The sequence below is a fragment of the Motiliproteus sp. SC1-56 genome, from assembly GCF_017309075.1.
GTDB lineage: Bacteria > Pseudomonadota > Gammaproteobacteria > Pseudomonadales > Balneatricaceae > Motiliproteus.
The window spans coordinates 169,032-226,149 of sequence record NZ_JAEMGS010000007.1 but is presented as its reverse complement, the minus strand read 5'-3'; the positions used below and the strand labels follow the sequence as shown (position 1 = coordinate 226,149).

The following is a 57,118-nucleotide window of genomic DNA, read 5'->3' as shown; positions in this document are numbered from 1 at the left end:
AAGATATAGAGGTGCTGCTTTCCAAGCTCCGTGCTTTCAAGGAAAAAGAGTTTGCCGACCTGCTGCACAAGTGCCACAACATTATCCGTAACAGAGAGAAGAAAGACCCAGCGGCTGCCTTCGACGAAATCGCCAAGGTGCTGTTCATCAAGGTCTACGTAGAACGGTCTTTGCTTACACGGCGCAGCAAGACCAACCTCTTTACCGTTGATGTGCTGAAAAACCAGATCGCAGAGAATCCGTTAGATAACTTGTTTCAGGAAACCAAGCGGGCCTACGCTACCGACAAAATTTTCGAAGACGACGAGCGGATCAACCTCAAACCCGCCACCGGTGCGGCGATCGTCAAAGAACTAGAGAAATACAATCTCTCCGACACCAGCGAGGATGTTAAGGGGGTTGCCTTCGAACGTTTCCTCGGCCGCACCTTCCGGGGAGAGATTGGACAGTTCTTTACCCCCCGCACCATCGTCGAATTCATGGTACATATGCTTGACCCTCAGGAGAACGAGATTGTCTGCGACCCGGCCAGCGGTTCGGGCGGTTTTCTGATCCGGGTGTTCGAAATCGTGCGCGAGCAGATCCTTGCCGACACCGACCGCGAGTACAATACCTTCAAGGCCGAGCTCGAAAAAGACAAGTCGCTCACCGAAGAACAGCTGGCCAAAAAGCTCAAGGAGAAGTTCGCCGAGCTACAAGATACTCTCGATCAAAAATCAAAGGGATCCCGCCTGTGGGAACTCTCCAACCGCTGCATATACGGCACCGATGCCAACGACCGCATGGCCCGCACCAGCAAGATGAACATGATCATGCATGGCGATGGCCACGGCGGAGTCCACCACCACGACGGCTTTCTGAACGTCAATGGCATCTTTGAGGGGCGTTTCGACATCATCCTCACCAATCCACCCTTTGGGGCAAATGTTGAGCCTACCGACAAGGTCTTGGAAGTGGACATTAAAGTCAATCCGGCTGCTGAAGAACGCTATTTGAGAGAATACGGCGACCTCTATCGTGAGGCTCAGAACCGGGTGAAGGCAGCCCTCAACAAGCCCATCACAAGTCTGTTTGACCTTCCCAAGAGCGACAAGGCCAAGATCAAGACAGAAGTACTGTTCATCGAACGCTGTCTCGACTTACTCAAACCTGGTGGCCGCTTGGGAATCGTTCTCCCAGAAGGCATTTTTAGTAATCCATCCGCATCCTATATTCGCGTGCGAGAGTTTGTCGAAGATAGGGCATTTCTTCGAGCAGTTGTCAGCGTGCCAGACGGGACATTCAAAAGCTCTGGAGCGGATGTGAAGTGCTCATTACTTTTCTTACAGAAATTTACCGAGGAAGAAAAGCATAAGTTTGACACAGACTACGCCAGCATCAAGGCAGAAGTCGAATCCTTGTACGCACCAGAGATCAAGGCAGAACAGGAGCGGTTGGAAAGCGCAATCGAGGCGACCAAACAGGCCAAGGATGCCGAACAGCGCAAAGCACTACAAAAGGAGCTCAAGGATTATCTGAACGCAATGGATGCCAAGCAGGTTATCGAAAGCCGACAACGACTTAAAGAACATTTCGATTATCCCATATTCATGTATGAGGCTGAAAAAGTCGGTATCACCGCCACGGGTGAGGAAGATCAAAACGAACTTTACCCGAACACCAACCAGCCCCCAGAATGTGACAAGACCTGTTTGGAGTGGTACCAGGAATTTCAGGCTAACCCGAGTGCCTTTTCCGTCACAGGGGGGGAAGAGAAATGACGGGAACCCCCCAAGCGAGACCGCGAGTCTTTGGCGTTAGCTACCGAGACTTAAAGACGTGGAGTGTCGCAGCCCAATTCGCTGTTAATTGGAATTGGTCCGATGAGGTAATTAAACCTTTGGCAAGCATTCTCAAGCGCCGAACGGAAGGCGCACTTGAAGAGCTAACCCCCGAAACCCTCGCAACGCTGCTGACGATTCGTTTTGATGGTTCAATTGAGCCGAGAGAACCGGTTCAAATCAAGAATGTTAAAGGGAAGTTGTTCCGCGTCTATTCAGGGGACGTCATCTTCTCCAAAATTGATGTGCGAAATGGGGCAATCGGCCTAGCCCCCGATGACCTCGATGCCATGTGTGCAACTTCCGAATTTCCAATCTATTCGGTAGATACCAAAAAAACACACCCTGAGTATGTAAAACTACTGTTCCGCACAACTGCATTTAGAAAACTGCTCAACTCAATGATCAGTGGCGCATCGGGACGCAAACGTATCCAGCCATCCCAACTAGAAGGCGTAAAGGTTCCCATCCCACCACTTCCTACTCAGCAGAAAATTGCAGCACATTGGGAAGCAGCACAACTTGAGCGACGGTCAGCGGAAAGCGCCTTATCGACTCTGGTCTTGGAGCTTAACTCCTGGCTTCTCAAACAAACAGAGGGCTTCGACCAGGTGACCCGTTCTAAGGTGTTCCTCGCCAACTATGAAAACACCCAGCAGTGGGGCGTAAAAGCCGGTCGTGCCGCCGCGTTCATCACCGCCAACCCTGATTTCATGCGGCTCGGCGATTACACCGAAGAATGTACCGAAACCGTGAGGCCTTGGGATGATCCGGCAAAGGAATGGCCTGTTTATGGAGTGAGCAATAAAGAGGGGGTTTTTCTGAGCTCCATGCAGGAAGGCAAGAAGTTCAACGCGCCTTACAAAAAAATCGAAAAAGGCTACTTCTTCCATAACCCCACACGCGCCAATGTCGGGTCACTTGGTATCGTACCCGATGTGCCGGAAGATGCGATCACCAGCCCTGAGTATCAAGTATGGCGACTGAAAAGCGGTCTTCTACCCGACTTTATGGCGCTTTTGCTGAGAACGGATTACTTCCTTTCTCTGGTCGCGTTCAACCGTGTCGGCGGCGTGAAACAGAGAATGTACTACGCCAACCTGGCTGAAATCAGGCTCCCAACATTTCCTATGGATGTACAAGAGTACTTTGCCGAACGGCAGCAAGAAATACTGAAAAGCATCAGCACAGCAAATGAGAAAATAGGAAAACGAAAAACCGAGATTGAGAAAATGATAATCGGAACCCTCTCAACTGAAGAAAACTGATTATCTCTTACTTGAACGGTTGGCCCGAAGATAACGCACCGCTACCACTCAGTAGGGTGTGGTCGGTCGTGGCGTCTGACGACAAAGCCGATGTCGCCACTAAGGGAGCGGCGACGGGGACCGGCTCCGGTCTCTGTCCGGTCCTTTGGTTTTGCCCTTACGGCACATGGACCCGTAACTTCATCGATAAGGTGTTGGTCGGTATTTTCCGGTTCTCAAAATTGCCTTGAAGCATGTACAATGCGTTGATTCGTATGGCCCAATAGCAGCCTCTCACCTTCGCTCATAATCCATTGGTCGCAGGTTCAAGTCCTGCTGGGCCACCACCTCCCCTTCCGTTACGATCCATAATCGTAACCAATCCATTGATACCTAAGAATTCTTTACTTATTCGATCCACGGGCATTCAGGCACTTTCAGCAAAATTCTCCCAAACCCGGGGGTACGTTTGGGGGTACCTGCAGCGCTAGCCTTTGCACCTCGCTCTGGCTGGTTCGATGTAGACCTGTCTGAACTCTCTCTGGTTGCCGGCCCAGTAGCCCCCTTCACGACGACGTGGCGTCCGTTTCCTTTACAAGAGATGTGCAAGGTTTTATCTAAACCACGCAACAAACTGTTTTTTATAAGACTTTCAGCAACGGCTTAAATTTTGCCTAAAATCATTAAACCGATAACTGATTTCGCGTAGCTGGCTTCCGAAGGGCGACCACGTGTAATGAAAACCTTGCTTGGCACGATTGCGCTTATTGCCTGCCTGCTAGCGCTACCCAGTCAGGCCGGGTTAATCCCACCAGATAGTACCAATCTGGACGGTGAGACAGGCATCCTCGGGGGGAACCCTTCATCGTCGCCGCACCCCGATGAAACCGACGAGATTTCTATCGACGCCGCCCTGTCAGCCTATGCTCCCTTTGGCTGGCGCCCCTCATCAAAAAGCGAAACAGCCGATTTATTTAACGCCTTCAACTTTGGCGTCAGTTCGGAAATCGATGACCCCGAAACCAAAGAGATTTTGAGTACCAGGCGCAGAGCCCAAGGCAGGAAAAATATTGATTTCAACGTGCTGCTCGGGGACGTCAACGGGGTGGCCGCCCCCAACGGGCCTCTGGACCCTCTGCTTGCGCCCCCCCCTCTTTTCGAAGGCGCTGAAGACGTTGAGGCGCTATATGACCAAGCCCGTGCAGAAGGATGGGCCTGGCGTCCCCCCGCCCAAGAGAGACGCTCCGGACCGCCACGCGAGCGCAGCGAAGCCGAAAGGGGGCAGGTAAATCTGAGTTACATGGTGCTTCTGGGGGCAGCCTGGACACTTCTGATGGCCGTTATCAAGGACCCGGTGGCCATCGCGCTGATGGTATGCGTCCTGCTGTTTCTGGGCGTCAAGCGTCGGCGGAAACGCAGCAGCCCTGAATAGGCGGGGCGATTCAGGCAACCTCGCTTTCGGCCCCGCAAACGCGATTAAAGGCAAGCATTCGACGAGCTGTTTACAACAGATGATAAAACCCGGCCCCTTCACATGGCCCAGGTTGGCGAAGCAATGGGACGATGCTCTCGATCATGAATTCAATACGGTAAACGTCAACCGTCCCCAACGCGGGCGCCATTGGCCAATGTCGCCGGCCAGCGCTGGCGTTGACGCATGACTTTTGAAAAAAGTTGATCTAAGACAACAGCCAGCTCGATTAATGAGCCTATCACGTTGTTTTTCAGGGGATTAGAATTAGCATAAAGGGGAAGACACCAATTTAGTTCGAGGCAAAGGGACTGCCGATATGAGCCACTCTAGGATCACCGCTCGACTCGAATACGACATCAAGCACCTCATCTGGCGAGCCGGGGTGCATGAACTCACCTCTGAGGAGATCTGCGCGCGTTTCGAGCAGATTAAACGCGAATACCTCTCCATCAGCACGACCGAAGAGCGCGGCCTTTTGATGAAGCAGTTCGACGAATGGGAAGTGGTCCTGGCCGATCGAGCCCCGCAAGCCATGGTCGCCCGCTAGGGGCCGCCCGCCAGGGGTTCGTCCTCGCGCAGATAGTCGCGCAGCCAGTGACGGTATTCGAAGTCGCCCATGTGCCGATAAATATCCTCATAAACAGCCCCCGCCTCCGGGCGCTCTAAAAGCCGCTGCAGGCGCCACTGGGCGCGTAGCGCCGCTGCATGAAAGCGGTCACATATATCGCTGATGCCAACCGCCATCACCACCCACCAGGTTCCCAGCAAGCCAACGGCCAGACAAACCAGCGGCCAGACGCCAAAACCCAGCAGGATACAGGTAAAAACAAGGGTGCCGCTGCCCTGCATCAACCGCTTGTTAAATAACCTCCGCGCCGCCACGAGATTGGCCCGCTGACGGCCGAATTGGCGCATCGCTGCGTCCAGCGCCCGTCGCAGTTCCGCGTTGTTGGGCTGCTCCTGATCGTTCACCGCGCCTCCTCCCTGGGGCCACTCTTGCAGTTTAGGATGAAGCGGGAAGAGGCATCACCTCCAACCCTTTATCTCCAGCCTCCACCTCTTCCAGAATCCACTCTTTGAACGCTTTCATGCCATGGCTCAGGGGGCGGTCCTTGGGCCAGACCAGGTAAAAAGCGCTCTGGGTATCCATGGAGATATCAAAGGGGACAACCAGCTCACCGCTGCGCAGCTCCTTGTAAACCAGCTTACGGTCCGCCAGGGCGATCCCCAACCCCTCCACCGCCGCGCCTGTCGCCAGGGAGGTGCTGGAAAAGCGCAGGTCCTTGCCGAAGCCGACCTCGTCTATACCGGCCGAGCGCAGCCAGGCGCGCCACTCGTCCATTCGGGTGCTGACATGGATAAGGGTGTGGTGACGCAGGTCGTCAGGGGTTCGCAGGGGGCGCCGGCCATCAAGCAGCCGGGGGCTGCAAACCGGCACCACGGACATCCCCAGCAGAAAGTGCGACTCGCCCCCGTCCCAGTCGCCGCGCCCGTAACGCACCGCCATGTCGATGTCGGACTGGTTGAAGTCCACCTCCGCCAGCGAGGCGCTCATCCTTAATTCCACATCGGCATAGCGTTCCTGAAAGTGCCCCAGGCGCGGCATCAGCCAACGGGTCAGGAACGCCGGGGAGACGCTCAGGGTTACGGCGCCGGCGTTAGGGTTAGCCACCAGGCGCCGGGTGGCGCTGTCGATTTCATCAAGGGCATGCTCAATCGCCGGCAGGTACTTTTCCCCCGCCGCCGTCAGCTCCACACGGCGCTTGCTGCGCCGAAAGAGTTTCAGGTCGAGAAACTGTTCCAGGGTTTTCACCTGGTGGCTAATCGCCGAAGGCGTTACGAAAAGCTCATCGGCAGCCTGGTTGAAACTGCCGTGACGTGCCGCCGCCTCAAAAGAGCGCAATGCGTTTAAAGGAGGGAGGCGTCGGATGGCGAGCTCCTTTGATTAGATTTATTCATCTGTTAACTGAAAAAGGATCGTTTGTTAATCAATCCATACAACTTTAGCATAACACCCGTAATCACCGGCACAAAGAGCGCTATAGCGTTATCAAGAGCCACGAGCAGGTTGCTCCGCTTGCAACCCCTTATATTTATCCTCCGCCTATAGATGAGTTTTTTGGAGTACTTAGCCATGGCAAACGAAATCAAACCTCTGAGCAACGACCCCATCGATATTCTTGCCTACCGCCGGATGGCTTCTCAGGCCCGGGCAGAGGCCATCGCCGAAGGCTTCAAGGCGCTGCGCGGCTGGATCAAAGCACGCCTGTCATCCACTCGGCCGGTTTCTGGCGCTTACCGCTACGGCCACTGAGGCTAGCTCAACGGGCAGAAATCAGACGCGCACGCCCTGCTTAAGCTAAGCTCAGGGCGAAGCCCCCAAAGGCAGCGCGATATGAAACGGCTTTATTATCTGGCCGATGAGCTCTCCGCTCTCGGCCCCCTCGGGGATGACCTGCAGACCGCCGGCGTCACCCACTGGCACTACCATGTGCTCAGCCGCGACGAGCAGGGTCTCTACCGCCACCACATCCATTCAGTCAACCCCATACAAAGGCGCGATATCGTCCATTGCGGCGAGCAGGGCGCGCTGATCGGCGCCGGCGCCGGGATTGCCCTGGGCAGCCTCCTGTTACTCCTGAACCCGCCGGGCTTTCCCATGGACCTTAAAATGTTTGCGGTGATCAGCCTCACCTGCTGCCTGCTGGGCATCTGGATCGGCAGCTTTGGCGGGGTGCGGCACGAGAACTACAAACTGGCCCGCTTCCACAAGGCGGTAGAAGCCGGCAGGCACCTGGTGATGATCGATATTCGAAGGCACCAGGAGGTCCAAGTGAAAGCGCTGCTGGAACGCCACTACCCCGGGCTGCAGCCAGCCGGCGAAGGCTCCTCGTTCAGTAACCCCTTGCAGGACCAGGAGTCCTGAATTCGGACTCGTCCACCGTTTTTAAGGAAAGGAATAAAAAAACCTTTTTATATTCCTAAAGAGCCCCTTTACTAAATTAATTCATCCCGGTTTATTGCTCTGCATCAAAAACCTCTCTCACCATACGTGTATAGAATGGAGGCCCTATTACAACGCACGCTATGGAGCTACTCACATGGAAAAAGTCCTCTCCCCCCTGTTCATGGTTGCAATGCTGTTCGCCTCCCTGGTGGCCAACGCTGGCGAAATCCAGCCCATGACCATCCCCGGCGCCATGACCGTCAACGCCGAAGAGCTGATCGAGCTGGCCGGTGAGCTGGACGACCTGGTGATCGTCGATGCCCGCGGCCAGGGCGACTACGACAAAGGACACCTGCCCGAGGTGGTCCGAATCAAGAATACCGAAGTGACCGCCGAAACCCTGGCGGCCAACATTCCCGCCAAGGACACCCCCGTCGCCTTCTACTGCAACGGCGAAACCTGCGACCGCAGCGCCGACGCCGTCGCCAAGGCCCACGCCGAAGGCTACAGCAAGCTCTTCTGGTTCCGCGGCGGCATTGCCGAGTGGAAGGAAAAAGGCTACCCCGTCGAAATGTAACGATTCCTCGTGGGCAGGGACGCCCCTCCTTCAACACCTCACCAACATTCCGGGGTGAAGCCATGCGCCTTGAGCGATTCTCGATCAAATCCGTCACCATCGGGCTGTTGCTGTTAATCGGTCTGCTTTCTCTCGCCACTTCCCTCTTCGTCAGCGACCGCTTCTTCAAGTCGGCGGTGACCACCCAGAAGGCTACCCTTGAGCGGGTCGTTGACGTCGCCGCCAGTGACATTTTTCTTCAAATTCAGGAGCTCGGCTCAGAAATGGGCGCCGTCATCGCCAAGAACAAGGCGGTGCGGACCGGCATCAGCAAACAGCAGCGCAGCCAGCTGCCCGCCACACTGGATGACTTCTTCGCCCAGGCCTACGTGACCGGCGGCATTGTGGATCTGGCCAAGATCCGGGTCTACGATGCCGAAGGGCGTTTTATCGCCCAGAGCAGCCGTGGCGAGGGGAACCTGGCCCGCGAACTGCCCGCCCCCATCAGCCAGCAGCTGGCCCAGCGCAGCGGCGCCGAGCGGATGAAGCTGGCCTACGCCACCTGGACCCAGAACGGCGACAGTTACCACAGCACCCTGGCCCCCAGCGGCGGCCTGCGCCTGGCAGGCTACGTAGAGGTGGTCCTCAAGCCCAGCCACAACCTGCGCCATGTGGAAGAGCTGATCCACGCTCCGATTAAAATCACCTCCCAACGGGGCGAACAGTTCTACCAGAGCCCCAACTGGAGTGCGACGCTCGAACAAGGTCACGCCTTTGAGGTCGACTACACCGTCGTCGACGACAGCGGCACCCCCGGGCTGGTACTGACCGCGCTGGAAGACAACAGCGCCTTCATCCAGCAGACCCGCACCACCGAGTACACCGGCATCGCCCTGATGCTGGGCATTGTCCTCGTATCCACCCTGCTGGCGATCATTCTGCTGCAGCGCCAGGTCTTCCGCCCCATGAAAGCGATCACCGAGGAGATGCAGCAGTGCGCCAAGGGCGACCTGACCCGCGTCATCACCCCCTGCGGCCTGCGCGAAACCCGGGACATCGCCTCGGCCCTCAAGGGCATGGTGGAGCAGCTGCGCGAGCAGGTCCGGGCCATCGACCAGAGCGCCGAGCAAGTCGCCCAGTCCAGCGCCCATATCTCCCAGATCGCCGGTCAGACCCGCCAGCACTCCGATCATCAAAAGCAGGAGGTGCAGCAGTCCGCCACCTCCATCAACGAGATGACCGCGACCGCCGGCGAAGTGGCCCGCGGCGCCCAGGAGGCAGAAACCGCGGCCCACGAAACCCAGGCCGCGGCGGATCGCGGCACCGAGGTTGTCTCCCGGTCCATTGAAATGGTCAGCGCGCTGGCCGATGACGTGAACACGGCCTCCCAGTCCATGACCAGCCTAGCCGGGGATGTGGACAACATCGGCTCCATCCTCGACGTTATCCGCGGCATCGCCGAACAGACCAACCTGCTGGCACTGAATGCCGCCATCGAGGCGGCCCGGGCCGGCGACCAGGGGCGCGGTTTTGCCGTGGTCGCCGACGAGGTGCGCAGCCTTGCGGCCCGCACCCAGGAGTCCACGGAAGAGATCCAGTCCATGATCGAGCGCCTGCAAAACGGTACCGAAAGCTCGGTGAAGGTGATGGAGGCCAGCGCCCGCCAGGCCGAGGCCAGCGTCGAGCAGATCAACGCCGCCGGCACCGCCCTGCAGGAGATCAAGGCGGCGGCGGACCAGATCAGTGCCGCCAACACCCAGATCGCCAGCGCCGCCGAGGAGCAGAGCGCGGTGGCCGAAGAGATCAACCGCAGCGTCTCCTCGGTCAACGACGCCGCATCCGAGCTTGCCAGCGGCTGCGGCCAGATGAGCAGCGCCTCCGAGCAGCTCAAGGCAGCCTCCGTCACAATGCGCGAACTGGTGTCACAGTTCCGCACCTGAGGCACACCGTCTGGGGGGCGCACCCGCTTCGCCCCCAGACGGTGACTTATCCCAATTTAGCTGGAAAAACGGCGCAAAATCCTGCAAAATCACCGGCTTCTTCGGATCGTTGCCGCCGGTGGTTCAATCTCCCCGCCAAGGCGCTTAAGCGGAGTGCAAGCTTGGGGTAACGACCAGAGTTTCAGTATCCCTGAGTCACCCCCGAGAGCAACACGTGCAGCAAAGCCGCCCCCCCTCCAACGAGCATCCGACCTGGGATCGTCGCCAAGACCCTGCGGCGCCTCGCACCACCAAGCAGCAGTTCCTGCAACGAATCAAGCAGGAATACTTTCTGGACATCCTGCGCGCCCGGGCCCACAGCGAGCACTTCCGCCACACCCGTGCCCAGTACATCAGCAACCGGGCCCGCTCCATCGCCTTTATCCTCGCGTTGCTGATTCCCGCCTGGATTGCCATTGACGCCGCCTACCTGCCGCGCCAGCAACTGCAAGTGATCGCGCTAATGCGCCTGGTTACCGGCGGCGCCTGCCTGCTCCTTGGGTTGTGGTCTGCGCAGAGTCACCGACTCTGGATCTCCCGGTTTAAGCTGGCGCTGCTGGTGCTGATTCCGTCTGTGTTTCAAACGGCGGCCTACCTCTACCTGGTGGCGTCACCGCTGACCTCGATCCCTGCCGGCTACCACTTCTTTCCCTTCCTGATCATTACGCTGGGCGCCATCTTTCCGCTTACGATTCTGGAAGGTGGCCACCTCGCGGCTTTCGTGGTTGCGCTCTACGTAGGGACCGCCCATTACCTAGGCGAGATGTTTACCCTGCACACGCTCAACGACATCTGGCTGCTGGTCCTGCTGGCATTGGTGGCGGGCTGGGCGTCGCTGACCCAGCTGACCATGCTCATGCGCCTGTACCGACAGGCCAACCGTGACCCGCTCACCGGCCTGGCCAACCGCCGCTCGCTGATGACCTTCCTCAAGCGGGAGGCCGAACACTGCCAGAGCCAAGAGGTCGCACTGAGCGTCATGCTGTTCGACCTGGACAAGTTTAAGCGCGTCAACGACCAGTACGGACACGCCGTCGGCGACAAGGTGCTCAAGGCCTTCTCGAAGCTGGCGGTAGAGCAGTCACGCCAGGAAGACCTTGTGGGTCGCTTCGGCGGCGAGGAGTTTCTGATGATACTGCACAACACCCCCCTCGCCGGCGCCCAGCGTATCGGGGAACGCCTGCGCCAGGCCTGCATGAACGAATCGATCGAGGTTGAAGGCGGCGAACCGTTCTCCTTCACCACCAGCATCGGCATCGCCCAACTGCAGCCCGAGGAGTCCCTGGAGCAGTTGCTCAAGCGGGTGGACGAGGCGCTCTACGCCGCCAAGCGCGGCGGCCGCAACCGGATCGCACTGGCCTGATGAACAACGACCGCCAGCACCGCCTGGAACCGGCGACCATCAACTGGGACCCGGAGGGACAGCCCCTGGCCAACGCCTACCAGGACGTCTACTTCTCCCGCAGCAACGGCCTGGCGGAAACGCGCTACGTGTTTCTCGAGCACAACCATCTGCCCACCCGTTGGCATACGTTACCCGAAGGGGCGCGGTTCTGTATCGCAGAGACCGGTTTCGGCACCGGGCTCAACTTCCTTGCCACCTGGCAGGCCTGGACCGAAAACGCGCCGGCAAAAGCCAGGCTGCACTTTATCTCGGTGGAAAAACATCCATTGAGCGCAAAAGACCTGGGGCGCGCCCTGGCGCTCTGGCCGGAGCTTGAGCCCCAGGCCCGCGCCCTGCTGGCCCAGTACCCGCCGCCCTGCCAAGGCTTTCACCAGCTGGCATTCGACGCCGGGCGGATTCAACTCACCCTGCTCTACGGCGAAGCCGCCGAATGCTTCGCCCAATTGGATGGCCGTGTCGACGCCTGGTTTCTGGACGGCTTTGCCCCTGCAAAAAACCCTGCCATGTGGAGCGCCCCCCTGTTCGAGCAGATCGCCCGCCTGAGTAGCGACAACGCCACTTTCAGCACCTTTACCGCCGCCGGCGCCGTCCGCAGGGGGCTGCAGGCCGCCGGTTTCACCGTTGAAAAGGTGCCCGGCTTTGGACATAAGCGGGAAATGCTGCGCGGCCGGCGAACCGACGCTGCAGCTGCCGTCGCCCACTGGGCACAACGTCCCGCCGTGACCCCAAGCCGGCACGCCCTGGTGATCGGCGCCGGTATCGCCGGCGCCAGCGCCGCCTACGCCTTGGCCCGACGGGGGCTTTCGGTCACCGTTCTGGACGCAGGCAACGGGCCGGCCAGCGGGGCCTCCGGCAATCCGCAGGGCATTCTCTATACCAAGCTGCCCGCCACCCCCACTCAGGAGAGCCGCATTCACCTCAGCGGCTACCTGTTCAGCCTGCGCCTGCTCAAAACCGCGCTGGGTGCCTCCAGCCCGGACTGGAGCAGCTGCGGCCTGCTGCAGCTGGCGGGCGATACTGCGGCCGCGCAGCGCCACGAGCAGCTGATTGCCCGCGGCCACTACCCCGACGAGCTGGTCCGCCAGGTAAGCCGTGCCCAGGCAGAAACCCTGGCCGGAGTGGCACTGGCCCAGCCCGGGCTCTACTTCCCCGACGGCGGCTGGGTGCATCCGCCCGCCCTGTGCCGTGCGTTGCTGGCCCACGAGAACATCCAGTGTCGATACGGAATCAGCGTTGACCGGCTGATCAAGCAGGAACACGGCGGCTGGGCTCTGTACGACGCCGCCGGCGAAGTCATCGAACAGGCCCCTCTGGTCGTGGTCGCCACGGCGGCGGAGGCCCGGCGCCTCGCGCCGCTGGACACCCTGCCGCTCAAGCCGATCCGCGGCCAGGTCAGCCATTTCAACGCGCCCCCGGGGCCGGCGCTGAAAACCGTGCTCTGCGGCAAGGGCTATATCGCCCCCCCGCGGGGGCAGCGCTACTGTTTCGGCGCCACCTTCGATCTGCATAGCCAGGAAACGGCCGTGCGGGCCGAAGACCACCGGCACAACCTCGACCGGGTGCAGGAGCTCTGCCCGGACCTGGGTGCGCATTTAGCTGCCACGGCGGATGACCAGCGCCGGGGGCGGGTGGGCTTTCGCTGCAGCAGCCCCGACTACCTGCCCCTGGCCGGTGCCGTGGTCGATCACGACGCCTTTATCGACCAGTATGCCGCCCTACGCCGGGATGCCAAGGCCACGGTGGAAGGCTCCCCCCCCCACCTGCCGGGGCTTTTTGTCAGCCTCGGCCACGGCTCCAAGGGGCTGACCACAGCCCCCTTGTGCGGGGAACTGGTGGCGGCGCTGGCCTGCGGCGACCCCCTGCCCCTGGAACAACGCCTGGCGCAGGCACTGAACCCCGCCCGCTTTTTGTTTAAGAATCTGAGCCGCCGGACGATATAGAGGTCATAGGGTAGTGGAGAAGGCCCCAGGGCCTGCTTCAGGGTTGGACACACCAGGGCAACGGACCAGCATATGGCACTCGTCGTATACGATCAGGGAACACGAATCCAGACCCCCGTCAGCTCGCTGTTTTCACAGCGTGGCGTGGAGCAACTGACCCAGCTGCAGCGCGCCCGAGGTATTCCCTCCAGCGAGGACCGGGTGGAGGCGCCCGGCCCCCGTAACGAGGAGCAGCGACGCTTCAGTCAGGCGCAACGCGCCTACCAGCAGACGGAGCAGCTGAGCCGCCCCGCCCCAACCCTGCGCCCCCTGCCGGTGGCCAAGATCATGACCGCGCCGGTATTCACCATCGCCGCGGGCGCCGCCATCACCGAGGCCTGGCGACTGCTCGAAGAGCACCAGGTGCGTCATCTTGCGGTGCTCAATGCCGAGGGGCGGCTCTTTGGGGTCCTCTCCGAATATGACCTGCTGCGACGCAGCGCACTGGTGAACATGGATGGACCGACGCGGGCCCAGCTCAGCATCGACGGCGCCTACTCAACACAGCTGATCGTTGCCACCCCCGACACCGAAGTACGACAGATCGCCCTGACCTTTATGGAGCGGCGCATCGGCTGCATGCCCATCATGGACGAGGACGAACTGGCCGGAATCGTCACCCGCAGCGACCTGCTCCACCTGATTACCAACGAGGCGGACCTGAGCCAGTGGGCCTGAGTCCGGCTGCTTTTCCTGATCCGGCTATTTTCGTGGCAGGGCGGGAGGCTCCTCGGGAGGCAGAGGCGGTTGCGGCTGGCGGCTGAAAAGGCGCTTGAGGTAAGCCGCCACTCCCTTGATGCCGCGCCAGATCTTGGGCAGCAGCCAGATCAGCAGAATGATGAACAAAACCAGCCCCAGCAGGAACCAGCCGGGGTAGTTCAGGGCCGTCCAGAGTCCGCCGATGACCAGCAGGTCCTCACCGATAGAGGCCGTCCAGTTGCTGACCGGCTCCGGGGAGGTATTGATCATGACCCGGCTGCCGGCCTTAAGGGCATGACTGCCCGCCGCCATGCTCCCGCCCACGATCGCCGCCGCCACCTCCACCGCCGGACCCAGCTCCCCCACCGCGCCGGCGGCAAGGGCAGCCCCGGCCGGAATCCGGACAAAGGTATGCAGCCCGTCCCAGCCGGTATCGACCCCGGGCACCTTGTCGGCAAAAAATTCAACGGCATACATAAACCCGGCGGCTATGATCACCAGCGGGTCGGCGAGCACCGTCAAATCCGGCGGCAGGGTCAGGTGCCCCATGTTGGAGAGCAGCCCCAGCATCAGCAGGGTGGCGTAAAGATTGATGCCGCTGGCCCAGGCCACACCCATGGTGAGCGCCAGGGTAGCGGTGATCTGATCAAGCTGTTCCATGGATTCTCCCAGGCCGCCCTGAGCGGCGTATTACTCTAAGGGTATACAGCGCCGGCGGCCCGCCGCCAGCTTTTTGCCCCGCCCCGGTCTAACGTTGTGCCCACCCGCCGACTTCGCGGCTGGCCTGACGGATCAGGGCAGTCGGGCCTTGGAAGGCCTCGTTTCGGGAGTTCATCGGGATAGGACGGCCGCGTTTGAAATCGCCCTGGGCCGGTTTCGCCGCCACTGGGCCCAATCCACCTCAACCCAACCCAGCTCAACCCAGCTCAACCCAAGCCCCATGCCTTCACGGGACTCCGTTAACGGGCCTCGCGCAGCCGCTCCCGGTAGTCATCCATGCTAAGAATGGTGCAACACTCAAGGTAGGTATCGAAGTAGAGCACCGCCTCGCCCCGCTCCAGCTGACGCCGGACTTGCTCGGTTTTCTCTTCCAGGGAGCACTCCACGGCGCCGTAGTCGGTTCCGTCGCGGGTGACAAACTCTTCGATCACCCCGATGAGCGCCTCAGCGCTCAACTGGTCCGGTGGAATTCGCATCAGGCTTGCTCCAGCAGCTCGAGTAAAGCCACCTCGTCGATCACCGCGATCCCCAGGGACTCCGCCTTGGCCAGCTTGGAACCGGCACCGGGGCCGGCCACCACGCAATCGGTCTTCTTGGAGACGCTCCCCGCCACCTTGGCCCCCAGCGCCTGCAGACGCTGCTTGGCCTCATCACGGGTCAGTTGCTCGAGGGTGCCGGTCAACACATAGGTCTTGCCCGCCAGCGGTTGCTCCACCTTCGGCATGATCTCGACCGCCGGCCAATGAACGCCCGCGCCCTGCAGCTGCTCGAGGGTCTCTAGGTTGTGGGGCTGTTGAAAGAACACCGCCACGTGCTGAGCCACCACCGGTCCCACGTCGGGAACCGCCTGCAGGGCCTGCTCATCGGCGCGGCTGATGGCCTCGAGGGTGCCGAAGTGATTGACCAGGGCCACGGCAGTCGCCTCCCCCACCTCGCGAATACCCAACGCATAGAGGAACCGCGGCAGGGTGGTGGTTTTGCTTGCCTCGATCGCCTGCAGCAGGTTCTCTGCCGACTTGTCCCCCATCCGTTCCATGCCCGCGACCCGGGGATGCTCGAGGCGGTAAAGGTCGGCCAGCTGCTCGATCTGGCCGCTGTCCACCAGAGCGTCCACCAGTTTGTCTCCCAAGCCGTCGATATCCATGGCCCGACGGGAAGCAAAATGCTTGATCGCCCGCTTGCGCTGCGCCCCGCAACTGACCCCGCCGCTGCAGCGGGCCGCTGCTTCGCCCTCGGTCCGCTCGACCTCTGCGCCACACACCGGGCAGTGTGCGGGAAGCTCAATTTTGACGGCGTCGGCAGGACGGCGCTCCAGCACCACCCGCACCACCTGGGGGATCACATCGCCGGCGCGGCGCACGATCACGGTGTCGCCGATACGGGCATCGAGGCGGGCGACCTCGTCCATGTTGTGCAGGGTGGCGTTACTGACCGTCACCCCGCCCACGAACACCGGCTTGAGCCGGGCCACGGGGGTCACCGCGCCGGTCCGGCCCACCTGAAACTCGACCCCCTGCAACAGGGTCAACTCCTCCTGGGCCGGAAACTTGTGGGCAATGGCCCAGCGCGGTGCGCGGGAGACAAACCCCAGGCGACGCTGCAGGCCAAGATCGTCGACCTTGAACACGATGCCGTCGATCTCGTAGGGAAGCCCGTTACGCTTCTCGGCGAGACGCTGGTAGTACTCAAGGCAGGCCTCGATACCGCAGACCCTGGCCATCTCCGGGTTGGTGCGCAGGCCCCACTCGCGCAGTCGGGTGAGGGTTTCCACCTGCCCCCCCGCAAGAGCCTCGCCTTCCACCAGCCCCACCCCGTAAACGCAAAGCTCCAGCGGGCGCTCGGCGGTAATGCGCGGATCCAGCTGCCGCAGACTACCGGCGGCGGCATTGCGCGGATTCACGAAGGGCTTCTCGCCCCGCGACCGCGCCCGCTCGTTGATCGCCTCGAAACCGGCCTTGGGCAGGTAGATCTCGCCGCGGATCTCCAGCCGGGCCGGCCAGCCGTCGCCGCGCAGCCGCAACGGCACGCTGTGCACCGTGCGCACGTTCTGGGTGATGTCTTCGCCGGTGGTGCCGTCACCCCGGGTCGCGCCCCTGACCAGGACCCCGTTCTCGTAGAGCAGGCTGACGGCGATCCCGTCGAGCTTGGGCTCGCAGGCGTAGTCGATGGGCGTCTCCAGCCCCATCTCCAGGCGCTGGTGGATACGACGGTCGAAATCGCGCAAGGAGGCCTCGTCAAAGGCGTTGTCGAGGGAGAGCATCGGCTGCTCGTGGCGCACTTCAGGGAATGCGCTCAGGGGCGAGGCCCCCACCCGCTGGGTAGGCGAGTCGGGGGTAACCCGATCGGGGTGCTCGGCTTCCAGCGCCTTTAAACGCTGAAACAGACGGTCGTACTCGGCGTCCGGGATTGAGGGGTCATCGAGCACGTAATAACGGTAATTATGCTCCTGCAACGACTCGCGCAGTTGCGCCAGTTCGGCATCAAGGGAGAGGGTGTCGGTCATTTTGGCTTCGGGGTTGGAAGGGGCGCCGCCAAGGCGGCCCCCTGGAATCAGGCGCGCCGTGTCAGGCGACGGCGCTCGAAGTCTCGAATGCGCTGCCGGCAATGCTCAATGGTCTGCGGGCGCATGCTGCTGCGGTTCTCGTCTTTGAGCTCGCCATTCAGGTTGTCAGCCACGCACTGGGCCGTGGCCAGCATGCAGTCAAAGGCATTGGCCAGATCCCGGGGCTCACCCATATGGAGAAAGAACGTCACCGCCGGCGTGGAAAACGCCTCGGCCTTTTCCGGGTCGAAGGTGCCGGGCTTCACGGCATTGGCCATGCTGAACTGAATCGGCCCCTTGCCTCCCGGCTCCTCGTGGCGGTGAAAGATCGCCATATCGCCGAACGTCAGATCGCAGGCCGCAAGCAGCTTGAACAGCTTACTCCCCTGGAACGGCGCCTGCTTGGCCGCTACCGACACCACCAGTACGTCATCCGGTGCCTCGACGTCGGTCTCGCCATTGGCGGCCTTGCTGGGGGACTCACCGGCCTTGACGTTAGCTTTGGCTTTAGGCTTACCCTTCGACTTTGATGCGGCCCGCGACTGGGGAGGCAGCTCGGGCTCGGGCGCCAATCCCGGATGTTCATCAAAGATATTGATCTGAATCTCTGGCAGCCCCCGGCGAAGCTTTTTCTTCTTCGGCGGGCGACCGCGCTTGCCAGGTTTTTGATCCCGCACCGGCTCTTCGAAGGTGGGCTCGATCTTTTTCTCCGACTCCTGGGTCACGGGCCCGGAAAACACCACCGCCGGGGTTTCTACCGGGGGCGCAGACGCCACTTCCCCGGTTCGGTTTTCAGCAACCTCTTCGGCAGGCTCATCACCGTCAGCAGATGCGGACGGCGCTTTTACGGGAGACGACTCGGCCCCCTGCTGGGAGGCCTCGTTGACGACATCCACTTTCTCCTCAGTCGAGGCGGCGCCGACACGGGAGGCCATCTGCGCCATCAGCTCAGGCACCGGTTTACTCAAGTCCAGGTCATCCCCTGGGGTCGGCACTCCGGCCAGGGTCACCTTGGGGGGGGTGGGGGTGGGGGTGGGACTGGCTTCAGCTTCAGCTGCAGCGGGCTGCTCGGCAGATTGCAACTCAGCCGTGGCCGGCGCGTTATTGACCGACTCATCAACCGCTTCCTCGGCCAGGGCGATATCCTCAGGCAGCGCCTGCTCCACCGATTCAAAGGCCGAGTCGCTCTGGGCAGTCTCCCGGCGGGCCACCTCGGCAGGTTTAGCCGGTCGCGGCCTGCCAACGGCTTCGCCGTCGCCCAGCGAAAGCATCTCGGCGTCGTCAAGTTCCGCGTAGGAGCCGTGGTCGCGCCCGTTAAGAGCGGGCTTCTCCTCCTCGGTGAGCCAACTATCCGCACCCTCACCCACCCCCTTGAGGTCGGCCATCAGCAGATCGATCTCATCGTCAACGGCCGGCTCGGCCACACGCTTTCCCGGCCCGCCCGGTTGCCGCTCGGCGGGCTCTTCAAGCACAGGTTCTTCGGAGAAGGACGGTCCCCGGGACGCGACCAGAGGGTCCAGGGCACGCCGGGCGCCGCCGTTGGGCAGCTCGGCGCTGAGGTCAGGTTCAGGCAGATCGCCCAGGCTTTTATCAATATCCAAGCGCAGGCGACCACGCTTTTTAAGCCGCCGAACGCCGTCGAGAACGACCAGCAGCAGCACCAACGCTCCGCCGACCATTAACCAGTCACGTAAACTCATAACCAGACCAATCGCTGTTACCCGAAAACGACGCCCATTGTATCCAAATCCCCGCCCGGGGGGCAGGGGTAGCTAAGGCTGCCGATGTAAAAAGCGGGTCGGGTGGCGGCCGTTGATAACGGCTAGCGCTCCTCGTCTATCAGTTTGCGCAGACGTTCACGCTCCTCGGCCGAGACCTCCACCTGCGGTTTGCCCTGGCCCGCCCGTCGTCGGCGGCTGATCACCACCACCACGGCCAGCCCGACCAGCAGCAGCACCACCGGTCCGAACCAGAGCAGCGCGGTGGAGCTGTCCCGCCGGGGCACGTAATTCACGAAGTCGCCGTAGCGTGCCACCATGAAGTCCACCACGTCCTGCTTGGTCTGCCCCTCTTCCAGCATGCGGTGAATCTCGCGCCGCATATCGGCCGCAATGGGGGCGTTGGAGTCTGCCAGGTTGTTGTTCTGACACTTGGGACAGCGCAGCACGGCGGTTAGCTCTTTGAAACGCTCGCGGTTGGCCTCGTTTTTAAACTCGTAGGTCTCGATCACCGCCTGCGCGGACAGCGCGGTCAGCAGCAGGGCCATGGCCACAAGCAATTGCAGGGGACGTTGCAACATCCTTAACTCTCCTTCCCGGCAGCGCGGCGTTCGCGACGCAGACGCCGGGCCTGCTCGGACAAAAACTGTTTTTTCGCCATCAAAGGGCTGATCACGTTGAAGCCGATGATGACCGACGCCAGAGCATAACAGGCCCAGACGTAGGGGCCGTGCCCGCCCATGGCGAGGAATTCACTAAAACTGTCAAAGTACATCAGCTCGCCTCCACCAGTTGCTGGACCCAGCCCGAACGCCGCTCCCGGCGCAACACCTCCGCCCGGGTCCGCAGCATCAGCGCCACCGCGAAGAAACAGTAGAAACCCAGCACCATCAGAATCAGCGGCAGGTACATCTCCGGCGGCATCGCCGGCTTCTCAGTCACCTTGAACGTCGAGGGCTGGTGCAGGGTGTTCCACCACTCCACGGAGTATTTGATGATCGGAATATTGACCAGCCCCACCAGCGCCAGCACGGCCCCGGCCTGACCGGCCTTCACTTCGTTTTCGATCGCCGAGTAGAGCACGTAGACGCCGATATAGAGGAACAGCAGGATCAGCATCGAGGTCAGTCGGGCATCCCAGACCCACCAGGCCCCCCAGGTGGGTTTACCCCAGATGGCGCCGGTGGCCAGGGCGAGCACGGCCAGGGTGGCGCCGATGGGGGCACAGCTCTTGGCCACCATGTCCGCCACTTTCATTTTCCAGATCAGATTGATCGCTCCGGCCACCGCCATCAGCATATACGCCGACTGGGCCAGCACCGCCGAAGGCACGTGCACATAGATAATCCGGAAACTGTTGCCCTGCTGGTAATCCGCGGGGGCAAACGCCAGCCCCCAGACCGCGCCGATGACCAGCAGCAAGACCGCCGGAATCGCGAACCAGGGCAGCAGACGATCGCTGATATCGTAGAACCAGCGGGGGGATCCCAGCTGGTAGAACCATTTAGGCATTTTCCATTTTTTTGCCATAAGTCTGCTCTTAATTAATTGCTCACACTGATTCGTAGGGCAGCGGCGATAGCCAGAGGCGCCAGGACCAGCCCCAGGGCCAGAATCGCCCCCAGAATCGCCAGGTAACCACCGATCGCCAGGCCGTTGGCAGCCGCCATCACCGCCCCTGTGCCGAAAATCAACACAGGGATATAAAGCGGCAGCACCAACAGGGTAATCAACACACCACCTTTACGCAGCCCCACCGTCAGCGCCGCGCCTATGGCGCCGATCAAGCTAAGGGTGGGAGTTCCCAGCAGCAGCGTCAAGACAAGGGGCCCGAAGCCGGCGTCCGGTAGAAACAGCATCACCCCCAGCAAGGGTGCCAGCACAATGAGCGGAAACCCGCTCACCAGCCAGTGGGCCAGCACCTTCGCCACCACCAGCAGCGCCAGGGGCTGGGGCGTCAGCAGCATCTGCTCCAGGGAGCCGTCGTCAAAATCGGAGCGGAACAGGCTGTCCATGGACAACAGGGTCGAGAGCAACGCGGCCACCCAGACCACACCGGCGGCCACCTCGGACAAAAATGCCGGATCCGGGCTGACGCCCAGAGGGAAAAGTGACGCCACCATGACGAAAAAAGCGAGCGGGCTGACCAGATCGTTGCGGCGCCGGTAAGCCAGGAGGATATCGCGCCTGAGGGTGTACCAGAATACGCGACTCAGGGACATTTGCGGTTCAGTCTTAGTCACTGGCAGCCTCCTCCGCCAATGCCCCCAGTGTAATCTTGCGCACCCGTTCGTCGATCCCCAGCTCGTGGTGGGTGGTCAGGATGACGGTGCCACCGCGCTCGGCGTGGCTGGCAATCAGCGCCTCTTGTTTGGCCACACCGCGCTTGTCGATGGCAGTAAAAGGCTCATCGAGAATCCACAAAGGCGCCTGACTCAGGTAAAGGCGAGCCAGGCTGACCCGGCGATTCTGTCCCGCCGACAGCGAGTGGCAGGGCACATCCTCGTAACCGTAAAGGCCGACCTCGTAGAGTGCGTCGCTAATGCCGTCGGGGTCTGTCAGCGGGTGCAGGGCGCTATACCAGCGCAGGTTCTCCTCAGGGGTGAGCACCGCCTTGATGCCCGCCTGATGGCCGAAATAGAGCAAGGAGTTGAAGAAATCGTCGCGGACGCTGGCAATGGGTTCTCCGCGCCAGAACAGATCCCCTTCCCAGGCACAGGAGAGACCGCTGAGCAGACGCAGGAGCGTGGTTTTACCGCTGCCGTTGGGGCCCTCCACCTGAACGATTTCTCCGGGAGCGATGGCAAAACTGAGCCCTTCAAAGAGTACGCGCTCGTCCCGTTCGCAGAACAGATCCTTGGCTTCAAGCAGGGGTGTGGACAAAAGCCTGGCTACCTTCTGAAAGCCCGCCCCCTCGGGAGCGGTTCCTTAACTCGTGAAATCAGAGCATTATATACGACAGACCCGGCCATGACAGCCTGGGCCGGCAATCCCCCCTAAAATAGAAGGGTGAGACGCCGACAGCCCCAGCCACCCCGGCCGCAATCGGGAGGTCTTTTATCGACCCTTTAAATAACAGCGGTCTGCAACAAGTCACAGCGGAAGTGCGCACCGGCTTCAACCGCCTGCAATCCCTGTTGCAAATCGGGCAAAGCAGCAACGCCCGGGTGGTGGATGTGCGCCCCCAGGCGCCGGCGACGTCTGCGCCCAAGGCTCCCGCCACCCGCTCCGCTGCCCCAGCGCCGGCCGAGCCACCGCGAACCGGGACAAGCTCGCCGCCGGTTCAGACCGAACAGATCGGCTACCGCGTGAAGTTGAACCTGCAGGGCCGCCTCTACGAAGTCTTCACGCCGCGCCCCCTCACGGTCGGCACCGAAGTACGGGTGACCCGGGAGAGCGGCGACCGGATTCTGGTCACGCTACCCAGGGAAACAGCGGCGACTCCGCCCCGGCAGCCGGCCCCGGTAACCCCCGAAGCACCGATCGTGCGCGTGCGCGCCACGCCTCCCCAAGGCCAGGCGGTTCCGGGCCTGGCGATTGGCGAAACCGCCACCGCCCGGGTGGTCCGGGTACTGCTGGAAACCGCGCTGAGCAACCAGGCAGGCCGCCCGGCGGGTGCGCCCAACACCGCAGCCCCCTCAAGCCTCTCAGTGCCAGGATACCGGGTGCAGCTGTCCCTGGCCGGCCGCACCCTTGAACTCAGCCTGCCGGAGCCCCCCCGCGTCGGCAGCCAGGTAAAGTTGGGGCTGAACAGCGCGGGCAGCCTGATCGCAGAGTTTCCCTCCGTAAAGGCCCAGGCGGTAGAGCAGGCCTTACGCCAACACCTGCCCCAACAACAGCCGCCCCACCAGCTGCTTAACCTGCTGAGCGACGCGCAACAGAGCGGCCAGTTGCAGCGGGCGCAGCCGCTGCTGCTGAACCTAGTCCAACTGCTGCTGGGACGCGCCCTGAGCACCCCCCAGCGGGCAGATGCCGAGGGCGTGAGGCAGCAGCTGCTTAACAGCGGCACGGTGCTGGAGAACCGCCTGGCGCGAGGCGACACCCAGGCGATACAGCAAGATCAGAAAGCCCTGCTGCTCCGCCTGAGCCAGGCACTGCAGGGCGGCAACCAGCGCGAGCTGCCGCCGGCGCTTGGCGAGCGCATGACCCAGATGACCCGCGAAGCGATCAGCCGGGTGCTGGTCAACCAGGTCACCAGCCTGGGTCGACAGGCGGCAGAACCCGGCGCCGAGCCCGGACGCACCCTGGCCCTGGACATTCCCGTACTCTGGCAAGGCCAGAACGAGAACATTCAACTGCGCATTCAACGAGAAACAGACGATGACGGGACCGGCGCAGAAATCGAGCGCGCCCGCTGGCAGGTGCGCCTCGAGTTCGCCATGGCCGATATGCCACCGCTGGGGGTCGTATTGACCCTGGAGGCGGGCCGGATCAGTGTCCTCTGGCGGGGAGAGCAGGGCGCGCGCCAACTGCTGGAGCCGCACCTGGAGAGTCTGCACGAGCGGCTGCAAAGCCTGGGGCTGGAGGTGGGCGCCCTGGGTGTGCGCGACGCCCCCTTTGAAAAGACCGCTGCGGAACCGGCGGCGCCCTACCGGCCACTGATCAATATAAAGACATGAAAAAGAACGAGCCTGATCCCCGTCGCCGCGCCGTCGCCCTCACCTATGACAAGGAGCGCGCGCCCTATGTCTCAGCCAAGGGCCAGGGGCTGATCGCTGATGAGATTATTCGGGTTGCCAGAGAGCACGGCGTGCTGCTGCACGAGGACCCGGCGCTGGTTGAGTCGCTGGCCGTGCTTGAGCTGGGGCAGGAGATTCCGGCGGCGCTCTACCAGGCAATCGCCGAGGTCATCGCCTTTGCCTACAGTCTGCGCCCGGACAAGGAGCTCGACCTGGAACAATAGGCGATTTAGCCCAACTCAGCGCTTGGATTCCAGCGACGGGGCGGCCTTGATCTCACGATGCAGCAGCGCCATCAACTCCGCCTCGGGACGGGCGATGCCGCAGTTGGCGACCAGGTCATCCACGTCCGCCCCCATCTCCATGAGTTTGGCGGCCTGATTGTAGGCCAGCGCGCCGGGATCGCGGTTTTCCAGCTCCTGCTGCTTCTCGGCGGTGATATTCAGACGGCCTTCCACCTGCTTGAGGCGTCGGCCGACGCCGATAGCGCCACTGTTCATCACCCGAATTTCGTTACGTAACACGTTTACCAGCGCCTGATACTTGCGCTGGTTCTCGGCCAGTTTGCGGTGTGCACTCCAGGCAAGGGCGAAGGCGCTCGCGGCAAGCAGCGCAACACCGGCGAGCAGCATCCAAAGCAGGGGGGAAAACACGGAAAAAGCCGGTCCTCACGCCTAGAGCATGGCGATTTCGGACCACTCCTCCTCACTCATCAGCTTTTGCAGATCCACCAGGATCAGCAGGCGGTTGTCCTTGTGGCACACGCCCTGGATAAACTTGGCACTCTCCTCGGTACCAACGTTGGGGGCCTGCTCGATCTCGGACTGGTTGAGGTAAACCACTTCCGACACGGCATCGACCAGAATGCCGACTACCTGACCGCCGACTTCAATCACCACGATCCGGGAATGGTCGGTGACCTCGGTCGCGGGGAGCCCAAAGCGCTGGCGGGTGTCGATCACGGTCACCACGTTGCCCCGCAGGTTGATGATCCCCAGCACATAGGCAGGCGCGCCGGGCACCGGTGCCACTTCGGTATAGCGCAGCACCTCCTGCACCTGCATCACGTTGATGCCGTAGGTCTCTTCCGCAAGACGGAAGGTTACCCACTGGAGTACCGGATCTTCCGCTCCACCGTGAGTGTTGATATCCATTAAAACTCCTCGCTTGGACTGGGCGTTCGCAGCGCCCCTCGTCATTTCAGATTACCGCCGTTGCGACTGTCCTGGTCAACCAGCCGCACCAGGGCGGCGACATCCATGATGGCGCACATGTGTTCAATCACCGTCCCCGCCAGCCAAGGCCTGCGGCCGCGGTCGGTGCGCCAGCTGACCTGGTCGGGCTCAAGGCTGATGGCGTCCGCCACCTCGTGGCAGGTCATGCCCCATTCACTGCCCTGCATCAGGATCACGTATTTCAACTGTTCCCGGGACGCCGGGTCATAACGCTCGGGCATCACCCAGCGGGCCGTATCAATGGCCTTGACTGTACCCTCGGACTTGGAGCGCAGCAAGCCCAGGAACCAGTCCGGCTGACCGAACAGGGGCGTCAGCTCCTGATCCAGGCTCAGCACCCCGCCCAGCTCCACCAGCGGCACCGCCAGGGTCAGGCCCGACACCCGGAACAGCAGGCACTCGAACTTGCGCTGCGCCCAGGCCGGCCGCCCGTCGATCCAGCCGTCCTCGGGCGGGGCCGGCGGCGCGGGTACCACGACCGCATCCTCGGCGACAGCGGGGGCAGACACGGCCGGTGCAACCTGGGGAGCCTCCGGTATGGCCGGAGCCGGAATTGGCGCCGGGGCCGGGGGTTCAGGCTCCCGAGCCCGGGTGGTGGCATCCAGCAACAGACCATCCAGGTATTCCTGCACCGCCCGCTGCGGGGAGATCGTTTCCACCGTGGTGGTCTGGGGCGCGGCGGACCGAGCCTTCATCTTCGAATTACTCATGGTGGCTGGGGCCTGCTCAGGGCTGTACCTGCTCCTCACGCTCAATTTGCAGTAAAGAACGCATCAGCATGGCGTACGCCCGGACCCCGTGGGTGCTGGGGTCCAGCGCCGAGGGGACCACCCCCCGCGTGCTGGCGTTGCGGAACTTGGTGTCAACAGGAATCACCGCCTGCGCGATCTCGTCAGGATAGCGCTGCTTGATGACCCGCAGGCTCTGCACCGAGGCCTGAGTGCGGCGATCAAAAAAGGTGGGAAGTATATAGTAATCGAGCTTGCGGCTCCTCGCCCGGTTGATCATGGTCAGGGTTCGCACCATACGCTCGAGCCCCTTGATGGCGAGAAACTCGGTCTGCACCGGCACCAGCAGGCGCTCGCAGGCCGCCAGGGCATTGACCATCAGCACCCCGAGGACGGGCGGACTGTCGATCAGCACATAGTCAAAGCGGTCCCAAAGGTGGGTCAGGGCACGGGACACCACCAACCCCATGCCATCGCTGCCCACAGCCCTACGCTCCAGGGTCGCCATGGCGGTCGACGCCGGGATCAGGTTAATGCGGTCGTGGCTGGTGTTGAGCAGCAGGTTGGGCGGCAGGGAAGCGGGCACCTTGCCTTCGTGCTGGAACAGGTCATAGGCACTGTGCTCCAGCTGGTCGGGGTCATAACCGAAATAACTGGTCAGCGAGCCGTGGGGATCCAGGTCCAGCAACAGCACGTCAAAGCCCTGATCGGCCAGCAGGCCCGCGAGGGTCACCCCGGTGGTGGTTTTCCCTACGCCCCCTTTCTGATTGGCTACCGCCCAGATATGCACCCTAAACCCCTTTTATTATGGCTCTGGCTGTGAAGATTCCGGATCCCGCGTAAAGAGAACCCCCTGCTCGGTCTCAACCTGTTGGATCGCCCCCGCAGGCGCCTCCGGCGCAGGCTCGGCTTTAATTTCCAAGATAGTGCGCACCGCCTCCTCGCTCACCGTTTCGCTGCCAAAGGCCCCCAGGGCGCGCCGCACCTGTTCATCCCGGGACACGATGACCTTCACTCGACGGTTCATCGCGCGCCCGCGCGGGGTGAGGTTGCTGACCTTGGGGCGGTACTCCCCGAAACCGATCGCAGCCATGCGCTCGGGGTTTACACCGTAGTGGGCCAGCGCCCGCACCACCCCGGCAGCCCGGGCCGCGGACAGTTCCCAGTTGGAAGGGAAGCGCTCGGTATCAATCGGCTGGTTGTCGGTGAAGCCTTCCACCTGCAACGGGTTGTCGTAAGGTTTGAGAATTTCAGCCAGCGCCTCGAGCAGCGGATCCGCCGCCATCGTCGGGGCGGCGTTGCCGCTGGGAAAGAGAATGCCCGAGGCGATCTCGATTTCCACCCAGAGCCGGTTGGCCGAGACCGACAACTGGCCGTCGTCTATCAGCTCCTGAAACTGCTTCTTGGCATCGGCCTGAATCTGCAACAATTCCAGGTCCTCGTCACTCATCGCCTGGGGCAGCTTCTGGTAAACCGCGGAACGCTGCGCCGGGCGCTGATCCAGCAGGCCGATATCGCGGCTCACCTGGGGCTGCGCCAGATCCCCAATCGGAATCGGATCAAAGGTATACTCCACCCCCCGGAACACCCCCTGCAGGGACTCGGAGAGCACCCGGTACTTGCCCTCGTTGACGGCGGAGATGGAGTACATCACCACGAAGAAGGCGAACAGCAGGGTAATGAAATCGGCGTAGGAGACCACCCAGCGATCCGGGTGAATTTCCTGTCGAGCCGGACGCCGCCTAGCCATGGCCGCCCCCACTCACTTGAGGTAGCCCTCCAGCTTGACCCGGATCGCCCCCGGATTGTGGCCTTGGACGATGGCCAGCATACCGTCCAGCATCATCTCCCGGTACTGGTACTGGCGGAAAACGATGGAACGCAGCTTACTGGCCACCGGGAGGAAAAAAAGGTTGGCGATGCCCACACCATAGATGGTGGACACGAACGCGGTGGCAATACCAAGCCCCAGGCTGGTAGGGTTGCCCAGGTTCGTCATCACGTGGATCAGCCCCATGACCGCACCGATAATCCCGATGGTAGGCGCGTATCCCCCCATGCTTTCGTAAAAGCGAATCGCCTGCAGATCGCGCTGCTCGCAGACGTTGACCTCGACCTCCATGATCTCTCTCACCACCTCCGGCTCGCCGCCGTCAGCAATCAGCTGCAAGCCCTTGCGCAGAAAAGGATCATTTTCCAGCTCGCCCTGCTTTTCCAACCCCAGCAGGCCGTAGCGGCGGGCGTGCACACTCCACCCCACCACCTTTTCGATGCCACGGTTAAAGTCGAGCCGTGGCGGCCCGAAAATCCACCGGAACAGCCCCAGTGCCCGCTGCAGGTCGACCAGGGGTGTCTGCAGCAACGCGGCACCCAGGGTGCCGCCAAAAACGATGATGGCCGCGGCCCCATTAAAGAGGGTGCTCAAGCTCCCCCCTTCGAAAAGGCTGCCGCCGAGAATCGCCAGCAGGGCCAGAATCAGGCCGAATAGACTAAGCCGGTCCATCAGCGACCCAGCGCCGTGGTCAGGGCGCTGCCCACTTCGGAAAGGTCCAGCACCAGGTCCTGCAGCTGGGCCTGGACTATGGCCTGGGGCATGCCGTAAATGACACAGCTGGCCTCGTTCTGGGCCCAGACCTGGGATCCGGTGCGCTTGAGCAGCCTTGCCCCTTCCCGACCGTCGGCCCCCATTCCGGTGAGGACGATACCCAGAACCTTGCCGGGCATCTGCTTGGCGGCCGAGCCAAAGGTGATATCGACGCTGGGCTTGTAATTGAGGCGCGCATCGCCTTCGAGAACGCGCACCCGTCCCCCGCCACGACTCTCCACCATCATCTGCTGGCCACCCGGGGCCAGCAGCACCACCCCTGGCTGTAAGCGGTCACCGTCAACCGCTTCCCGGACTTCCAGGGCGCACTGCTGGTTGAGACGTTCGGCAAAGGCGCCGGTAAATGCCTTGGGCATGTGCTGCACCACCAGGATGGGGACGGGAAAACTGGCCGGCAACTGGGTCAGCACTTTCTGGATTGCCACCGGCCCGCCGGTGGACGTACCGAACACCACCAGTGAACAGCGGTCGCGCAGGTTGGGTATCTTGGCTTTTGCCGGGGGCCGGGCCGGCTCCGCAATGGGCGCCGCTGGCTGCCTGAGCCCGGCGCCAGTTCCCAAAGGGCGGCGCGGCGGAGGCGTAATCGCGGGAGCAGCCCGCCCTGGGCCTCGGAGCGAGCCCGGGTGGCTACGGGATACGGTCAGGATACGCTCGATCAGCACCTGCTCCAGGCTTCCCTTGCCGGGCGCCATCTGCTCGTAACTTTTGGGCAGGTAATCCACGGCCCCTGCTTCCAGGGCCTCAAGGGTAATGCGCGCCCCCTCGTAGGTGAGAGAGGAGAACATCAGAACCGGGGTCGGCGCCACCCGCATGATTTCCGTTAGCGCCGCGATGCCGTTCATGACCGGCATCTCGTAGTCCATGGTTATTACGTCGGGGCGTAGCTGCCGCGCCTTGTCGATGGCGACCTTGCCATTCTCGGCGGTGCCGACCACGGTGACCCGCGGATCGGCGTTCAGAATCGCGCTGACCCGCTGCCGAAAGAAAGCCGAATCATCGACAACCAGTACGCTTACCGGCATAGGACTGCTCCCAAAAACGGTCTAGCCGCCGAGGCGGCTAGACCACGCCCGCCTCAGCGGGTGGCATAGTGCTTAAGCAGATTGGGGATATCCAGGATCAGCGCGATCCGCCCATCCCCGGTGATGGTGGCCCCGGCCATGCCCGGCGTACCCAGCAGCATCTTGCCCAGCGGCTTGATCACCACTTCCTCCTGGCCTACCAACTGGTCCACGATAAAGCCGACCCGCTTGGTGCCGATGGTAACGATCACCACGTGCCCGGTCTCGGGCAGGGGCTCAGACTGGGCGCCCTCCACCAGCCAACGCTTGCAGTGGAACAGGGGTAATGCCTTTTCCCGAACCACCACCACCTCCTGTCCGTCCACCACGTTGGTCTGGGTCAGGTCCAGGTGGAAAATCTCGTTGACGTTCACCAGGGGCAGCGCAAAGGCCTGGTCCCCGAGCATGACCATCAGGGTGGGCATGATCGCCAGTGTGAGAGGGACCTTAATCTCGATCCGCGAACCCTGCCCGAGTACCGAGTCGATATTCAGCGTACCGTTGAGCTGGGTAATCTTGGTCTTGACCACGTCCATGCCCACGCCGCGCCCGGAGACGTCGGAAATCTCCTTCTTGGTGGAAAAGCCCGCGGCGAAAATCAGGTTGAAGGCCTCGTGATCACTCAGCCGGTCGGCGGCGTCTTGATCCATCAGGCCCTTTTCCACCGCCAGCGCCCGCAGCTTGTCCGCGTCCATTCCGGCCCCATCATCTTCGATGGAAAGCAAGATGTGATCACCCTCCTGCTCGGCGGAGAGCAGGACTCGGCCGGCCCGAGGCTTGCCGGCCGCCTCACGGGCCTCCGGACTTTCAACACCGTGGTCCACGGCGTTGCGCACCAGGTGCACCAGGGGGTCGGCCAGGGCTTCGACCAGGTTCTTGTCGAGGTCGGTGTCCTCGCCGCGCAGCTCCAGGTTCACCTCTTTTTTCAGGGTGCGGGCCAAATCACGCACCACCCGCGGGAAGCGCCCGAAAACCTTCTTGATTGGCTGCATGCGGGTTTTCATAACCGACATCTGCAGGTCTGCTGTCACCATATCAAGGCTGGCCACGGCCTTGTTGACCTCCTCGTCGGCCACCTTGTGGCCCAGGCGCACCATGCGATTGCGCACCAGCACCAGCTCCCCGACCATGTTCATGATGTCATCCAGGCGCTGGGTATCTACGCGCACCGTGGTTTCAGCCGCAGGCGCCTTTTCCGGCTTCTTGGCCGTCTTTTTTGGCTCGGCCTTCGGCGGGGCGCTCGGGGCAGCGGCAGGCTGGACAGGCGTGGACTGGGCAGGCTTCGGAGCGGCCGGCTGTGATGACTGCGCGGCTGCTGGCGCCACGGGCTCCTGGCCCTGAGGCCCGCCGGCAAAGGCGCCCTTACCCTCGGCCTGGAGCTCGTCCAGTAGCTTCTCGAACTCGTCCTCGGTGATCAGCTCATCGTCGCCACCCTGACCGCCGGCGGCCGCTTCGGGTTCGGCGGTGCTGCCGGTGCCACTGTCCGTGGCGGCGACGACGCCACCGTGCTGCCCCTTGCCGTGCAGCTGATCCAGCAGCGCCTCAAATTCGTCTTCGGTGATCTCGCCGCTGTCGTCACCGGCAATGACCTCGCCGATTCCCTCGTCAGCGCTGGCGCTCGGGGCCGGGGTCGAGCTAACCGGCGCTTCGGTGCCCAGGGCGTTAAGCATCTCGTCAAATTCGGCATCGGCCGGGTCATTGCCCGCCGGCTGCGATGGCACCGGCGTCTCCGGGGCGGCAGCCTCCGCCGCCTGGACCGTCTCGCCCCGGCTCAGTGCCGCCAGCGACGCCAGCAGTGCAGAATCGGCGGGCTCCGGCTCTTCTCCACTGCGCACCATATCAAACATCGCGTTGACGCTGTCCAGCGCCTGCAGCACCACATCCATCAGCTCGGTGCTGACCTCAAGCTCGTGGTTGCGCAGCTTGTCAAACACGTTTTCAGCCGCATGACAGCAGTCCACCAAGGCGGTCAGCTGAAGAAAGCCCGCACCGCCTTTGACGGTATGAAACCCGCGAAAAATGGCGTTAAGCAGCTCACTGTCATCAGGGCGCTGCTCCAGGTCCACCAACTGCTCGGACAGCTGCTCCAGTATCTCGCCGGCTTCTACCAGAAAGTCCTGCAGGATTTCTTCATCTACATCCAGACTCATGCACTAGGCTCCTCAGAATCCAAGGCTCGACAGGAGGTCGTCCACGTCATCCTGACCGGCGACCACCTCGGAGGTGGTCTCGTGTTTCAGCACCTGGGGACCATGCCCCTTCAGGTCCGTACTACCTTCTTTGGCCTGCGAGCGTGCTTCCAGCTCCGCCTCGCGCTTGATACCGGTGATGCGGTCAACTTTACCCGCCACGCTCACCAGCTTGACCAGACTGCTCTCCACTTCGTTGACCAGGCCGATCACGCGCTTGATCAGTTGCCCGGTGATATCCTGAAAGCCCTGGGCAAGCAGGATATCGGTAAAGTTTTTATGGAGGGCGCCGGAACCGCTCTCGATCTGCAGCAAAAAGCTCTCGGTACTGCGCCCCAGGTCCTTGAGTTCGGACAGGGTGCTCTCCTTGTCCGCCATCCGCTTCCAGTCGTCGCGCAACAACCGGGCCTGCTCCCCCAGTTCTTCGGCAATCGGCATGCTGGCATCCACCATGTCCATGGTGGTGTTGGCCGCCTTCTCGGTCAGCTCCAGCACATAGTTCAGTCGCTCGTTGGCACTGGCCACTTCGCTGGCTTCGCCGCCGCTGGTGGCCTGCATGGCCGCGCTCTTCTCGACGTCGATATTGAACTCTTTCAACGCCTCGTGGAGCCCACGGGTCAGTCGCCCCACCTCGCGATAGAGCATGGCGCTGCGCGCTTCGCTCAGTTCGGCGAGAATCTGCATGGCGCTGGTAAAGTCGCCCTTGTCAAGGAACTCGATCAGTTCCCGCGCCCGGTCCTGCAGCACCTGCTCGAAGGTCTGCAGGTCGGTGATGTCATCTAGCCCTGCCATAACCGCCCCTTAACCGATGCGCTCGAAAATCTTCTCGATCTTCTCTTTCAACACCGCCGCGGTAAAGGGCTTGACCACGTAACCGTTTACGCCCGCCTGGGCCGCCAGGATAATCTGCTCGCGCTTGGCCTCGGCGGTCACCATCAGCACCGGCAGTTTGGCCAGGGCCGCATCCGAACGGACCGCCTGCAGCAGCTCCAGCCCCGACATGCCCGGCATGTTCCAGTCGGTTACCAGAAAATCGATGCCGCCGCTTTTTAGGATCGGCAGTGCCGTGTTGCCATCGTCCGCTTCCACCGTGTTGTTGAAGCCGAGGTCCCGCAGCAGGTTTTTGATAATTCGCCTCATGGTCGAGAAATCATCGACAATGAGGATTTTCATGTTTTTATCCAAGGCGACCTCCGTCATGCCTGTCGTTCGTAACGCCTGAACTGGGCTCCAGCCGGCCCGTTGGCCGGACTGATAAAAGCGATCATCTTACTATGCTCAACGCCAAGTTGCTAAACGCGACCTCAAGCGCAGCGCGGCCTGGCTGTGAATCTGACTGACCCGGGATTCACTCACCCCCAGCACCCCGCCGATCTCCTTCAGGTTGAGCTCTTCGTCGTAATACAGCGACAGCACCAGCCGCTCCCGCTCCGGCAGCTGGCTGATCGCCTGGGCGAGAGCCTGCTGAAAGGCGGCAGATTCGTGCCCTCGCTCAGGACCGGGCTCGCCGCTGGGCACCTCTTCTCCAGGGCTGTTCTCGCCCGCTTCCTGCAGCTCATCAAAACTGAACAGGCGACTGCCGGCCGAATCTTTGAGGAGGGCGTAATACTCCTGCAGACTGACCCCGAGTTCGCGGGCCACCTCCGCATCCTGCGCATCCCGCCCCGTGCGTGCCTCGACTGCCTGGATACATTCGGCGATCCGGCGGCCGTTGCGGTGCACCGATCGCGGGGTCCAGTCTCCCCTTCGCACCTCGTCAATGATCGCGCCGCGGATGCGAATACCGGCATAGGTTTCAAAACTGGCGCCCTTGCTGGGATCGTACTTGCGGGCCGCCTCCAGCAAGCCGATCATGCCCGACTGGATCAGATCTTCCAGGATCACGCTGGAGGGGAGCCGGGCCAGCATATGGTGCGCGATCCGCTTTACCAGCGGAGCGTACTTCTCCACCGCGTGGACCGGCGAACCTGTTTCTAACTGGTTGTACATGGACACCCTTAAGGTATCAGCGCAGGTTCGGGGCTCTGACCAGACGCTCGACAAAAAACTCCAAGTGCCCGCGCGGGGTCGACATCACGGGCCAGCTAACGATCTTTTGCGCCAGCTTACTGTAGGCCAGAGCCGACTTGCTTCGTGGAAAGGCCTTGACCACCGGCTGCTGCTTCTGCACGGCTTTGCGCACCGTCTCATCATAGGGTATCGATCCCACGTATTGCAGGGCGATATCCAGAAAGCGGTCGGTCACGGTGGTCAGCTTGGCAAACATATTCCGCCCTTCCTGCTCGGAACGCACCATGTTAGCAAGGACCCGGAACCGGTTCATGCCATAGTCCCTGTTCAGCAGCTTGATCAGGGCGTAAGCGTCAGTAATCGACGTCGGCTCGTCGCAGACCACCACCAGCACCTCCTGGGCCGCGCGGACGAAGCTGACCACCGACTCAGAAATTCCCGCCGCCGTATCCACCACCAGAATATCAAGATCATCGGCAATATCGCTGAAGGCGTGGATCAGCTCGGCGTGCTCATGGGCACTCAGCGAAACCAGGGACTGGGTGCCGGAGGAGGCCGGTACGATTCGAAGCCCCCCCGGCGCCTCCACCAGTATATCGGCAATCTCGCACTCTCCGGCCAGCAGATCAGCGATATTGCGCCGGGGCTTGAGCCCCAGCAGCACGTCCACATTGGCGAGCCCCAGGTCCGCATCCATCAACACCACCCGCTTGCCGGCCTGGGCCAGCGCCGTGCTCAGGTTTACAGAGACATTGGTCTTGCCCACGCCCCCCTTGCCGCCCGTTACGGCAATCACCTGCACCGGATGAGTTGGCTTCATTCTTTAACTGCCCCTAATCAGACCACATCGCCGGCTTGAGCATAAAGAGCCGGCTGTTGATCTGTATCAACCTCCCCTGCACTTTGCCGCCTTTCAGCCATCACCACGGCGCGACTGACGATCCCATTGGCCCGCGCCACCTCGATGTGGTCGGGAATTTTCTGCCCGTCAGTCACGTAAGCGACGGGCAACCGGTGGTTGACCACGACACTGATCGCCTCACCAAGGCTGACCGACTCGTCGACCTTACTCAAGACGGCGCCATTGAGGCCAACCGGCTTGAAATGATCGCAGGCCCGCTTAAGCACCTGGTACTGAGCGGTGGTGGGTAGCACCAGGTACTTTTTGATGCGGTAGCTGGATTCGGCCAGCATCGCCAACTGCGCATCGCGCTGGCTGTCGCCGCTGCCGATACCGGAGGTATCAATCAGCACCAGCCGTTTGTCACGCAGGGTCCGCAAGACGTCGTCCAAGGAGCGGGTCTCATCCACCACCCGCACCGGGATATCCAGGATGCGCCCGAAAGTACGCAACTGCTCATGCGCGGCGATCCGGTAACTGTCGGTGGTCACCAGGGCCACGCTGGAACTGCCGTGTTTGAGCACATATTGCGCCGCAAGCTTGCCGATGGTGGTGGTTTTGCCAACCCCGGTGGCGCCCACGAACGCCAGCACCCCGCCACGATCGGCAATGTTCTCACCAACCGTCGGCAGGGCTTCGGCCAGCCGCCCGAGGGCGATTTTCCAGCCGCGCTCCGGCTCGGTACCGACCTCGATGGCACTGACCAGGCGCTGGGCCAGCCCGGCCACCACCCCCATGCGCTCGAAGCGCCCCAGCAGACCTGAATGCAGACCACCCGCCACCGCCGGCGCAGGCGCAACCGGCTCGGGCGCCGGCTCGGCTGCAGACTGCTCGCCAGACAACCTCGAGCGCAACAGCGATTTCAGGCTTTCGATCTCATCCCGCATCGCCTGCAGCTCCGAGTGCTCCTCAGCCGGACGCGCAACCGGGGCGGCGCCCCGCGCCACCGTGCGCTCAGCGTCCGCTGGCGCCGAGCGAGAACGCCCCTGGGGCACCGCCGGCTCAACTGCAGAAATCCGAGGCCGCACCCCTGCCCCGCCCGCAGCACGGCCCGGCCGCGGCGCTGAAGCCTGGGCGCCTTTGCCACGCCGCGCCTGCAGCGACTTCAGCACGCCGTCCCAGACATCGTCATCCAGGTTCAACTGCTTGTCTTTGGCTGCGCGCAGCAGGGGGGGCAGGTCAGATTGCTGAGGCCGATTCTGGGCCTGGGAGCGCGCCAACACGGACTGCGCTCGCCCCAGCTCACCAGCAAGCCGCTCACGGGCGCTACTGGCTCCAACCGAACGGGTCCGTCCCTCGCGGGCCCGCTCGCGCTGAACGCGCTGCTGGCGCAGGCTCTCCGGGGTCGATGTCGGTGCCTGGTACTCGAGCGCCACCACCACTTCAACCCCACCGGCGACGCGATTATTGGAGAGAATGACAGCGTCCGGCCCCACCTCATCGCGGACCAGGCGCATGGCGCTGCTCATGTCGGGCGCAAAAAAACGCTTAACCTTCACCGGCTGCCCCTTCCGCCATTACTGCCTCTCCACTCCACCGCTGCATCCTTCTTAGTTACCACCCACCGTCGCCACGATCGTAATCTGCTTGTTTTCCGGTATCTCCTGATAGGAGAGCACGTGGATCTGCTGAGTCCCGTAGCGAACAAACTTGGCCATCAACGGTCGGATGGGCGCAGCGACCAACAACACCGAAGGCTTGCCGGCGGCCTCCTGACGCTGAGCCGCCTCGTTCAACGATTTTTGCAACCGCTCGGCCATGCCGGGCTCCAGCATCAGGCCTTCGGCGCCGCCTTGCTGGAATGACTTAAGCAATATTTGTTCCAACTTTGGGTCAAGGGTGATCACCGGCAGCTCTGCCGCGCTGCCGTTAATCTCCTGGATAATCAACCGCGACAGCGAGCCCCGAACCGCCTGGGTCAAAGCGACAACATCTTGACTCGCCGCGGCCGCATCCGTCAAAGTTTCGGCGATCGTTCGAATATCCCGAATAGGCACCTGCTCCATCAGCAGGTTCTGCAGGACTTTCAAGAGAGTACTGACCGGCACCTTGCCGGGCAGGTCCTCGGCCAGCTTGGGCGAGCTCTTGCCCAGCAGCTCCAGCAGTTGCTGTACCTCTTCGTGACCCAGCAACTCATGGGCATGCTGGGACATCACCTGATTAAGATGGGTCGCCACCACGGTACTGGCGTCAACCACCGTGTAGCCCAGCGTTTGCGCGTGCTCCTTCTGCCCCGCCTCGATCCAGACCGCCTCCAGGCCGAACGCGGGATCCCGGGTTTCAACCCCCTTCAGGGTTCCGAACACCTGCCCGGGATTGATGGCAAGCTCGCGCTCCGGGTAAACCTCGGCCTCTCCGACCGCCACCCCCATCAGCGTGATCCGGTAGGCGCCGGGCATCAGATCGAGGTTGTCACGGATATGAACCGCCGGAACCAGGAACCCGAGATCCTGGGAAAGCTTCTTACGCACCCCTCGGATGCGGCCCAGCAACTGACCGTCCTGGGTCTTGTCCACCATGGGAATCAGCCGATAACCCACCTCCAGACCGATCATGTCCACCGGCGAGACATCGTCCCACCCCAGCTCCTTGTGCTCTTCCACCGCGGCCGCGGGCTCGTCCTCAAGCTGCTCGGCGGCTGCCAGCTCGGCCGCCCGGGCCTGGTTGCGGCGGAAAATAAACCAGGCAGTCCCACCGGCCAGCAGCGCCAGCCCCAGGAACGCCACATGAGGCATACCCGGCACCAACCCCATGACCGTCAAAATTCCAGCAGAGATGGCCAGCGCCTTGGGCGAAGCGAACATCTGCTCCAGAATCTGGCCGCCCATGTCTTCGGCCGTGTTGACCCGGGTCACCATGATGGCGGCGGCCGTTGAGAGCAACAACGAGGGGATCTGCGCCACCAAGCCGTCACCGATGGTCAGCAACGAGTAGTTGCGCACCGCCAGTTCAAAGCTGAGGTCATGCTGCGCCATGCCGATCCCAAGCCCGCCGAGCAGGTTGATAACCAGAATCAGGATGCCCGCGACCGCATCGCCCCGCACAAATTTGCTGGCACCGTCCATGGAGCCGTAGAAGTCAGCTTCCTGGGTCACCTCCTGGCGCCGGGCCTTAGCCTCTTCCTGGTTGATCAGCCCCGCGTTGAGATCGGCGTCGATGGCCATCTGCTTGCCAGGCATGGCATCCAGGGTGAAGCGGGCGCTCACTTCGGAGATCCGCCCCGCACCTTTGGTGACCACCACGAAGTTGATGATCACCAGGATGGCGAAGACCACCAGACCCACCACGTAGTTGCCGCCGATCACCACCTCACCGAAGGCCTCGATCACCTTACCGGCAGCATCCCCTCCTTCGTGCCCCTCCAGCAACACCACGCGGGTGGAGGCGACGTTCAGCGCCAGTCGCATCAGCGTCGCCACCAGCAGGATGGTTGGGAACACGGCGAACTCCAGCGGCCGCATGGTGTAGACGGCCACCAGCAGCACCACCAGCGCCAGGGCGATGTTAAAGGTGAAGAAGACATCCAGCAGGAACGGCGGCATGGGCAGCGTGACCATGGCCAGCACCACCAGCAGCAACAGGGGAATCCCCAGGTTGCCGCGGGTCAGGGTCCGCATATTGTTGACTACTGCTGCTCGCTCCACGCCGACTCCGAATTCGTCAAAAAACCAACATCATCACGCCAAGGGATCACCCGCAAACGGAAATCCGCCAGAAGAATAACATTTTTTTGACGTCAAATGGCCATGGAAAGTGAATCTGCAAGAATCCTTCCAGAACAGAAGGACAAACCGGGGCAAAAAACTGGCGACACCCGTTGCCGCCGCTTACTCCTGGCGCAGCTCGCTCGGTACCGGGATTTCGCCCAGATCGCCCGGACGCGGGCCCCGGTGCTGGCGATAACGCTTGAGCTGATAGACGTAGGCCAGCACCTGGGCCACGGCTACGAACAGGGACTCGGGAATCTCCTCGTCCAGCTCAGTGTTGAAGTAAAGCGCTCGCGCCAGCGCCGGCGCCTCGACAATGGCCACCTCGTGCTCCCGAGCCACCTCCCTAATTTTGAGGGCGATCTGGTCCTGCCCCTTAGCCACCAGCACAGGCGCCCCTTCGCCGCCCTCGGCATACTTGAGCGCCACCGAGAAATGGGTCGGGTTGGTGATCACCACGTCCGCCTCGGGCACCTCGCCCATCATGCGCCGCTGGCTCATCTCCCGCTGCAACTGGCGGATGCGCCCTTTCACCTCGGGCTTACCCTCGGTGTTTTTCATTTCATCCTTGACCTCCTGCAGGGTCATTTTCAACTTTTTGTTGTGGTCATAAAGCTGAAAAGGAACATCCACCGCGGCGATCAGGATCAGGGTGGCGCACATCAGCAAAAAGGCCCAGCCGAACACTTCCATGCCGTGCTTCATCGCTGGCACGACCGCCTCGTAGCCCATGGCCAGCAGGTCGTTCTGCTGCTGCAGCAGGATCAAGACGCACAACGCGCCCACCAGCAGGAACTTAGCCAACGCCTTGGCCAGCTCGACCAGGGCCTTCATCGAAAACATCCTCTTGAGCCCCGCCAGCGGATTGATGCGGCTGAACTTCGGGGCCAGGGCCTGGCTGCTGAAGTTCCAACCGCCCAGGGCCGTGGGCCCGACCAGCGCGGCGATTACCACCATCAGGAAAAATCCGGAGAGGGACCAGAGCATCTCCGCTGCGGAGTCGCCGAGATGACGGAAAATCAGGGCCGGGTCGAACACATCCTGCCGGCTGAGGGCGAAGTTGTACTTCATCATTCCTTCCAGATCAGCGGCGATCTGGGTACCGAACACCATCAGGCCGGCGGCGGCGGCCATCAGCAGCACCGTGGTGGTCAGCTCCTTGGAGCGGGCGATATCCCCCTTTTCCCTGGCGTCCTGAAGGCGTTTCGCCGTGGGTTCTTCTGTTTTTTCCTGACCGGACTCCGACTCAGCCACCGGCGCCTCCCAATCTCAACAGTTCCGCCACCTGCTCCATCACAGCCTCCGCCAGCACCTGGTATTGCCCCAGGAATCCCGCCAGGGCGACCCAGGTGATAAACAGCCCGAACAGCATGGTGAACGGGAAGCCGATGGCAAAGATATTCAGCTGCGGTGATGCCTTGGTCATGATGCCAAAGGCAAAGTTAACGATCAGCAGGGCGATCAGGGCGGGAAGTGCAAGCACCAGCGCACTGGCGAACATCCACCCCCCCGTCGATGCCAGCATCCACAACGAAGCGCTTCCCATCCCCTCCATTCCGACCGGAATCACCCGGAAGCTGTCAACGATCACGTCTACCAGCACCAAGTGACCGTTCATGCTGAGGAAAAGCATCATTGTCAGCATCAGGTAGAACTGACTCACCACCACCACCGACACCCCGTTGGACGGGTCGGAAACGGACGCGAAACCGAGACCCATCTGAGTGGAAATAAGCTGACCGGCCAGGACAAAGATGTGGAAAAAAACCTGTACCATGAAGCCCAGGGCAAAACCGATCAGCAGCTGCTGGGCAACGATCACCACGATGCCGAAACTGAGCCCCTCCACCACCGGCATGGGCGGCAACAAGGGGGCCACCACCAGGGCCACCACCAGGGCAAAGGTGAGTCTCACCCGCGCCGGAACCAGCTGGGTGCCGATCATCGGTACCACCATAAAAAATGCGGCGATGCGAAACAGCGGCCAGAGGAAGCGGGTCATCCACTGGACCAGCTCGCCGATGTTCAGCTCCAGCATGCCGGCCCCGTTACCCGATCAGCAGGGGAATGTTGTGGAAGAGGAAATCGAAGTAGTCGGTCAGGGTCGTGAGGATCCACGAGCCCGCCCACATGACCGCCCCCAGCGTCACCAGCAGGCGCGGCAGAAAGCTCAGGGTCTGCTCGTTGATCTGGGTGGCCGCCTGAAAGACGGCGATAATCAGCCCCACGATCAACCCCGGCACCACCAGGACCGAGACGATCAGGATGATCATAAAAAAGGCTTCGCGGTAGAGGTCGAGCACCACCCCCTGTTCCATGACGCCTCCTAGGTTCCGAAGCTGGCCGCGATGGTGCCGATCACCATGGACCAGCCGTCCACCAGCACGAACAGCATGATTTTGAACGGCAGCGAGATGATCACCGGCGAGAGCATCATCATCCCCATGGCCATCAGCACGCTGGCCACCACGATATCAATGATCAGAAAGGGAATGAACAGCATAAAGCCGATCTGGAACGCGGTCTTCAGCTCACTGGTGACAAAGGCAGGCACCAGGATGTTGAAGGGAACGGTTTCCGGGGACTCCAGCTGCTCCGCGCCTGAAATGCGCACGAACAGCGCAATGTCGTCCTCCCGGGTCTGCTCCAGCATAAAAGCACGGAAGGGCTCTGAAGCGGTCTGAAGCGCCTCCAGCGGGGTCAACTGGGCGTCCAGGTAGGGCTGAATCGCCTGCTGATTGACCCGCTCAAGCACCGGCGACATGATGAAAAAGGTAAGAAAGATGGCCAGCCCCACCAAAATCTGGTTTGACGGCGTCTGCTGCAATCCCAGGGCCTGACGCAGAATCGCGAACACGATAATGATCCGGGTGAAGGAGGTCATCATCATCACGGCCGCCGGCAGAAAACTGAGCGCCGTCATCAGCGCCAGGATCTGCAACGTCACCGAGTAACTCTGCCCCCCGTCCGGCTCAGTGGTCAGGGTGACCGCGGGAATGCCCGCTTCCTGGGCCAGCCCGCTCACGGGCAGCAGCAGCACCCCGGCCGCCATCAGCAAGCGCCAAAACCTCATGCGTCGCGCCCCTTGAGCGCTTCACGCAGGCGCTGGGAGAAGGCCCCCTCCGCCACCGGGGAGGAAGGCTCCAGCAGCGGCTGTTCGTATTCGTGCAGCAGGTTCACCCGCCCCGGGGCCACTCCCAGCAGGAGCTGACGGGAGCCGGCCTGCACCAGCACCAGCCGCTCCCGGGCCCCCAGGGGGAGGCTTGCGACCACCTTGAAGCCGCGACTGCCAAAACCGCCGGTGCCGCCCAAGCGACGCACCAGCCAGGCCAGCGCAAAGATCAGCACCAGCACCAGCACCAGCCCCAGCAGCATCTGCCCCAGGGCGTCGCCGGACATCAGCTCCGGCGGTCCGGACTTTTTCTCCGGCTCGGCGGCCAGCGCCGGTGCTGCCAGCGCAAGCATCGGCCACGCCGCCGACCGTATCCCCAAGCCCACCTCAGCGAAGCTTCCGAATTCGCTCGGAGGGGCTGACCACGTCGGTCAGGCGGATACCAAAGCGCTCGTTGACCACCACCACCTCACCGTGGGCAATCAGGGTACCGTTGACCTTGATATCCAGGGGCTCGCCCGCCATGCGATCGAGCTCAATCACCGACCCCTGGTTGAGCTGCAGCAGGTTGCGGATGGCGATCTCGGTGCTGCCCACCTCCATGGAAATGGTCACCGGGATGTCGAGAATAACGTCCAGGTCGGGGTTAGACATATTGACCGGCGCGCCTTCGTCGTGAAGCTCATCAAGCTCCACCGGGGCCGCATCGTGCTCCGGCTCAATCCCTTGCTCGGCCATAGCCGCCGCCCATTCATCCTCGACGCCGCCGTCATCACCCTGCTCCTCAAGCGCCGCCGCCCATTCATCGGCCATCGCCTGTTCGTCGGAGGTACTGTTTTCGTCACTCATGCACTAGTCTCTCAGGCTGTCACTTTCGCACTAGGTGTTTTCTGCCCGCTTGATCTGGTCAACCACCTTCACCGCCAGGTTTTTTCGGGACACCCCGAGTTTGCAGCGGAAAGTGGGGATACCGTTGGCACGCAGAACCAGGTGATCGGAGATCTCCACCGGGATCACGTCGCCGGCCTCCATCTCGAGAATGTCGCGCAAGGTAATCTCACGCTCCGCCACGGTCATTTCCAGGTTGACCCGGGCGTCCATGATGTCGGCCCTGAGCGCCTTGATCCAGCGCTCGTCCTTGTCATCCACGTCACTCTGCACGCCGGCGTCCAGAATCTCCCGGATCGGCTCCAGCATGGAGTAAGGCATGGTCACGTGGAGGTCACCGCCGCCGCCGTCCAGCTCGATATGGAAGGTGCTCACCACCACCACCTCGCTGGGGCTGACGATATTGGCCATGGCCGGGTTGACTTCGGAGTTAACGTACTCGAAATCCACCTTGAGTATCGGCGACCAGGCCTCTTTCAGATCAACGTAGATCTGCTTGAGCAGCATCTGCACGATGCGGGTCTCGGTGGGGGTAAATTCGCGTCCCTCAATCTTGGCGTGACGGCCGTCACCCCCGAAGAAATTGTCGACCAACTTGAACACCAGCTTGGCGTCCATGATAAACAGGCTGGTCCCCCGCAGGGGCTTTATCTTGGTCAGGTTAAGGCTGGTCGGTACGTACAGGGTGTGCACGTACTCGCCGAACTTGAGAATCTGGACCCCGCCGACGGAGACGTCGGCGCTGCGGCGAAGGATGTTAAACAGGCTGATACGGGTATAACGGGCGAAGCGCTCGTTGATCATTTCCAGGGTGGGCATGCGCCCGCGGACAATCCGCTCCTGGCTGGTCAGGTCATAGGAGCGGGCACCACCGACCTCGACCTCTTCGTCGGTCTCAATGTCGCCGTCATCGACCCCATGCAGCAGGGCATCGATTTCGTCTTGTGAGAGTAAGTCCTGGACGCTCATCCCCGTGAAGCCCGCCTATTGCATCACAAAGTTAGTGAAAAAGACTTCGTCAATACCGGGGGTGCCGATCTCGTTCTGGAGAATTTCCTGGACCTTGAGCGTCGCCTGCTGACGCAGCCGGCGCTTACCGGCATCGGACTGCATATCGCTGAACGACTGGTTTGAGAAGAGCGTGCTGAGGGTGTGCACCACCAGCGGCATATGTTTCTTCAGGGCCTCGGCCACCAACGGGTCACGGGTGCGCGCTTCAGCGTAAATCTGCATAAAACGCTGTCTTCCGGAGCGCTCGTAAAAGTTGGCGACGAAAGAAGGCTTACCGCCCAGGGTTCGCAACTTGACGTAAATCGCCTCGCTTTTGCTGCTGGCGGGCGCTGCTTCCATGGCGGCATCGGAATCGCTGTCGCCTGCAAGAAGATACCACGCCGCACCTGCTGCCAGGGCGCCAACCAGCACCACGGTCAGCACCACCAGGATAATAATCAGCTTATTGGACTTTTTACCCGCGCCGGCTTGAGCCGTATCTTCCGCCATCAGTAACCTCAAAATCTCCCGCAATCACTCTGGGCCAGCATCCTAGGCCCTTGTTATTCAGGCCAATCGCCAAATATACCATAAATGCCGGGCGAGGTTAGAGGCGCTCCGACTAGGCGTAATAGTCCACCAGGGCCAGCGAGGCGCGCATCGGCACATCCTGCCCGACGCGCCCTTCGGCATCCGCCATCTCCTCACCGCCCCGCCCGCGGCCAGCCCCTCGCCCGTCCTCCGCTTCATCGCCGGACTCGCGGGAGAGCGACTGATCGGAAACATCCGCCTGCTCCAGGTTAAGGCCGCTCTCGGCGAGCATTTCCCGCAGCCGGGGGAGCTGCTGCTCCAGAGCCTCCCGCACATGGGCGTGAGGACTGGTGAAGCTGACCGAAGCCTGCTCCTGGCTGATGCTCAGCTTTACCGTCAGGCTTCCCAGCTCCGGGGGGTCCAGCCGCAGCTCCGCCCGCCCCACCTGCTGGTTAGCCATCCAAAGCACCCGCTGGCCAAGGCCGCTGCTCCAGGTCTGGCTGCCAAAGCGCTCGCCCAAGGCGAGACTGGGTGTCGCGCCCGTGGCGCTGCCCTGGTAAGCCTGCTGGAGTTGCGCCAGGCTGGCCGGCGGCTGCCCGGCAGGGCCCTCGGCGCGACTGCTCAAATTAACCGCGCCAAGATTACGAAAAGGGTTATCGAACGTCAATTCTTTGGCGAACTCCGCCGTAAACTGCCCCTTGTTGGTGGCTATATTTTGACGCCCCGGCTCCAGCCCCTCCCGGCCGGCCCGGTAGAAGTCCCGCTCGCGTCGCCGCTCTCCCTCGGCCTCAGCGCTTTCATCGCCTTTCTCTTCGCCCCCGGCACGGGCTCGCGCCAGCTGCTCAGCCTGGCGCCCAATCTCTTGGCCGCCGCCCTGCGCGCCGGTCCTTGCAGCCTCAGCGCCGCTGACGCCGCCCCGGGCCACACCGTCGGCAGCCGCCTGCTCTGGGCCGGGCCGGGGGTTATGGACGGCCGCCGGCTCCGCAGCCACCTGGCGAGCCCGCTCCCCCCCCTTCTCGTCGGCCGCCACAACCGAAGCCACGGTTTCGGCTCCGGGCTTTCCCTCGGCCTCCGCCGCCACGGAATCAGCGCCCACGCTGTCAGACGCCGGCGCGCGACCATCCTGCTCAGGTTCCACTACCCCGGGAACAAACTCGGCGGTTACCCCGCCACCATCCTCATCCCGCCCGGAGGCGGCTTCAGACTCGCCAGCGCCGGCCTCTTCTCCACCCGGCGTCTCGCTGTCGCCTTCGTCAGCGCTGAGCGCCTCCTCCAGCAGCTCGTCAGCCGCGGCATCAGCGGCTTCCTCCTGAACGCTCTCCGCACCGGCCTCCGCGCCAGTGCCGGCTTGCGCCTGTGCATTTGAGTCCGTCGGTGCCGAGCCCGAGGAAGCCGCCATCTCGCCCCCGTCTTCGCCTTGTTGCAGGGCTGTCCGGTCCGCCGCGGATTCCGGCCGCGCCTCCACCGTTTCAGCGTCTCGGCTCCCCCCCTGAGGCTTGGCAGGCCCGTTCGCCGGCGGCTTGGCGCCAGTCGAGGCCGCTGGCCGCCCGTCACCTTCTGTTCCGGCCGTCACCGGTCGCCCACTCCCCCCGCCCCAAGTGGCCGGCTTCGGGAGCGGCAAGGAGTCGCCGCCCTGGGGCAAGGTGTCACCGCGGCCGGGCTTCTCGCCGGCGCCGTTCATTCGACTGAACAGGGCATCGGCAAACCCGGCCGGCCCTGCCTGTTCTGGCCGCGCTTCGCTCCCGATTCCGGGTGTTCTCGCCCCCGAGGGGCTAAATTTGGGAGAGTTGGCTGAAGGTGAATGAACCGCCGCTGCCGTGGACATGGGTTGCTCCTGGAAAATCATCTACCAGAAGAGTGCAAATTAGGGGCCAAGCCGCCTTCAGGTATCCCGGGAGCGCCGGTTCTGGCTCAGCTCGTCAATGGTTTTCTGGAACTGCTTGTCTTCTTGACGCTGCTCCGCGTCCCGGCTCCGCTCGATCAGTGAATCCATGGCCTGGTGACGCCCGTGGGCCACCTGCCAGGCCTTAGTGGCCTGCGCCACCACCTGCTCGGCCATCACGATCTGCTGCCCCTGCTGATCGATAGCCTCCGAGAGCCGGGCCAGAAAGGCTTGCATGCGTCGCAGCTGCTCGATTTGGGTCCCGCCCCGGCCGAGGCCGAGAATGCTCTGCTGATATTCCTCGCGGTAAGCTTCGAGCTGAATCAACTTCTGCTGTTCCGCCTGCAGTTGCTGGCGCGCCTGCCCCAACTGCTGCTCGGCCTGCTGTTTCTTGCGCGCGGCCAGCTGCAGAACGGGTTGCAGGCGCTGGGATTTTTTCATCGCTCCCCCTTAACGTTGGGCGGTTTAACGCTGGGGCGGTACCGGGCGCTGGGGCGGCTGGGCGGTACGCGGTGGTGGCGGCGGCGCCGAGAGCACCTGATGCAGTCCCTGGTAGCTTTCGGAGAAGTCAAAGCTCTCATTCAGCCCCTGCTGCAAAAAGGCACGGAAGTGCGGCATCCGCTCAACCGCGCGGTCAATTTCGGGGTCCGAGCCCTGGACGTAAGCGCCAACGCTGATCAGGTCACGGTTCTGCAGATAACGGGAGTAGACCTGCTTGAACTGCTGCGCCTGCGTCAGGTGCTGCGGGTTGACCACGTGGGGCATGGCCCGGCTGATGGACGCCTCCACGTCGATCGCGGGGTAGTGCCCCTCCTCTGCCAGCTGCCGCGACAGCACCACGTGACCGTCAAGAATGGCCCGAGCGGCGTCGGCAATGGGATCCTGCTGGTCGTCGCCCTCGGTGAGGACGGTATAGAACGCGGTGATCGAGCCGCTGCCTTCGGCCCCGTTGCCGGCCCGCTCCACCAGTTTCGGCAGCCGCGCAAACACCGAGGGCGGATAGCCTTTGGTGGCCGGCGGCTCACCCACCGCCAGGGCAATCTCGCGCTGCGCCTGAGCATAGCGAGTCAGCGAGTCCATCAACAGCAGCACATTCTTGCCCTGATCACGAAAATACTCGGCAAGCCGCGAGGCCAGTTCCGAGGCCCGCAGGCGCATCAGCGGCGAATCGTCGGCAGGCGAGGCCACAACCACGGAGCGGGCCAGCCCCTCCTTGCCCAGGCTCTGCTCGATAAACTCCTTGACCTCCCGTCCCCGCTCGCCGATCAGTCCCACCACGATGATCTCGGCCTCGGTAAACCGGGTCATCATGCCCAGCAGCACCGACTTGCCCACGCCGGAGCCGGCAAACGGCCCCAGGCGCTGGCCGCGCCCCACCGAGAGCAACGCGTTAATGGCACGAATGCCCACGTCAAGAGGCTGATGAATGGGCTGACGGGCCAGGGGGTTGATGGTGCCGGCATTGAGCCCCACCCAGGCCTCCGCCTGTACCGGGCCGGCGCCGTCCAGGGGCTGGCCGGCGCCATTGAGCACCCGCCCCAGCAGTCCCGGGCCAACCGGCACCTTGGAGCCGCCCCCCAGCGGCACCACGCGGGCCCCGGGCTGCAGGCCATCGATACGATCCAGGGGCATCAGGAAGATACCCTCCTGGCTGAAGCCGACCACCTCGGCTTCGACACTCAGATCCGACGCTACCTCGATACGGCAGTACTGCCCCACCGCCGCCCGGCATCCGCGCGCCTCCAGGGTCAACCCCACCAACCGGGTGATACGCCCCTCGACCGCGGGCGTCGGTGGGACCAGGGAGCGGTTACGGTAGGCTTGCAAACGCTTGAGCAACGGCGCCACGGGCTACTCCTCCTCGGCGGCAGGCTTTTCCAGCAGCTGTTCAACAACCTCGGCGAACCGCCGTTCCCGGGTAAAGTCCAGGTAGCTGTGACGCCCCTTGACGCGCAAGCCGCCGCGGGCGACGTCACTGTCGGCATAAATTTCCCAGTCGGACCTTTCCCGGTCCTGGATCTCCTTGAGCAGAGGGGCATCGTCGGGGTGGACAATGAACGTCAGCCCCTGCTCCGAAGGCGGCAGCGCGTCCATCGCCGCCTCCACGGCCTGGCGGAAGAGCTCAGGCCGGGTGTTCAGCTCCCGGTTGACCACCGCCCGTGCGGCCTCCGTGGCGAGGTGCACCAGCACCTGCTCCAGCTCGCCCCGCTGCTCTGCCAGCGGCTGCTCGAGCGCCTGGATCAGGCCAGCAAGCTGCGCTTTAAGGGCATCAATCTCGCCCTGCGCCTGGCTTAATCCGGCTTGGTAGCCCTCGTCCCGCCCCGTGGCTAGCCCCGCCTGATGCCCTTCTTCACGGCCTTCCCGATACCCCTGCTCGTGCCCCTCATCCCGGGCGTCCTGGCGAATTTTTTCCAGCTCCTCGACGGTCAGCGGGGTCGGCTCCATCTCCTCCTCGGATACCTCTCCGGAGGCCACATGCGCCGACGCCCCCGCGAGGGGGGCGTCCTGTTTCTGTTTCTCCGCGAAGGGTGAGCGCACCACGTGGCCCCCTTTCACCCGCGGCAACTGCCAGGGTTTGCAGTCGCCCAGCTGAGCGGCGGGTATCCGCCCAGCCTCCTTCTTCTTGATCATCGCTAGATCATCTCTTCGCCGCTGCCGCCGAGCATAATCTCACCCTCGTCGGCCAGGCGACGCGCCACGGCGAGAATCTCTTTCTGCGCTGCCTCCACATCACTGACCCGGACCGGCGGGGCCGCCTCCAGATCGTCACGCAGCAGCTCTGCAGCCCGCTTGGACATGTTGCTGAAAATCTTCTCTTGCAGCACCGTATCGGCCCCTTTCAAGGCCACCACCAGCACATCGGTGGAGATCTCCCGCAGGATAGTCTGAATCCCCCGGTCGTCGATGTCCGCCAGGTTGGCGAAGACGAACATCATGTCCTGAATCTCCAGCCCCAGGTCTTCGTCCACCTCCTTGATCGCCTCCATGACCGTGGCCTCGGTGCTGCTGTCGAAGTAGTTCATGATGTCGGCCACCACCTTAACGCCACCCATGGAGGTAGTTTTGGACTGGGTGCTGCCAACAAATTGACGTTCGAGAATATCGTTCAGCTCCTGCAGCGCGCTCGGCTGTACCGTTTCCAGGGCAGAGATCCGCATCAACACATCCAGGCGCACCTTTTCATCGAAATAGGTCAGCACCTCGGAGGCCTGGTCAGCATCCAGGTAGGACACCACGATGGCCTGAATCTGCGGGTGCTCGTAGCGAATAACATCGGCCACCTGCCGCGCATCCATCCATTTGAGCGTATCCAGCCCCTTGGTGTTCCCGCCTTCGAGGATCCGGTCGATCACGCCGCCGGCCTTCTCTTCCCCGAGGGCCTGGGTCAGTACCGAACGGATATAGTTGTCCGAGCCCACGCCAAGCCCGGTCTGGTTACCGACGGTGTTGAGAAAGTCCGCCATCACCGTCTCGACCTGGTCCTGGTGGATGTTGGAGACACGGGACATGGCCGAGCCAAGGCGCTGAACCTCCTTGGGCCCCATGTGCTTGAGCACTTCGGCGGCATCACTCTCACCGAGGGTCATCAGCAGCACGGCTGCGCGATCGACCGCACTGAGGTTGCTAATATCGTCACTCATCTGCCGCAATCCACTGTTTTACCACCTGCGCCACGCGACCGGGGTCCTCTGCCACCAGGCTGCGAATGGCGTCCAATTGACGCTCGTAGGTCTCGTTCGGCCCCGGCAGCATGGAAGTTGCGTCCATGCCGATGGCGCCGCCCTCAAGGGCCTCATCGGAGATCCCCTCCAGTTCGCTGCCCGCTTCGCCCTCGCCACCGGTGGGCGCGGCCGCGGCCGAGAGGTTCTTCATGATCGGGCGCAAGACCCCGAACACCAGCACCAACAGGAACACCGCCGCCCCGAGCTTTTTCATCAGGTCCCAGAACCAAGGCTGATCCCAGAGGGCGGGCTCAGGCAACGGCTCCACCGGATCCGGCTCGGCAAAGGCGGTATTAATCACATTAACGCTGTCCCCGCGCGCGGCAGAATAGCCGACCGCATCGCGCACCAGCAGGTTGAGGCGCTGAATGTCCGCCTCACTCCAGGGACGGCGATCAAATTCACCCGTCTCCGGGTTGCGGCTGGCCAAATCATCCACGGCCACGGCCACCGTCAAACGCCGAATACGGCCCTGCTGGTGCCGGGTATAACTGATGGTCCGGTCCAGCTCAAAGTTCCGCGTCGCCTGGCTGCGGGACCCGGCGGCCCGTCCCACGCCCGCCGCGCCCGGCACAGCATCAAACTCCTCCGGCACCGCCGCCGCCCCCGGCGGCTGGTTGGCCAGGGCTCCGGGTACACCCGAGGCGCCCGTCGGCCCAATGCGGTTCTCTTCCAGCACCTTCTCGCTGCGCAGGGAGGGAAGATCAGGATTAAACAGCTCGTCGGTCTGCTCCACCGCGGTGAAGTCGATATCGGCGGACACCTCCGCCTTGAAGCGCCCCGCCCCCACCACCGGTTCCAGGATGCCGCGCACGCGGGACGCTAGGCGCTCCTCCACCTTGCGGGTGTAGTCGAGCTGCTTGGCCGCCATGGTGACGTCTTCGTCCACTTCCTTGTTGTTCAGCAGACGCCCTTTCTGATCGACCACCGTCACATCGCTTACGTCGAGTTCGGAGATACTTGAAGCCACTAGATTGGCGATGGAGGCGACCTGGATTTTATCCAGGCTGCGCCCGGCATAAAGTTCAACAAACACCGACGCGGTAGGCTTGCGGCTGTCGCGTACGAAAACGGAGCGTTTCGGCACCGCCAGGTGCACCCGGGCACTCTTGACCGCCAGCAGGCTGGAGATGGTCCGCGCCAGCTCGCCCTCCAGCCCCCGCCGAAAGCGGGTGGTTTCCATAAACTGGCTGGTGCCGAGGGCCTGCTCCTGATCCAGCAGTTCGAAGCCCACGGTGTCGTCACCGGTCAGCCCCTCACCGGCCAGCTGCAGGCGCGCCCGGTGCAGGTGCTCGGCGGGGACCAGCAGCGCTCCGCTGTTGGTGTCGATTCGGTAGGGGATCTGGTTCTGCTGCAGCGACTCCACCACCTGGTTGGCATCCAGGGTGTCGAGGTTGCTCATAAGAGGGCGATAATCGGGCTCCTGCGACCAGAGAACCACGGCAAAACCGATGGCGACACTGGCCGCCAGGCCGATCATCAAGCCGATCTGCCGCAGAATGCCCAGCCGGTTGAAGCCGGCGGCCATCCCGAAGCGCGGTGCCGTCAAGGCACCGCCGGTGGTGGCAGGTGGGTTATCCATCGATCGTTACCTGGCTATTAACCTGCACAAGAACCCTTAAATCGGCATTTTTGAAATGTCTTCGTACGCGGTCACGAGGCGGTTACGCACCTGGGTCATGGCCTGGAACGAAACACTGGCCTTCTGCAGCCCGATCATCACCTCGGGCAGATCCACGCTGGGATCACCCTTCTCGTAAGCCTGCGTCAATTTTGTGGCGGCCTGCTGGGTTTCATTGACTTTGTCCACCGCCATTTTCAGCAAATCGCCGAAACTGTTCTGGGCAGCCGGCTGGATCTCCGCCTGGGGGCGAACCGGAAAGGTGCCCACCCCTTGCTGCGCCTGCGCTTTGAGCGCCCGCATCTGGCCGAGTACATTCTGGATATCTACACGATCCGCCATGGATAGCTCCGTTGGGCCCAATGCCCGATTAAATCGTCATCATTCTGACGAATTATACGCAACACCCAAGGAATTCCCAGAGAAGAACGACAATTATTTGTCGAAGCCTCCGGCAAAACCTTGCCATAGAGATGAAAATGCATAAATCGGGCCACATGCGCGGCCCGAACAGGAGAGTCAGTGCGCGGAGGGCGCCTCGCCGTACTTGAGCCGCACGTACATCAGGGCCACCGTGATGGCGTCGCCCAGCGCCGTGTGGCGCTGCAGGATGGGCAAGTCCAGCTTTTTGGCAATGGTGTCAAAGCGCAGGTCAGTATCCCCCCCCACCGACTTCCACTTGACGATATTGTGATAGACATGGGAGAGCTCAATCGCCTTGTTGGGAAGCCCAAATCCAAGGTGGGGGCGCAGAAACTTGTCCAGCATGCGCACGTCGAAATTGACGTAGTACCCCAGGATAGGCCGGTTGCCGACAAACGCCAACACCTGCTCCAGGGCCTCCTCCATTTCGATACCATCGTCCAGATCCATGGCGCGGATCCGGTGAATCTTGATGGAGTCGCCGGTCAGACTCTTGGGCGGCTTGAGCTTGATATCCAGCCGGTCACTGGTCTTGACCCGGCTGCCTTTGATCTTCACCGCCCCGATGGAGAGGATATCCGCCTCCTTCACATCGAGGCTGGTGGTTTCACAATCCAGCGACACCACTTCGTCCCCCTTGTAGGGCTCGAAGAGATGGCCATAAGGGCCGTCGCGGTGGCGCTTCTTCTCCCTCATCACTCTGAAACTGCGAGGTACGATCATAACAACACTTACCTATCCAGATGATAACGAAGGGCCAGATGCTTCTTGAACTCCTTGACCACGTGCAGGGCCTCGCGGAGCAGATCTTTATCCAGCCGGTCGAGGTGATCGATCATGATCAGGTTGGGGGCATCCTGGAAATCCGCGCTCTCCATTCGCACCAGTTGCTGCTGGAGGCGAATCTGGACGAAGATCGAGAGCGCCTCGATCAGGTCCCGCCCCTGGTTCTTTTGCAGCACCCCCGCCTCCATCAGCGCATCGATCCGCTTGAAGGTATTGGTCTCCAGGATGCGGTGCTGCAGCGCCAGGGTACGGACGCCGTGAACGATGGGGAACACCCCTCCCTTCTTGATATCGATACCGGCTTCCTTGCTCTTGATGCCGCCGAACAGGGTCAGCGGCGTGGCAAACTCCAGGGATGCCTTGGCGAAGTGGGAGAAAAACACCTCGTTGTCGTGCATCTGGCGCAGGAACCAGTTGCGCCCCGCCTTGAACAGGGCCGGGTTGCCGGCCACCGGTTTGGCATCCACGGCGATCGCCAGGTTCATCAGCGCCTCGCCTTCGGCGCTGCTGGCCCATTCATTCATGCGCGCGGTCCAGTCCCCCAGGTGCTGCACCCAGTAGGGGTTGGAGACCATGATGTCTCCGGGGCACTTGGGATAACCGAATTCAATCAGCACCTCGGTAAACTTCTGCAACACCGGTTCGCGGTCGGGCCAGTCCAGCCCGTCACGCATGATCACCGCGTTATCCTGGTCGGTTTTCATGATCTGCTCGCCGCGACCTTCGCTGCCCATGACCACCAGGCAGACGTGGGGCAGAATATCTTCGGGCACCAGCAGGTGAAACAACTTGGCCATCACCCGCTCGTTCATGGCCGCCACCAGATCCATGGCAAAGCGCGCCTTGACGCCGTGGGCGACCAGGGACTTGATCAAATCGTTCAGGCCGTGGGCCGCCCGGGACAGGTCTTCCACCGTCTGCGCCCGCTGAATCCGCAGGCCGATGACATGGGAGTGGGTTGAGAAGTAGCTGAGCACATCGGTGAGCTCGATGATCCCCAGCAGCTGGTGGTCCTTCATCACCACCACCCGCTCGATATGCTGCAGAGTCATCAGGGTCAGGGCATTGAACAGGTAATCCCCCGCTTCCACCGTCACCAAGCGGTAGCTGGCGATCTCGGAAACGTCGGTCTCCAGGCTCTGCTCTTTGAGCACCACGGCGTTCAGCAGGTCGGTGCCGGTGACAATCCCGTAGCGCGAGCCCTTGCGGATCAGCACGCAGTCGGCGTGCTTTTCCCGCATCATCGCGGTGGTGTCGCGAATGGAGGTGCCCTCCAGCACGATCAGCGGATCGCGCATGCACTCCCCGTCCACCTGGGCGAGCATGAACTCCGCCATGCCCTGCTCTTCCCCGTGGGCCTCGTGAATCTCGGTTTTGGCCGCCAGGGTGCGACTGAAGTAGTCGCCGAAACGCGGGTTGCTGTAAACCAGCTCCAGCAGCGTCTTGGTAGGCAGGATATGGGCGATGGTCTCCTCTTCGGCGATAAAGTTGTGAATCGCCTTGCCCTTGAGGGCGGACCAGGCACCAAAATAGTCCTCGTCCTGGTAATGCACGAAGACGTGCTCGTCGGCACCGGACTCCTTGTGCTCGCTCTCTCTAACGCGCCCCTTGAGCACGATAAAGAGCCCCTCGGGTGCCTCCCCGGCTTTGATCAGGTGTTCGCCTTTCTGGTAGTAGGCGATGTCCAGGTTGGCTTTCAGCAGGTTCAGCTCGCTGGGCTCCAGCAGGCTGAACGGTAAGTTGGATTCGTTAAAATCGGTCGGCATTCGCACCAGACTCCGGTCAGGGCGCGCTTCTCGGCGAAGCCGCGCCGGATAGATCTCAAGCAGGGGCGCTGGCGCCACCGGCTTGTTGCAGCCTATACCCGCAAAAGAAAAAGGCACACCTGCTAACGCCGGTGTGCCTTTGAATGTACCCGTGATCAGATCACGGTTTTAGTGGGCGTGCGCGTCACCGGCACCGCGGGGGATACGGATATCCTCAACGATTTCCTGAATCTCAGCCGGCGGCGGAGCCGTCATGGAAGAGACGACGAACGCGACGATGAAGTTCAGGATCATGCCGACGGTACCGAAGCCCTCAGGCGAGATACCCATGAACATTTCGTCCTTGGTGCCGCCCATGAACTTGAAGTAGATGATGTAGGCCATGGTGGAACCGATACCCACAACCATACCGGCAATCGCACCTTCCTTGTTCATCCGCTTGGAGAAGATCCCCATGATGATGGCCGGGAAGAACGAGGAGGCCGCCAGACCAAAGGCCAGGGCTACCACGATCGCCACGAAGCCGGGCGGGTTGATGCCGAAGTAACCGGCGACACAGATGGCTACCACAGCGGCCAGACGGGCGTAGAGCAGCTCCTGCTTGTCGGTGATGTTGGGGTTGATGGTCTTCTTCATCAGGTCGTGAGAGACCGCGGTGGAGATTACCAGCAGCAGACCGGCAGCCGTTGAGAGGGCCGCGGCGACCGCACCGGCGGCAACCAGCGCCACTACCCAGCCGGGCAGCTTAGCGATCTCGGGGTTGGCCAGTACCATGATGTCACGGTCAACGTAGACTTCGTTGGCGAAAGGCTGCTTGGAGGCATCGAAGGTGCCTTCGGTGAGGTTGGTCACGACCCGTGAGCCCAGCTCGGTGCGGTTTTCGCCGTCGAAGGCAGGCTTGCCAGCGAAGGCGTTACCAGCGGCGTACTGAACCTTGCCGTCGCCGTTGTAGTCGTGCCAGCCGATCAGGCCCGCGTTCTCCCAGTTCTTGAACCACTCGGGCATCTCGGTGTAAGCCACACCGCTCTTGTCCGGTCCGTTTACGGTCTTGATCAGGTTGTACTTACCGAACGCCGCCACACCGGGAACCGCGGTGTAGAGGATGGCGATGAACATCAGCGCCCAGCCGGCAGAGACACGGGCGTCCTTAACACGGGGAACCGTGAAGAAACGCACGATTACGTGGGGCAGACCGGCAGTACCGCACATCAGGGCGGCAGTCAGGAAGAACATATCCAGGGTGGTCTTGGACCCTGCCGTGTACTCCTGGAAGCCCAGCTCCAGCGACAGCTGGTCGATCGTCGCGAGAATCGAGCGGCCACCTTCAACGTCCGCGCCCAGACCGGTCTGCGGCAGTACGTGGCCGGTGATCTGGAAAGAGAGGAAGAGTGCAGGCACGGTGAATGCCAGGATCAGTACGCAGTACTGGGCCACCTGGGTATAGGTGATCCCCTTCATGCCGCCGAGAACGGCGTAGACGAAGACGATCGCCATACCGATCATAACACCGGTGTTGATGTCCACGTGCAGGAAGCGGGAGAACACGATACCGACACCACGCATCTGACCCGCCACGTAGGTGAAGGAGATGATGATGGTACAGATAACGGCGATAACCCGCGCGGTGCTGGAGTAGTACCGGTCGCCGACGAAGTCGGGCACGGTGAACTTACCGAACTTACGCAGGTAAGGTGCCAGCAGCATGGCCAGCATAACGTAACCGCCGGTCCAGCCCATCAGGTAGGCGGCACCGTCACGGCCGATGAAGGAGATGATCCCCGCGAGGGAGATAAAAGACGCGGCTGACATCCAGTCGGCAGCCGTGGCCATCCCGTTGGCGATCGGCGGAACACCGCCCCCTGCCACGTAGAACTCCTTGGTCGACCCGGCTTTCGCCCAGATCGCGATACCGATATAGAGCGCGAAGGACGCGCCTATAAAGGCAAAGTTGAGAATATCTTGGGTTTCCATATTGAAGCCGTCCTATTTGTTATTGTTATTCGTGCACGTCGTATTTTTCGTCGAGCTTGTTCATGCTTATGACATAAGCAACGATCAAGCCGCAGAATACGAAGATAGAACCCTGTTGTGCGAACCAGAACCCGAGCTTAAACCCGAAGAAGGGAATGGCGTTGAGTTCGTCGATGAACAGGATGCCGCAGCCATACGAGACCACGAACCAGATCGCCAGGTAGGAAAGAATAATTCGGAGGTTTTCTTTCCAGTAGGCGGTGGCATTTTCTTGGGTAATGCTCATGGCACCTTCCTTTTCAGTTGTTGTTATTAGATTGAATCCGAGAAAAGACTATTGGAATCTAACAAAGAGTGTTTTCAAACAAACCACGACTTTAGTCTGAAGAAAGAGGGCAAACACCCGCCACCCCATCAAAAAACACACAAACCAGCATGAATTCAACGGATTAAAAACGTAGCCCGGCGTTTTTTCGCACCGCATCAGCGGCGCTAGACAATGGTCTTAGGGACCTCGTATCTGCGACCTTGGTATTACCAAAACAGCAAAAAAACTGATACGTTCTGCGCTTGCCGATGAATTACCAAGGCCGGTGAATTTATGCTCGAAGGCTGGTTTATTACCCTTATCTCCCTCACCTACGTGGGGACCCTGTTTGCAATCGCCTATTACGGCGACAACCACGCCCGTCAGCTTTTAAGCTCCCGCGCCCGGCCCCTGGTATACAGCCTTTCCCTGGCGGTCTACGCCACCTCCTGGACCTTTTACGGTGCCGTGGGGCGCGCCTCCACCAGCGGCTGGGAGTTCCTCGCCACTTATCTTGGCCCGATCATCACCTTTATCGTCGCCTGGCAGGTGTTCACCAAGATTGTCCAGATCAGCAAGCAGCAGAACATCACCACCATCTCCGACTTCATCGCCTCACGCTACGGTAAAAGCCAGATGCTGGCGGTGCTGGTCACCACCATCGCGGTACTGGGGGTGGTTCCCTACATCGCCCTGCAGCTTAAAGCGGTGGCAATTAGCTACAACGCGCTCACCACCGCCGCCGGCGCCACCGCCAGCAACGGCGCCGACACCGCCCTGTTCGTGGCCCTGTTGATGGCCCTCTTCTCGATCCTCTTCGGTACCCGGCACATCGACGCCACCGAACACCACGAGGGCATCGTGCTGGCGGTGGCCTTTGAATCGATCGTCAAGCTCGCCGCGTTCATCGCCGTGGGG

58 protein-coding genes (2 of these 58 only partly in view) are annotated in these 57,118 nt (G+C 62.1%); 14 read left to right on the top strand and 44 right to left on the bottom strand.

What is annotated here, in order from left to right:
* The 4 genes from JGZ97_RS10045 to JGZ97_RS10030 form a co-directional block, all read left to right on the top strand.
* Positions 1-1,760, top strand: the 3' portion of a protein-coding gene (locus tag JGZ97_RS10045; RefSeq protein ID WP_207062472.1) for an N-6 DNA methylase. Its footprint begins 457 nt before the window's first position; the window shows 1,760 of its 2,217 coding nt (coding positions 458-2,217); the start codon falls outside the window, past its left edge; its stop codon occupies positions 1,758-1,760.
* 119 nt (positions 1,761-1,879) lie between these two features.
* Positions 1,880-3,088, top strand: coding sequence for a restriction endonuclease subunit S (locus JGZ97_RS10040; RefSeq protein ID WP_207062471.1), 1,209 nt, complete (start codon positions 1,880-1,882; stop codon positions 3,086-3,088).
* Between the two features lie 715 nt (positions 3,089-3,803).
* Positions 3,804-4,499, top strand: coding sequence for a hypothetical protein (locus JGZ97_RS10035; RefSeq protein ID WP_207062470.1), 696 nt, complete (start codon positions 3,804-3,806; stop codon positions 4,497-4,499).
* A gap of 358 nt (positions 4,500-4,857) precedes the next feature.
* Complete coding sequence (locus JGZ97_RS10030; protein WP_207062469.1) at positions 4,858-5,088, top strand: hypothetical protein; 231 nt, start codon at positions 4,858-4,860, stop codon at positions 5,086-5,088.
* On the opposite strand, the gene JGZ97_RS10025 is transcribed toward JGZ97_RS10030, so the two are convergent.
* Positions 5,085-5,513 carry a hypothetical protein gene (locus JGZ97_RS10025; protein ID WP_207062468.1) on the bottom strand — a complete coding sequence of 143 codons (429 nt, stop codon included), beginning with the start codon at positions 5,511-5,513 and terminating at the stop codon, positions 5,085-5,087. The genes JGZ97_RS10030 and JGZ97_RS10025 overlap by 4 nt on opposite strands.
* Before the next feature lie 31 nt (positions 5,514-5,544).
* On the bottom strand, positions 5,545-6,471 hold the full coding sequence (gcvA, locus tag JGZ97_RS10020) for a transcriptional regulator GcvA (protein ID WP_207062492.1): 927 nt from the start codon (positions 6,469-6,471) through the stop codon (positions 5,545-5,547).
* Positions 6,472-6,675: 204 nt separating this feature from the next.
* Here gcvA and JGZ97_RS10015 point away from each other — a divergent pair, with 204 nt between their 5' ends.
* The 7 genes from JGZ97_RS10015 (at position 6,676) to JGZ97_RS09985 (ending at position 14,085) form a co-directional block, all read left to right on the top strand.
* On the top strand, positions 6,676-6,855 hold the full coding sequence (locus tag JGZ97_RS10015; RefSeq protein ID WP_207062467.1) for an RSP_7527 family protein: 180 nt from the start codon (positions 6,676-6,678) through the stop codon (positions 6,853-6,855).
* 81 nt (positions 6,856-6,936) lie between these two features.
* The gene (locus JGZ97_RS10010) at positions 6,937-7,467 is read left to right on the top strand and encodes a hypothetical protein (protein ID WP_207062466.1); all 531 of its coding nucleotides are present in this window, start codon (positions 6,937-6,939) and stop codon (positions 7,465-7,467) included.
* Positions 7,468-7,642: 175 nt separating this feature from the next.
* On the top strand, positions 7,643-8,065 hold the full coding sequence (locus JGZ97_RS10005; RefSeq protein ID WP_207062465.1) for a rhodanese-like domain-containing protein: 423 nt from the start codon (positions 7,643-7,645) through the stop codon (positions 8,063-8,065).
* Between the two features lie 62 nt (positions 8,066-8,127).
* Positions 8,128-9,984, top strand: coding sequence for a methyl-accepting chemotaxis protein (locus JGZ97_RS10000; protein WP_207062464.1), 1,857 nt, complete (start codon positions 8,128-8,130; stop codon positions 9,982-9,984).
* 214 nt (positions 9,985-10,198) lie between these two features.
* Entirely contained in the window at positions 10,199-11,386 is a 1,188-nt protein-coding gene (locus tag JGZ97_RS18490) for a GGDEF domain-containing protein (protein WP_207062463.1), read from the top strand.
* Positions 11,386-13,368 (top strand): bifunctional tRNA (5-methylaminomethyl-2-thiouridine)(34)-methyltransferase MnmD/FAD-dependent 5-carboxymethylaminomethyl-2-thiouridine(34) oxidoreductase MnmC, encoded by a 1,983-nt coding sequence (mnmC, locus tag JGZ97_RS09990; protein WP_207062462.1) that lies wholly within the window; start codon positions 11,386-11,388, stop codon positions 13,366-13,368. Before JGZ97_RS18490 ends, mnmC begins: the two co-directional genes overlap by 1 nt.
* Before the next feature lie 72 nt (positions 13,369-13,440).
* A complete protein-coding gene (locus JGZ97_RS09985; RefSeq protein WP_207062461.1) occupies positions 13,441-14,085 on the top strand; it encodes an HPP family protein in 645 nt (214 codons plus the stop codon).
* A 24-nt stretch (positions 14,086-14,109) separates the two neighbouring features.
* Here JGZ97_RS09985 and JGZ97_RS09980 read toward each other — a convergent pair whose 3' ends face one another.
* The 9 genes from JGZ97_RS09980 to ccmA form a co-directional block, all read right to left on the bottom strand.
* The gene (locus JGZ97_RS09980; RefSeq protein WP_207062460.1) at positions 14,110-14,766 is read right to left on the bottom strand and encodes a DUF4126 domain-containing protein; all 657 of its coding nucleotides are present in this window, start codon (positions 14,764-14,766) and stop codon (positions 14,110-14,112) included.
* 299 nt (positions 14,767-15,065) lie between these two features.
* Positions 15,066-15,302, bottom strand: a complete 237-nt coding sequence (locus tag JGZ97_RS09975; RefSeq protein ID WP_207062459.1) for a YheU family protein — start codon at positions 15,300-15,302, stop codon at positions 15,066-15,068.
* Complete coding sequence (gene ligA, locus JGZ97_RS09970; protein WP_207062458.1) at positions 15,302-17,329, bottom strand: NAD-dependent DNA ligase LigA; 2,028 nt, start codon at positions 17,327-17,329, stop codon at positions 15,302-15,304. Before ligA ends, JGZ97_RS09975 begins: the two co-directional genes overlap by 1 nt.
* 47 nt (positions 17,330-17,376) lie before the next feature.
* Positions 17,377-19,068, bottom strand: a complete 1,692-nt coding sequence (zipA, locus tag JGZ97_RS09965; protein ID WP_207062457.1) for a cell division protein ZipA — start codon at positions 19,066-19,068, stop codon at positions 17,377-17,379.
* A gap of 122 nt (positions 19,069-19,190) precedes the next feature.
* Positions 19,191-19,652 carry a cytochrome c-type biogenesis protein gene (locus tag JGZ97_RS09960; RefSeq protein ID WP_207062491.1) on the bottom strand — a complete coding sequence of 154 codons (462 nt, stop codon included), beginning with the start codon at positions 19,650-19,652 and terminating at the stop codon, positions 19,191-19,193.
* A gap of 17 nt (positions 19,653-19,669) precedes the next feature.
* Entirely contained in the window at positions 19,670-19,861 is a 192-nt protein-coding gene (ccmD, locus tag JGZ97_RS09955) for a heme exporter protein CcmD (protein WP_207062456.1), read from the bottom strand.
* Positions 19,861-20,616, bottom strand: coding sequence for a heme ABC transporter permease (locus JGZ97_RS09950; RefSeq protein WP_242521657.1), 756 nt, complete (start codon positions 20,614-20,616; stop codon positions 19,861-19,863). Before JGZ97_RS09950 ends, ccmD begins: the two co-directional genes overlap by 1 nt.
* Positions 20,617-20,630: 14 nt before the next feature.
* Positions 20,631-21,308 (bottom strand): heme exporter protein CcmB, encoded by a 678-nt coding sequence (gene ccmB / locus JGZ97_RS09945; protein ID WP_207062489.1) that lies wholly within the window; start codon positions 21,306-21,308, stop codon positions 20,631-20,633.
* 13 nt (positions 21,309-21,321) lie between these two features.
* Positions 21,322-21,969 (bottom strand): cytochrome c biogenesis heme-transporting ATPase CcmA, encoded by a 648-nt coding sequence (ccmA, locus tag JGZ97_RS09940; protein WP_207062455.1) that lies wholly within the window; start codon positions 21,967-21,969, stop codon positions 21,322-21,324.
* A gap of 221 nt (positions 21,970-22,190) precedes the next feature.
* Here ccmA and JGZ97_RS18485 point away from each other — a divergent pair, with 221 nt between their 5' ends.
* Positions 22,191-23,705 carry a flagellar hook-length control protein FliK gene (locus tag JGZ97_RS18485; protein WP_207062454.1) on the top strand — a complete coding sequence of 505 codons (1,515 nt, stop codon included), beginning with the start codon at positions 22,191-22,193 and terminating at the stop codon, positions 23,703-23,705.
* Positions 23,702-23,989: an EscU/YscU/HrcU family type III secretion system export apparatus switch protein gene (locus JGZ97_RS09930; RefSeq protein ID WP_207062453.1), complete on the top strand. Its 288-nt coding sequence runs from the start codon at positions 23,702-23,704 to the stop codon at positions 23,987-23,989. The genes JGZ97_RS18485 and JGZ97_RS09930 overlap by 4 nt, the downstream gene beginning before the upstream one ends.
* A 15-nt stretch (positions 23,990-24,004) precedes the next feature.
* Here the strand turns inward: JGZ97_RS09930 and JGZ97_RS09925 are convergent, their stop codons facing one another.
* The 33 genes from JGZ97_RS09925 to JGZ97_RS09765 all read right to left on the bottom strand — a co-directional run bounded on the left by JGZ97_RS09925 (position 24,005) and on the right by JGZ97_RS09765 (position 56,179).
* On the bottom strand, positions 24,005-24,418 hold the full coding sequence (locus tag JGZ97_RS09925; RefSeq protein WP_370584035.1) for a DUF2802 domain-containing protein: 414 nt from the start codon (positions 24,416-24,418) through the stop codon (positions 24,005-24,007).
* A 21-nt stretch (positions 24,419-24,439) separates the two neighbouring features.
* The gene (locus JGZ97_RS09920) at positions 24,440-24,919 is read right to left on the bottom strand and encodes a chemotaxis protein CheW (RefSeq protein WP_207062452.1); all 480 of its coding nucleotides are present in this window, start codon (positions 24,917-24,919) and stop codon (positions 24,440-24,442) included.
* A gap of 41 nt (positions 24,920-24,960) precedes the next feature.
* Positions 24,961-25,710 (bottom strand): chemotaxis protein CheW, encoded by a 750-nt coding sequence (locus JGZ97_RS09915; RefSeq protein ID WP_207062451.1) that lies wholly within the window; start codon positions 25,708-25,710, stop codon positions 24,961-24,963.
* A gap of 16 nt (positions 25,711-25,726) precedes the next feature.
* Positions 25,727-26,518, bottom strand: coding sequence for a ParA family protein (locus JGZ97_RS09910; protein WP_207062450.1), 792 nt, complete (start codon positions 26,516-26,518; stop codon positions 25,727-25,729).
* A 15-nt stretch (positions 26,519-26,533) separates the two neighbouring features.
* Positions 26,534-27,478 (bottom strand): flagellar motor protein MotD, encoded by a 945-nt coding sequence (gene motD, locus JGZ97_RS09905; RefSeq protein WP_207062449.1) that lies wholly within the window; start codon positions 27,476-27,478, stop codon positions 26,534-26,536.
* A 12-nt stretch (positions 27,479-27,490) separates the two neighbouring features.
* Complete coding sequence (locus tag JGZ97_RS09900) at positions 27,491-28,231, bottom strand: flagellar motor protein (protein ID WP_207062448.1); 741 nt, start codon at positions 28,229-28,231, stop codon at positions 27,491-27,493.
* Positions 28,231-29,355, bottom strand: a complete 1,125-nt coding sequence (locus tag JGZ97_RS09895; RefSeq protein WP_207062447.1) for a chemotaxis response regulator protein-glutamate methylesterase — start codon at positions 29,353-29,355, stop codon at positions 28,231-28,233. The genes JGZ97_RS09900 and JGZ97_RS09895 overlap by 1 nt, the downstream gene beginning before the upstream one ends.
* Before the next feature lie 53 nt (positions 29,356-29,408).
* Complete coding sequence (locus JGZ97_RS09890; RefSeq protein ID WP_207062446.1) at positions 29,409-31,544, bottom strand: chemotaxis protein CheA; 2,136 nt, start codon at positions 31,542-31,544, stop codon at positions 29,409-29,411.
* Between the two features lie 12 nt (positions 31,545-31,556).
* Positions 31,557-32,375, bottom strand: a complete 819-nt coding sequence (locus JGZ97_RS09885) for a protein phosphatase CheZ (protein ID WP_207062445.1) — start codon at positions 32,373-32,375, stop codon at positions 31,557-31,559.
* Positions 32,376-32,384: 9 nt separating this feature from the next.
* A complete protein-coding gene (cheY, locus tag JGZ97_RS09880) occupies positions 32,385-32,768 on the bottom strand; it encodes a chemotaxis response regulator CheY (RefSeq protein WP_207062444.1) in 384 nt (127 codons plus the stop codon).
* 93 nt (positions 32,769-32,861) lie between these two features.
* Positions 32,862-33,572, bottom strand: coding sequence for an RNA polymerase sigma factor FliA (locus tag JGZ97_RS09875; protein WP_207062443.1), 711 nt, complete (start codon positions 33,570-33,572; stop codon positions 32,862-32,864).
* 16 nt (positions 33,573-33,588) lie between these two features.
* The gene (locus tag JGZ97_RS09870; RefSeq protein WP_207062442.1) at positions 33,589-34,413 is read right to left on the bottom strand and encodes a MinD/ParA family protein; all 825 of its coding nucleotides are present in this window, start codon (positions 34,411-34,413) and stop codon (positions 33,589-33,591) included.
* Positions 34,414-34,430: 17 nt separating this feature from the next.
* Positions 34,431-35,993 carry a flagellar biosynthesis protein FlhF gene (gene flhF, locus JGZ97_RS09865; protein WP_207062441.1) on the bottom strand — a complete coding sequence of 521 codons (1,563 nt, stop codon included), beginning with the start codon at positions 35,991-35,993 and terminating at the stop codon, positions 34,431-34,433.
* Between the two features lie 51 nt (positions 35,994-36,044).
* On the bottom strand, positions 36,045-38,111 hold the full coding sequence (gene flhA, locus JGZ97_RS09860) for a flagellar biosynthesis protein FlhA (protein WP_207062487.1): 2,067 nt from the start codon (positions 38,109-38,111) through the stop codon (positions 36,045-36,047).
* Positions 38,112-38,321: 210 nt separating this feature from the next.
* Positions 38,322-39,455 carry a flagellar biosynthesis protein FlhB gene (gene flhB / locus JGZ97_RS09855; RefSeq protein WP_207062440.1) on the bottom strand — a complete coding sequence of 378 codons (1,134 nt, stop codon included), beginning with the start codon at positions 39,453-39,455 and terminating at the stop codon, positions 38,322-38,324.
* Positions 39,448-40,239: a flagellar biosynthetic protein FliR gene (gene fliR / locus JGZ97_RS09850; protein WP_207062439.1), complete on the bottom strand. Its 792-nt coding sequence runs from the start codon at positions 40,237-40,239 to the stop codon at positions 39,448-39,450. Before fliR ends, flhB begins: the two co-directional genes overlap by 8 nt.
* 10 nt (positions 40,240-40,249) lie before the next feature.
* Positions 40,250-40,519 carry a flagellar biosynthesis protein FliQ gene (gene fliQ / locus JGZ97_RS09845; protein ID WP_207062438.1) on the bottom strand — a complete coding sequence of 90 codons (270 nt, stop codon included), beginning with the start codon at positions 40,517-40,519 and terminating at the stop codon, positions 40,250-40,252.
* A gap of 8 nt (positions 40,520-40,527) precedes the next feature.
* Positions 40,528-41,253 (bottom strand): flagellar type III secretion system pore protein FliP, encoded by a 726-nt coding sequence (gene fliP, locus JGZ97_RS09840; protein WP_207062486.1) that lies wholly within the window; start codon positions 41,251-41,253, stop codon positions 40,528-40,530.
* A gap of 17 nt (positions 41,254-41,270) precedes the next feature.
* A complete protein-coding gene (gene fliO, locus JGZ97_RS09835; protein ID WP_207062437.1) occupies positions 41,271-41,666 on the bottom strand; it encodes a flagellar biosynthetic protein FliO in 396 nt (131 codons plus the stop codon).
* 34 nt (positions 41,667-41,700) lie between these two features.
* The gene (gene fliN / locus JGZ97_RS09830) at positions 41,701-42,162 is read right to left on the bottom strand and encodes a flagellar motor switch protein FliN (protein WP_207062436.1); all 462 of its coding nucleotides are present in this window, start codon (positions 42,160-42,162) and stop codon (positions 41,701-41,703) included.
* A 30-nt stretch (positions 42,163-42,192) separates the two neighbouring features.
* On the bottom strand, positions 42,193-43,170 hold the full coding sequence (fliM, locus tag JGZ97_RS09825) for a flagellar motor switch protein FliM (protein WP_207062435.1): 978 nt from the start codon (positions 43,168-43,170) through the stop codon (positions 42,193-42,195).
* Between the two features lie 15 nt (positions 43,171-43,185).
* A complete protein-coding gene (locus JGZ97_RS09820; RefSeq protein ID WP_207062434.1) occupies positions 43,186-43,701 on the bottom strand; it encodes a flagellar basal body-associated FliL family protein in 516 nt (171 codons plus the stop codon).
* A gap of 112 nt (positions 43,702-43,813) precedes the next feature.
* Positions 43,814-45,295: a flagellar hook-length control protein FliK gene (locus JGZ97_RS18335; protein ID WP_207062433.1), complete on the bottom strand. Its 1,482-nt coding sequence runs from the start codon at positions 45,293-45,295 to the stop codon at positions 43,814-43,816.
* Between the two features lie 309 nt (positions 45,296-45,604).
* A complete protein-coding gene (gene fliJ / locus JGZ97_RS09810) occupies positions 45,605-46,045 on the bottom strand; it encodes a flagellar export protein FliJ (RefSeq protein ID WP_207062432.1) in 441 nt (146 codons plus the stop codon).
* 24 nt (positions 46,046-46,069) lie between these two features.
* On the bottom strand, positions 46,070-47,452 hold the full coding sequence (fliI, locus tag JGZ97_RS09805; protein ID WP_207062431.1) for a flagellar protein export ATPase FliI: 1,383 nt from the start codon (positions 47,450-47,452) through the stop codon (positions 46,070-46,072).
* A 3-nt stretch (positions 47,453-47,455) separates the two neighbouring features.
* Complete coding sequence (locus JGZ97_RS09800) at positions 47,456-48,235, bottom strand: flagellar assembly protein FliH (RefSeq protein WP_207062430.1); 780 nt, start codon at positions 48,233-48,235, stop codon at positions 47,456-47,458.
* A gap of 2 nt (positions 48,236-48,237) precedes the next feature.
* Positions 48,238-49,245 carry a flagellar motor switch protein FliG gene (gene fliG, locus JGZ97_RS09795; RefSeq protein WP_207062429.1) on the bottom strand — a complete coding sequence of 336 codons (1,008 nt, stop codon included), beginning with the start codon at positions 49,243-49,245 and terminating at the stop codon, positions 48,238-48,240.
* The gene (gene fliF / locus JGZ97_RS09790) at positions 49,238-50,908 is read right to left on the bottom strand and encodes a flagellar basal-body MS-ring/collar protein FliF (RefSeq protein WP_207062428.1); all 1,671 of its coding nucleotides are present in this window, start codon (positions 50,906-50,908) and stop codon (positions 49,238-49,240) included. Before fliF ends, fliG begins: the two co-directional genes overlap by 8 nt.
* 36 nt (positions 50,909-50,944) lie before the next feature.
* On the bottom strand, positions 50,945-51,289 hold the full coding sequence (fliE, locus tag JGZ97_RS09785) for a flagellar hook-basal body complex protein FliE (RefSeq protein ID WP_207062427.1): 345 nt from the start codon (positions 51,287-51,289) through the stop codon (positions 50,945-50,947).
* A 177-nt stretch (positions 51,290-51,466) separates the two neighbouring features.
* Positions 51,467-52,093 (bottom strand): 3'-5' exonuclease, encoded by a 627-nt coding sequence (locus JGZ97_RS09780; protein ID WP_207062426.1) that lies wholly within the window; start codon positions 52,091-52,093, stop codon positions 51,467-51,469.
* Positions 52,094-52,101: 8 nt separating this feature from the next.
* Positions 52,102-53,922, bottom strand: a complete 1,821-nt coding sequence (locus JGZ97_RS09775; protein WP_207062425.1) for a putative nucleotidyltransferase substrate binding domain-containing protein — start codon at positions 53,920-53,922, stop codon at positions 52,102-52,104.
* A gap of 168 nt (positions 53,923-54,090) precedes the next feature.
* On the bottom strand, positions 54,091-55,893 hold the full coding sequence (locus tag JGZ97_RS09770; protein ID WP_207062424.1) for a sodium:solute symporter family protein: 1,803 nt from the start codon (positions 55,891-55,893) through the stop codon (positions 54,091-54,093).
* 25 nt (positions 55,894-55,918) lie between these two features.
* Positions 55,919-56,179: a DUF4212 domain-containing protein gene (locus tag JGZ97_RS09765; protein WP_207062423.1), complete on the bottom strand. Its 261-nt coding sequence runs from the start codon at positions 56,177-56,179 to the stop codon at positions 55,919-55,921.
* Between the two features lie 315 nt (positions 56,180-56,494).
* Here JGZ97_RS09765 and JGZ97_RS09760 point away from each other — a divergent pair, with 315 nt between their 5' ends.
* On the top strand, positions 56,495-57,118 hold the beginning of the coding sequence (locus JGZ97_RS09760; protein WP_207062422.1) for a NahK/ErcS family hybrid sensor histidine kinase/response regulator. Its footprint extends 3,312 nt past the window's final position; the window shows 624 of its 3,936 coding nt (coding positions 1-624); the start codon lies at positions 56,495-56,497; its stop codon lies beyond the right edge, outside the window.

Coding starts and splice junctions, on each gene's coding strand:
- JGZ97_RS10030 (WP_207062469.1), top strand. CDS start 4,858: ATGAGCCACTCTAGGATCACCGCTCGACTCGAATACGACATCAAGCAC.
- fliG (WP_207062429.1), bottom strand. CDS start 49,245: ATGAGTGACGATATTAGCAACCTCAGTGCGGTCGATCGCGCAGCCGTG.
- JGZ97_RS09985 (WP_207062461.1), top strand. CDS start 13,441: ATGGCACTCGTCGTATACGATCAGGGAACACGAATCCAGACCCCCGTC.
- fliN (WP_207062436.1), bottom strand. CDS start 42,162: ATGAGTGACGAAAACAGTACCTCCGACGAACAGGCGATGGCCGATGAA.
- fliJ (WP_207062432.1), bottom strand. CDS start 46,045: ATGAAAAAATCCCAGCGCCTGCAACCCGTTCTGCAGCTGGCCGCGCGC.
- JGZ97_RS09870 (WP_207062442.1), bottom strand. CDS start 34,413: ATGAAGCCAACTCATCCGGTGCAGGTGATTGCCGTAACGGGCGGCAAG.
- JGZ97_RS10000 (WP_207062464.1), top strand. CDS start 8,128: ATGCGCCTTGAGCGATTCTCGATCAAATCCGTCACCATCGGGCTGTTG.
- JGZ97_RS09975 (WP_207062459.1), bottom strand. CDS start 15,302: ATGCGAATTCCACCGGACCAGTTGAGCGCTGAGGCGCTCATCGGGGTG.
- fliQ (WP_207062438.1), bottom strand. CDS start 40,519: ATGGAACAGGGGGTGGTGCTCGACCTCTACCGCGAAGCCTTTTTTATG.
- fliO (WP_207062437.1), bottom strand. CDS start 41,666: ATGCTTGCGCTGGCAGCACCGGCGCTGGCCGCCGAGCCGGAGAAAAAG.
- fliP (WP_207062486.1), bottom strand. CDS start 41,253: ATGGCGGCCGGGGTGCTGCTGCTGCCCGTGAGCGGGCTGGCCCAGGAA.
- JGZ97_RS09820 (WP_207062434.1), bottom strand. CDS start 43,701: ATGGCGGAAGATACGGCTCAAGCCGGCGCGGGTAAAAAGTCCAATAAG.
- fliM (WP_207062435.1), bottom strand. CDS start 43,170: ATGAGCGTCCAGGACTTACTCTCACAAGACGAAATCGATGCCCTGCTG.
- fliF (WP_207062428.1), bottom strand. CDS start 50,908: ATGGATAACCCACCTGCCACCACCGGCGGTGCCTTGACGGCACCGCGC.
- JGZ97_RS10035 (WP_207062470.1), top strand. CDS start 3,804: ATGAAAACCTTGCTTGGCACGATTGCGCTTATTGCCTGCCTGCTAGCG.
- ligA (WP_207062458.1), bottom strand. CDS start 17,329: ATGACCGACACCCTCTCCCTTGATGCCGAACTGGCGCAACTGCGCGAG.
- JGZ97_RS09875 (WP_207062443.1), bottom strand. CDS start 33,572: ATGTACAACCAGTTAGAAACAGGTTCGCCGGTCCACGCGGTGGAGAAG.
- JGZ97_RS09915 (WP_207062451.1), bottom strand. CDS start 25,710: ATGAGTAATTCGAAGATGAAGGCTCGGTCCGCCGCGCCCCAGACCACC.
- JGZ97_RS09770 (WP_207062424.1), bottom strand. CDS start 55,893: ATGGAAACCCAAGATATTCTCAACTTTGCCTTTATAGGCGCGTCCTTC.
- motD (WP_207062449.1), bottom strand. CDS start 27,478: ATGGCTAGGCGGCGTCCGGCTCGACAGGAAATTCACCCGGATCGCTGG.
- ccmD (WP_207062456.1), bottom strand. CDS start 19,861: ATGTACTTTGACAGTTTTAGTGAATTCCTCGCCATGGGCGGGCACGGC.
- zipA (WP_207062457.1), bottom strand. CDS start 19,068: ATGAGTTTACGTGACTGGTTAATGGTCGGCGGAGCGTTGGTGCTGCTG.
- JGZ97_RS09950 (WP_242521657.1), bottom strand. CDS start 20,616: ATGGCAAAAAAATGGAAAATGCCTAAATGGTTCTACCAGCTGGGATCC.
- JGZ97_RS09885 (WP_207062445.1), bottom strand. CDS start 32,375: ATGGCAGGGCTAGATGACATCACCGACCTGCAGACCTTCGAGCAGGTG.
- JGZ97_RS09780 (WP_207062426.1), bottom strand. CDS start 52,093: ATGATCGTACCTCGCAGTTTCAGAGTGATGAGGGAGAAGAAGCGCCAC.
- JGZ97_RS09890 (WP_207062446.1), bottom strand. CDS start 31,544: ATGAGTCTGGATGTAGATGAAGAAATCCTGCAGGACTTTCTGGTAGAA.
- JGZ97_RS09775 (WP_207062425.1), bottom strand. CDS start 53,922: ATGCCGACCGATTTTAACGAATCCAACTTACCGTTCAGCCTGCTGGAG.
- mnmC (WP_207062462.1), top strand. CDS start 11,386: ATGAACAACGACCGCCAGCACCGCCTGGAACCGGCGACCATCAACTGG.
- JGZ97_RS09895 (WP_207062447.1), bottom strand. CDS start 29,355: ATGCCGGTAAGCGTACTGGTTGTCGATGATTCGGCTTTCTTTCGGCAG.
- ccmB (WP_207062489.1), bottom strand. CDS start 21,308: ATGTCCCTGAGTCGCGTATTCTGGTACACCCTCAGGCGCGATATCCTC.
- JGZ97_RS09930 (WP_207062453.1), top strand. CDS start 23,702: ATGAAAAAGAACGAGCCTGATCCCCGTCGCCGCGCCGTCGCCCTCACC.
- JGZ97_RS09765 (WP_207062423.1), bottom strand. CDS start 56,179: ATGAGCATTACCCAAGAAAATGCCACCGCCTACTGGAAAGAAAACCTC.
- JGZ97_RS09980 (WP_207062460.1), bottom strand. CDS start 14,766: ATGGAACAGCTTGATCAGATCACCGCTACCCTGGCGCTCACCATGGGT.
- JGZ97_RS10010 (WP_207062466.1), top strand. CDS start 6,937: ATGAAACGGCTTTATTATCTGGCCGATGAGCTCTCCGCTCTCGGCCCC.
- JGZ97_RS09920 (WP_207062452.1), bottom strand. CDS start 24,919: ATGGATATCAACACTCACGGTGGAGCGGAAGATCCGGTACTCCAGTGG.
- JGZ97_RS09800 (WP_207062430.1), bottom strand. CDS start 48,235: ATGATCAAGAAGAAGGAGGCTGGGCGGATACCCGCCGCTCAGCTGGGC.
- JGZ97_RS10015 (WP_207062467.1), top strand. CDS start 6,676: ATGGCAAACGAAATCAAACCTCTGAGCAACGACCCCATCGATATTCTT.
- JGZ97_RS10005 (WP_207062465.1), top strand. CDS start 7,643: ATGGAAAAAGTCCTCTCCCCCCTGTTCATGGTTGCAATGCTGTTCGCC.
- JGZ97_RS09900 (WP_207062448.1), bottom strand. CDS start 28,231: ATGGACCGGCTTAGTCTATTCGGCCTGATTCTGGCCCTGCTGGCGATT.
- fliE (WP_207062427.1), bottom strand. CDS start 51,289: ATGGCGGATCGTGTAGATATCCAGAATGTACTCGGCCAGATGCGGGCG.
- flhA (WP_207062487.1), bottom strand. CDS start 38,111: ATGCGGACCCTGACCCGCGGCAACCTGGGGATTCCCCTGTTGCTGCTG.
- fliR (WP_207062439.1), bottom strand. CDS start 40,239: ATGCTGGAGCTGAACATCGGCGAGCTGGTCCAGTGGATGACCCGCTTC.